This window comes from Stenotrophomonas sp. NPDC078853 (assembly GCF_044901215.1).
Lineage (GTDB): Bacteria > Pseudomonadota > Gammaproteobacteria > Xanthomonadales > Xanthomonadaceae > Stenotrophomonas > Stenotrophomonas lacuserhaii.
Window position 1 is genome coordinate 78,662 of sequence record NZ_JBJDOQ010000012.1, and the last position, 51,911, is coordinate 130,572.

Consider the following 51,911-nt stretch of genomic DNA (forward strand, 5'->3'; position numbering starts at 1 on the left):
TGCCCGCTCTCGGCCACGCAAAAAGCAAAGGGCCACCCGTTGGGTGGCCCTTTGCTTTTTGTCTGGCGGAGAGGGGGGGATTCGAACCCCCGAGGCGCTATAAACGCCTGCCTGATTTCGAGTCAGGTACATTCAACCGCTCTGCCACCTCTCCGGTTTCCCCGGCGTACCGGGGACGCGCATGATACGAGGATGCGCGGATATTCACAAGCCATCACCGGCAAGAAAGTGAAACTGGGCTGACTTCGCCGCTTGTCGGATGTCCGCCCCGCCGCGATGATGGCGTTCTCCCTGCTGCATCCCCTTTCCTGCGCGACCCCATGATCGAATTCGGACACCTGACCCATCCCGGCCTGCGCCGTGCGCTGAACGAAGACACCTACTACGGGGACGGTGAGCTGGCACTGTGGCTGGTCGCCGATGGCATGGGCGGTCACGCCTGTGGCGAGGTGGCCAGCGCGCTGGCACGCGAAACCATCGTGCGCGAGATCCGACGCGGCGTGCCACTGGCCCAGGCCATCCGCACCGCGGACGAAGAAATCATCCGTGCCTCGCGCCGCCGCAACGACACCCTGCCGATGGGCACCACCGTGGTGGCGGCCCGCGTGCAGGGCAACCGCTACGAAGTGGCCTGGGTGGGCGACAGCCGGGCCTACCTGTGGCGCGACGGCCAGCTGGCCCAGCTCAGCCAGGACCACAGCGTGGTTCAGGAGATGCTGAGCCAGGGCAACCTGACCCCGGAACAGGCGCGCGCGCATCCGCATCGCAACGTGGTCACCCAGGCACTGGGGGTCACCGACCCGGCGCATCTGAACGTGGCCACCACTGCCGGCGAGCTGCGCCCGGGCATGCAGTTGCTGCTGTGCAGCGATGGGCTCACCGAAGAGCTGGACGACAGCGGGATTTCCCGAACGCTGGCCTTCGATGACACCAGCGCGCAGGAATGCGTGGATTCGCTGGTCGCCGCCGCGCTGGATGGCGGCGGTTCGGACAACATCACCGTGGTGCTGGTGCGCTGCCACTGACGGGGCGGTGCCGACCAAGGCCGGCACTCCCAGGCCGGGGTCAGGCGACGGCGGCTTCTTCCTGCTTCGGGCCATCCCACAGGGCGTGGCCAGCCTTCTTGCGCAGCCGTTCCAGGCGGGCGGCGTGGGCTTCCAGTTCCGACGCGGTGGCCTGCACGCGCGGGCGCGGCAGCAGCTTGGCCGGGTCGAACCCCGCCAGCGCCAGCGCCGCCGCACTGCCCTCTTCGCCCAGGTCGAAACCGAGGTCGTCCTGGCCGGAGGTCAGCGCGATGTACACATCGCCGAGGATCTGCGCATCGAGCAGCGCGCCGTGCAGCTGGCGGTGCGAATTGTCCACGCCCAGCCGCTTGCACAGCGCATCCAGCGAATTGCGCTGGCCGGGGAAGCGCTCGCGCGCCAGCGCCAGCGTATCCACCACGGTGCAGCGGTCGGTGATCTTGCCGAACTGCGGCCCCAGCCTGGACAGTTCGTTGTCCAGGAACCCCAGGTCGAAGGCTGCGTTGTGGATGATCAGCTCGGCGCCGTCGATGAAGGCCAGGAAGGCCTCGGCCACCTGTGCGAACTCCGGCTTGTCGGCGAGGAAATCCAGGGTCAGCCCGGTGACTTCCTGCGCGCCGGGTTCGAAGTCGACGTCCGGCTTGAGGTATTGGTGGTAATGGTTGCCACTGGGCCGGCGCTTGAACAGCTCCACGCAGCCGATTTCAACGACGCGGTTGCCTTTCTGCCAGGCCAGGCCAGTGGTTTCGGTATCCAGGATGATCTGACGCATGGGCTCAGTTTACCGCCATGCCGGTGTCGCGCACCCGGGTGGCGGCTTCGCGCGCCAGCACGTCCACGCGTTCATTGTCCGGGTCGCCGGAATGGCCCTTCACCCAGCGCCAGTCGATCTGGTGGCGCAGGGTCGCTGCGTGCAGGCGCTCCCACAGCTCGCGGTTCTTCACCGGCGAGCCGCCGGCGGTCTTCCAGTTCTTGCGGATCCAGCCGGGCAGCCATTCGGTCAGGCCCTGGCGCACGTACTGCGAATCGGTGAAGAGCACGATCTGGCAGGGTTCGCTCAGCGCTTCCAGGCCGGAGATGGCGGCCATCAGCTCCATCCGGTTATTGGTGGTGTTGGGCTCGCCGCCGCTCAGTTCACGCTCGTGCGCCTTGTAGCGCAGCAGGGCCGCCCAGCCGCCAGGGCCAGGATTACCGAGGCAGGAGCCGTCGGTGTGTACTTCAATGGTTTTCATGCGTTTCCAGAATCGATCGGGTCATGCCGGGGGTGGCCATCGGCCCCTGCCAGCGTACCTTCAGGGGCGTCGGCCCCGGCAAGGCAAAGGTGCGTTTTTCGGCGCTGAACAGACACGCCGCGCGCAGCGGCGTCATTGTGCCGCCGCCACCGCCGGACGGCCACAGCGGGCCGATGTAACGGGTGGGCCCGCATTCCAGGCCGACCCGCTCCAGCAGCTGGCGAAGGCGCTGCGGGGTGCGCACCACCATGCCATGCCGCCGCCATAGGGTGCGGTAGGGGCTGAACGGATTGAGGCTGCTCAGGAACAGCTTGCCACCGGGCATCAGGACGCGATCACACTCGGCCAGCAGCAGCGCGGCATCGGCGGCGGTCACGTGCTGCAGCACGATGGCCTGGACGCTTTCATTGGGCAGCGGCAACGGCAACGCACAGCGGGCCTCACCGGCATACCCGGTGCCGTCCCGGTACAGCCGCAGGCCACGTCCGCTCAAGGCCGCGCCCTGCAGCCAGCGCGGGCTGGGACTGATCCACAACCACGGCTGCGCGGGCAGGCTGGACAGCTGCGGCAGCAGCAGCTGCTGCTCCAGCTGATACAACAGCTGCGCCGGTTCGCTGTCGAACCACGTTTCGGGTGTCGCTTGACGGAGGCTCTGCAGCGCGGGCATGGTCCGATTCTATGCGACTCACTGCCCTGCCCGCATTGGCGGACAATTACATCTGGTGCCTGGCCGGCGACGACGGCGTGGCCGTGGTCATCGATCCCGGCGATGCCGCGCCCGTGCTGGCCGCCGTCGAGGCAGGACTTCGCCCACAGGTCATCCTGCTCACCCATCACCACGATGACCACATCGGCGGCGTGAGCGCGCTGCAGGCCCGTTTTCCAGGCATCAGGGTGATCGCGCCACATGAGCCACGCATTCCGATGGCCACCGAGCGCGTATCCGATGGTGAACACGTTCAGGCAGTGGGGCGGAGGTTCCACGTAGTATCCGTGCCCGGGCACACCCTCAGCCATGTCGCGTTTCACACTGATGAACACCTTTTCAGTGGAGATGCATTGTTCAGCCTGGGCTGTGGGCGCCTGTTCGAAGGTACGCCATCCCAGCTGCTCGCCACCATGCGCAGCCTGGCGTCCCTGCCGGGCCAGCTGCTTGTCTGCTGTGCCCACGAATACACCGTGTCAAATGCCGTCTTCGCGCGGCATGTCGACCCCGCCAACGCTGCCCTGAGGCAGCGCCATGAGGAGGCACTGGCCATGCGCCGCGATGACCGCTCCACCCTGCCCGTGCTGTTGGCAGACGAATTACAAAGCAATCCGTTCCTGCGTACCCACACCGCGCCCATCCGTGCGGCGGTGTCGGCTCATCTGGGGCGGGAAATCACCGACGATGTCGACGTGATGGCCGGACTTCGGCAATGGAAAGACGGCTTTCGCGCATGAGGCGCCGAAGTCCATCGCTCGCCCTGGGGATCATGCTGGGGCTTGCCGGAACCGCCAACGCGCAGTCGCTGGGCGCAGGCCTGACCCAGAATCTCGCCGGTGCCGCGTCACTGCCACTGGACGCGGCAACCCTGCCGGCCCCCAGCGTGCGCAATGGACAGGACATCTTCGCCAGCTTCCGCGAAGGCCTGGCTGAACCCACCTGCGATGCCGAGGCCACCAGTCCGCGCTGGCAGAAGCAGTTCGCCCACGCGCCTGCCCGGCTGGCCAACCAGAACGACGATGCACTGGTGCTGTTCGGCTATGTGGTGGAAGAGCTGCGCAAGGCCAGCCTGCCTACCGAGTTCGCCCTGATTCCTTTCGTGGAAAGCGGCTACCGCCCCAGCGCGCGCAGCGCGGCAGGCCCAGCCGGCCTGTGGCAGTTCATCGCTACCACGGCGCGCAATCACCGCGTACCCATGAGCGAAGGCTATGACGGACGTCTGTCGGCGGTGGATTCCACCCAAGCGGCGGTGCGTTACCTGAAGACCCTGCATGGCATGTTCGGCGGCGACTGGCGCTTGGCCACCATGGCCTACAACGCCGGCGAGTACCGGGTGCTGCAGGGCCTGCGCAAGGCCGGGATGAATGCCACCAACGCGGTTCCGGCCGAGCTGCCCGGCCTGTCGCCGATCACCCACGCCTATGTTGAAAAGCTGCATGCCCTGGCCTGCGTGCTGGAAAACGCCGAAGAGCAGCCCTCGGTGATGGCCTCGCTGGACCGCACCGTGCCGGTGCTGAAGAGCCACACCCTTCCCGCTGGCACCAGCGTGCAGCAGTGGGCCGCCCAGCGTTCGCTGGACCCGGCGCGGATTGCCCGCCTGAATCCGGCCGCCAGTGGCCGTGCCCGCCCGCAGAACGCCCCCGTCCGCCTGTTGGCACCGGTCAATACGCCGGCCGTGGATGCCTCGGCGATGGTGGCCAGCGTGGATGAGGCTGCGACGCCGGCCGTCGCCGTTGCGTCGGCACAGCCGGCACCGGCGGCCGCACGCAGCGTGGCCAGCGCGGCAGATCGTCCGCGCAACCGTCGCCACACGGTGCGCAATGGCGAATCGCCGTGGACCATCGCCCGCCGTTACGGCATGCCGGTGAAGGCCCTGCTCAGCCTCAATGGACTCACCGGCAAGGCCGTGCTGAAGCCGGGTGCCGTGCTGCGCATCGAAGACTGACCGGACATCAGTTCGATCGGACAACAAAAAGCCCGGCAGTGCCGGGCTTTTTGTCTGCCGCCGCTGCCAACCCTTACAGGTTGGCTTCGGTGGTCTGTACGACGAAGCGCTTGCGGGTGGACTTGACGAAGGCGTCGGCCGCGGCCATGCCATCGATCTGGCTCAGCTGCTGCTTGAGCTGCTGGCGCTGTTCGGCGGTGACTTCCTTGACGTCGCCCGGAGTGACCTTGGTCACCGCGAACACCACCGCACGCCCCTGCACATCCACCTTGCCGTAGCTCGGCTTGCCTTCGGCCGGCAGCGACGCACTGAATACCGCACGGTTGATCTCGGCGGTCGGCACCGGCTGGGTGCGCGGCAGGCCCGGCATCGGGCTGACCTGCAGCTTCTCGCTTTCCGCCAGCGCCTGCAGCGTCTGGCCGCCCTTCAGCTTGGCCAGCAGCGCATCAGCGGCCTTCTCGGCAGCCTGGCGGGTGCGGTCGGCATGCACGGCAGCGATGACCTGCTCACGCGCCTTGTCCAGCGGGATGGCCTGCTCCGGCGTATGTTCGGCAACGCGGATCACCACGCTGTGGTTGCCCGCTTCGTCCAGCGCGATCGGATCGCTCGCGGTGCCATCCTGCACCAGGATGTCGGAGAACGCAGCGCGCAGCACGGCCGGGTTGGCCGCGATGCCGGTGGCATCCTGGCGGGTGAACGGACCGACGGTCTGCAGCGGCAGGTTCACCGCCTTGGCGGCAGCGGCCAGATCGCTCGGGCTCTTGTTGGTCGCATCGACCACGCGGCCGGCCAGTTCGGTGTAACCGCGCTCGGCATCTGCCTTGGTCTGCTCGGCCATCAGCTGGTCGCGCACTTCTTCGAAGGAACGCCCTTCACCGCCGCGCACTTCGCGCACCTGGATCACGTGATAGCCGAAATCGGTCTTGACCGGGCCGATGATGTCGCCGGCCTTGGCCGCGAACACCGCATCTTCGAACGGCTTGACCATCGCACCGCGATCCACCCAGCCCAGGTCGCCACCCTGCTCCTTGGAGCCGGTGTCATCGGAGTTGGCCTTGGCCAGTGCGGCAAAATCGGCGCCTGCGGCCTTGGCTTCGGCGGCCAGCTTGGCCGCCTTGGCTTCGGCGCCGTCACCGGTGCTGATCAGGATGTGCGAGGCCAGGCGCTGCTCCGGCGTGGCGAAGCGCGCCTTCTCTTCCTCGTAGCGCTTGCGCAGGCTGGCTTCGTCCGGGGCGGCTGGCGCCGGCAGCGTGGCACCGTTGATTTCCACGTATTCCAGCTTGACCGACTCGGCCTGGCGGAAGTCCTTGGCGTGGGTGTCGTACCACTGCTTGATCTGCGCATCGGTGACCGGCGCGGTGTCAGCCGGCTGCTCGGGCAGCATGGCGATCTCGACGTCGCGGGTTTCGCCCAGCAGCTTGAGCAGGCGCTCGGTTTCGGCTTCGGTGACGAAGCCGGAGTTCTGCAGCGCGCTGGGGATGACCGACTGCTGCAGGCTGGTGCGGACCAGCTCGGCGAACATGTCCGGCGTGCGCGGCGGGTTGCCGCTGGCCAGCGCGATGCGGTACTGGTCGCCGTTGAACTTGCCGTCCGGGCCAAGGAAGGCCGGGATGGCAGCGATGTATTCGCGCACGGCGTCATCGCCGATCACCACGCCGGACTGTTCCCCGGCCAAGCGCACGACCTGTTCGTCGATCAGCTGGTCGAGCACGGCGAGCTTGTTCTCGGTGCTTTCGAAGGCGCGCGGATCGAAGTCCTCGCCCTGCTGCTGGCGTACGCGGGCGCGCTCCTGCTCAAAGCGCTCGCGGAATTCCTGCGAGGTGATTTCGTGGTGCTTCCACAGCAGGCGGGCCGGCCACCAGGACGGAGCCGAGGACCACCAGGAAGGCGGTGCCGATACTTTGGCCACGTTCTGCGCACCGACGCCACCGAGGTAGCTGCTATCGATGACGAACAGGAACGGGATCATCAGCAGCCCCAGGATCACAGTGACGATCCAGCCCGAGGTCTTGTCGCGAAGTTTCTGCAGCATGGGAAAAATCATGGCCTGAGTGGCGAGCCGCGCAGTGTAACCCGCTTCATGCGCAGGCTCCAAAGCACCGGCTGCAAGGGGCGGCGCGGGCCCGGACCCTGGGCATAAAAAAAGCCCCTGGTTTTCACCAGGGGCTCTTCAATCGTGGCGGAGCGGACGGGACTCGAACCCGCGACCTCCGGCGTGACAGGCCAGCATTCTAACCAGCTGAACTACCGCTCCGCGTTGAAACTTTGCAGGCGCTCATTCTATCCGAAGATGGTCTGATTGCCCAGCCTCATGAACACTTTTTTTAGAAGTTTTTCACGAGGTGTTACCAAATCTGCAGTGGCGGAGCGGACGGGACTCGAACCCGCGACCTCCGGCGTGACAGGCCAGCATTCTAACCAGCTGAACTACCGCTCCGTGCTGCAAAACTTTTTGCCTTCCACGCCGCCGAAGCGGTGGAGAAAACAAAGCCCCCAGGATGAACCCGGAGGCCGCGTTGAAAATGGCGGAGCGGACGGGACTCGAACCCGCGACCTCCGGCGTGACAGGCCAGCATTCTAACCAGCTGAACTACCGCTCCACATTTCAAACTTTACCGCGGTGCTGTGGTGGGTGCTGAGGGTTTCGAACCCCCGACCCTCTACGTGTAAAGGAGACGCTCTACCGCTGAGCTAAGCACCCCAGCGAGCCGCTTAGTTTACAGCATCCTTCAGGGCCTTACCAGCCTTGAACGACGGATTCTTCGAAGCAGCGATCGCGATGGTGTCGCCGGTCTTCGGGTTGCGGCCGGTGCGGGCGGCGCGGTCACGGACCTGGAAGGTGCCAAAGCCGACCAGCGTCACAGCATCACCGCTCTTCAGTGCCTTGGTGACGGCAGCAACGACGGCATCGACAGCGCGAGCGGACTCTGCCTTGGTCAGGTCAGCGGTCTCGGCAACGGCGTCGATCAATTCGGTCTTGTTCATTCTCTACAGCTCCTTATTGCGGGGGACCCGCGGATTAGCCAGGGAAGCCATCGTTGCGTGCAGCACGCACGAGGGCAAATCGGTTCGGTTCGGCGAATTGGATGCAGCTGATTCGCGAGTGCTGCTTTTATACCAGTGGCCCCACACCCGCGCAAGCCGAAAACCCAGCAATGACGCGGGTTTCGGCCGTTTGCGGTGCGCGGTTCAGTGCTTGACGCGCGTGGCGGAAGGTGTCTTGGTCTTGCTGCGAACAGTGACACGCTGCGCAGTCTTACGCGTCTTCTTCGGCGTCAGGGGACGCTCCAGTGCCAGGTCGAGTACCTGCTCGATGTACTTCACCGGAATGATGTCGATATCACGGGTGACATTGGCGGGGATGTCGGCAAGATCCTTGCGGTTCTCCTCCGGGATGATCACCGTGCGGATGCCGCCACGCAGTGCCGCCAGCAGCTTCTCCTTCAAGCCACCAATGGCCGTCACGCGGCCGCGCAGCGTGATCTCGCCGGTCATCGCAACGTCGGCGCGCACCGGCACCTTGGTCAGGATGGACACCAGCGAGGTCACCATCGCCGCGCCGGCGCTGGGGCCGTCCTTGGGCGTGGCACCATCGGGCACGTGCACGTGCACGTCCTGCTTCTGCAGGAACGCGGCATCGATGCCGAACTGCACCGCGCGCGAGCGCACCACCGACAGCGCTGCCGAGGCGGACTCCTTCATCACGTTGCCCAGCTGGCCGGTCAGGATCAGCTGGCCCTTGCCCGGCACCAGCGTGGATTCGATCTGCAGCAGATCGCCGCCGACTTCGGTCCATGCCAGGCCCGTCACCAGGCCGATCTCGTTCTCTTCTTCGGCGCGGCCGAAGTCGAAGCGACGAACGCCCAGGTACTTGTCCACGTTGCTGCCGTCCACCGTCACCAGCGCGCCCTTCTTCGCCTTCCTGCCCCTGACCGCTTTCGGCTTGGGCAGGCCGGCCGGACCGGCCAGTGCGATCTCCTTGACCACCTTGCGGCAGATCTTCGCGATTTCGCGCTCGAGGCTGCGCACGCCGGATTCGCGCGTGTAGTAGCGCACGATGTCCTGGATGGCGGCGCCGTCGATTTCCAGCTCTTCCGGCTTCAGGCCGGCCGCCTTGATCTGCTTGGGCACCAGGTAGCGCATGGCGATGTTGAGCTTCTCATCCTCGGTGTAGCCGGGGATGCGGATCACTTCCATGCGGTCCAGCAGCGGACCGGGAATATTCAGCGAATTGGACGTGGCCACGAACATCACTTCGGACAGGTCCAGGTCCACTTCCAGGTAGTGGTCGTTGAAGGAGTTGTTCTGCTCCGGATCCAGCACTTCCAGCAGCGCCGAGGACGGATCGCCGCGGAAGTCCATCGACATCTTGTCGATCTCATCAAGCAGGAACAGCGCGTTCTTGCTGCCCACCTTGTTGAGGTTCTGCACGATGCGGCCCGGCATCGAACCGACGTAGGTGCGACGATGGCCGCGGATCTCGGCCTCGTCGCGCACGCCACCCAGGCTCATGCGCACGAACTTGCGGTTGGTCGCCTTGGCGATGGACTGGCCCAGCGAGGTCTTGCCCACGCCCGGCGGCCCGACCAGGCACAGGATCGGGCCCTTCATCTGCTTCACGCGCGACTGCACCGCCAGGTATTCCAGGATGCGGTCCTTGACCTTCTCCAGGCCGTAGTGGTCGGCGTCCAGGGTGTCCTGGGCGACCTTCAGGTCCTTGCGCACCTTGGTGCGCTTCTTCCACGGCACGCCCAGGATCCAGTCCAGGTAGTTGCGCACCACGGCCGCTTCGGCGGACATCGGCGACATCTGCTTGAGCTTGGTCAGTTCGGCCTTGGCCTTGGTTTCCACCGGCTTGGGCATGCCCGCTTCGGCGATCTTGCGGGCCAGCTCTTCCAGCTCGCCCGGGGCATCGTCCAGGTCACCCAGTTCTTTCTGGATGGCCTTCATCTGTTCGTTGAGGTAGTACTCGCGCTGGCTCTTTTCCATCTGCGACTTGACGCGGCCGCGGATGCGCTTTTCCATCTGCTGCACGTCGATTTCGCCATCGACCAGGCCCACCAGCATCTCCAGGCGCTCGCCCACCGGCAGCACTTCCAGCAGGCGCTGCTTGTCGGCCAGGCGCACGCTGATGTGCGCGGCGATGGTGTCGGCCAGGCGCGCGGGCTCTTCGATGCCGGCCAGGGTCTGCAGCAGCTCCGGCGGCAGCTTGCGGTTGGTCTTGACGTACTGCTCGAACAAAGACATCAGCGAACGGGCGATCGCTTCGATCTCACGCGCTTCGCGGCCGTCTTCGGCCTGGATCTCCACAGCGGTGCCCTGCAGCGCGCCATCGCGCTCGCCGACCTGGCTGACCTGTACGCGCGACAGGCCTTCCACCAGCACCTTGATGGTGCCGTCAGGCAGCTTCAGCAGCTGCAGCACCTGGGCGAGGGTACCGACCTGGTACAGGTCGGCTTCCTGCGGATCGTCGGTCTCGGCCGACTTCTGCGCCAGCAGCAGGATGCGCTTGTCCGCTTCCATCGCCTTTTCCAGCGCATGCATGGACTTGTCACGGCCGACGAACAGCGGGATGACCATGTGCGGGAACACCACCACGTCACGCAGCGGCAGTACCGGCAGGTCGAGAGTCTCAGTTGGGGAACGGGCCATGGGGGCTCCAGGAAGGGGGGATACGCCTCTCCGGCTCCAGCGGGGCCAGAGACAAAAAAGCCGATGGCCCCGTTATGGGGCCATCGGCGCAAGGATGCAAGACGCTCCTAAAAAATACTTTCAAATCAATCGATTGAAAGAATCATTCAGCGCCAGCGGCCTTCTGTTCAGGTGCTGGCGGGGTCTGGTAGATCAGGTACGGTTCGGACTTGTGCTCGATGACCGACTCGTCCACCACCACCTTGCTGACGTTCTCCTGTGAGGGGAGCTCGTACATGGTGTCCAGCAGCACCGATTCCACGATGGTGCGCAGGCCACGGGCGCCGGTCTTGCGCTTGAGCGCCTTGCGGGCAATGGCGGCCAGCGCGTCGGGACGGAACTCCAGCTCGACGTTTTCCATCTCGAACAGCTTCTTGAACTGCTTGGTGATGGCGTTCTTCGGCTCGGTCAGGATGGTGATCAGCGCCGCTTCGTCCAGCTCTTCCAGGGTCGCGACCACCGGCAGGCGGCCAACGAACTCGGGAATCAGGCCGAACTTGATGAGGTCTTCCGGTTCCACTTCCGCCAGCAGCTTGCCGATTTCCTGCTTGCGCTCGGACGACTTCACCTTCGCACCGAACCCGATGCCGCCCGATTCGGTGGAACGCTGCTGGATCACCTTGTCCAGGCCGGCAAACGCGCCGCCACAGATGAACAGGATGTTCTTGGTGTCCACCTGCAGGAATTCCTGCTGCGGATGCTTGCGCCCACCCTGCGGCGGGACGCTGGCCACGGTGCCTTCGATCAGCTTCAACAGGGCCTGCTGCACGCCTTCGCCGGACACATCGCGGGTGATCGACGGGTTCTCGCTCTTACGCGAGATCTTGTCGATTTCATCGATGTAGACGATGCCCTGCTGTGCCTTCTCGACGTCGTAGTCGCACTTCTGCAGCAGCTTCTGGATGATGTTTTCCACGTCCTCGCCCACGTAACCGGCTTCGGTCAGCGTGGTGGCGTCGGCCATGGTGAACGGCACGTTGAGCAGGCGGGCCAGGGTTTCGGCCAGCAGCGTCTTGCCCGAACCTGTCGGGCCGACCAGCAGGATGTTCGACTTGGCCAGTTCGACCTCGTCGTTCTTCTGCCGGCTCTCGATGCGCTTGTAATGGTTGTAGACGGCCACGGCGAGCGTGCGCTTGGCGCGCTTCTGGCCGATCACGTACTGGTCCAGGACTTCGAGGATTTCGCGCGGCTTGGGCAGCGAACTGCGGGCCGACTGCGCTTTTTCCTCGAGCTCTTCACGGATGATGTCGTTGCACAGCTCCACGCATTCATCGCAGATGAACACGCTTGGACCGGCAATGAGCTTGCGCACCTCGTGCTGGCTCTTGCCGCAGAAGGAGCAGTAAAGGATCTTGCCGCTGTCCGTGGAACGACCTTGTCGGTCTTCGCTCATGCTTCGCTTACCTGGTTACCCCACCCGTTCGACGGGGGTTCAATTCGAGAATAACACAGGGCCGAGAGGGCACCAGCCCTGCCCGACCCTGCTTGTCCAGTCGGAAAACCGACCGTTTTGCTGTCATCAACCCGCCTGGATCGACTCTTCCGGGCGACGCTCAAGGACCTGATCGACCAGCCCGTAGGCCTGTGCTTCCACGGCACTCTTGAAGTTGTCGCGCTCGGTGTCGCGGGCGATCGTTTCCAGCGACTGGCCGGTGTGCTTGGCCAGGATCTCGTTCAGACGCGCGCGCAAGGTGAGGATCTCGCGGGCGTGGATGTCGATATCGGTCGCCTGGCCCTGGAAGCCGCCCAGCGGCTGGTGGATCATCACGCGCGAGTTCGGCAGCGCATACCGCTTGCCGGCTGCGCCCGACGCCAACAGCAGGGCGCCCATCGAGGCGGCCTGGCCGACGCAGATGGTGGCCACGTCCGGCTTGATGTACTGCATGGTGTCGTAGATCGCCATGCCGGCGGTGACCACGCCACCGGGCGAGTTGATGTAGATGCTGATGTCCTTTTCCGGGTTTTCCGCTTCCAGGAACAGCAGCTGCGCCACCACCACGTTGGCCATGTGATCGTCGATCGGGCCCACGAGGAAGATCAGGCGCTCCTTCAACAGGCGCGAATAGATGTCATAGGCGCGCTCGCCGCGGGCGGTCTGCTCGACCACCATCGGAACCAGATTGAGGGCTTTGGTTCGGTTGTCCATATCGTGAGGCACCTGTATTGGGAGGAACTCCCCACGCCTTGCGGCGCGGGGTCTGGCGTTGGCAGGACTCAGCCGCGGATCGCGTCCTGGAAGGACAGCGTTTCCTCGGTATGCTGGGCGCGCTCGGCGATCCAGTCGATCACCTGCTCTTCCATCACGCGGTTCTGCAGACCCGACATGAGCTGGGGGTCGTTGCGGTACATCTCAATGACCTGGTCCGGCTCTTCGTAGGTCGAAGCGATCAGGCGCATGGTTTCATTCAGGCGCTTCGGCTCCAGCTTCAGGTCGTTGATGCGGGCCACTTCGCCGACCAGCAGGCCGACCAGCACGCGCTTGGCAGCGGCATCCTTGAAGCCCTCATGGGCGTCGGCCGGCACCTGGCCCGGATCGCGGCCACTGCGACGAAGCTGTTCGATCTGCTGGGCCAGCATCGCACGGGCTTCGTTCTCCACCAGGCGCGGCGGCAGCTCGACCGAGCTGTAAGCGGCAATCAGCTGCTCGCCGACTTCGCGACGCAGGCGGTTCATCAGGGCGCCCTTGAGCTCGCGCTCCAGGTTGGCGCGGATGTCCTTGCGGAACTGCTCCACGTCACCCGCCTTGACGCCGAAGCTCTTGATGAAGGCGTCGTCCACTTCCGGCAGCGACTCTTCGGACACTTCGGTGACCTTGACGGTGACCTGCACGGTCTTGCCAGCCAGCGCTTCAACGCGCCAATCGGCCGGGAACTCGACGTCCAGGGTCTTCTCTTCACCCTTGGCCAGGCCGACCAGGCCCTTTTCAATGGTTTCGAACATCATGTTCTGGCCGATGACGATCGTACCCTTCTCGGTACCTTCGGCCGGCAGGCGCTCATCGCCAGCCTGGGAGAAGGTTTCCAGCGCGACCAGGTCGCCTTCCTTCGCGCCACGGCTGACCGGGGCCCAGGTGCGGCGCTGCTGGCGCAGGTTTTCGATCATCTGGTCGATGTCGGCATCGCCGATTTCAGCCACGTGGCGGACCACGTTCAGCTTGGAGACGTCGATCTCGCCGAACTCCGGCACCAGCTCGACGGTAGCCACGAACGACAGTTCGCCCTGCTCACCCTTGTCGATGCGCGGGCTGCCGACCACGCGCAGGGCGTGTTCGCGGATGGCCGCGTCGAAGGTTTCGCGCAGCAGGCCGTCGACGGCTTCGCCACGGACCTGCGCACCGAAGCGCTGCTCGATCACCTTGGCCGGCACCTTGCCCGGGCGGAAGCCCTTGATGCGCGTGGTGCGGGCGATTTCGCCCAGACGCCCACTGATATGGGTGTTGAGGCGATCTTCCGGCAGCGAGAAGCTCAGGCGGCGTTCCAGGTTGCCGGTGGATTCGATCGAAGCTTGCATGTTGACTCCTGCCACCGGCGGCCCTGCTGGCCCCCGGTTCGATGTGATGGACGAAACGGTTGTTCGGACGCGGCGGCGTTGACACGCATGCCCGCCGCAGCCCTTTAGTTTGGACGATAACGGGCGGCACTGCCAGCGGGGGTCGGTCAGGCGGGCGCGCGCGTGAAAAACGCGGCTGGCAGGGCGGCCGGACCATGGTGCGAAAGGGGGGACTCGAACCCCCACGCCGGTTAAGGCACTGGAACCTAAATCCAGGGCGTCTACCAATTCCGCCACTTTCGCTGGTCTAGCCCGGTATTGTCGCAGGCGCGGGGCGGTCTTGGGTAGGGCGGGCACGATGCACCCGGCCAGCATGGCCTAGAATGCCCCCAAAGTCCGGCGCGCCACATCCTCCACAACGCCAGCCTGAACCCGCCCGCCGAGGAGGCGAGCACCGCATGCAGCAGTCCGCCGCCGCCCCGCTGGGCGCAGACATCATCCAGGACATCGCCGAAATCGGCGCCATCGCGGCGGTGCCGCGGATCCTGGAAACCGTGGCCCACATCACCGGCTCGCGCTTTGCCGCCGTGGCCCGGGTTACTGACAGCCATTGGGTCGCCTGCGCTACTTACGACACGCTCGGCTTCGGTTTGGGCGTGGGTGGACAGCTGGTCCTGGAAAGCACCATCTGCAACGAGATCCGCCAGGCGCCACAGCCGGTGATTTTCGGGCATGCGAGCGAGCATCCGCACTACGCCAGCCACCACACCCCGCGCCTGTACGGGTTGGAAAGCTACGTGTCGGTGCCGATCTTCCGCCCCGACGGCAGCTTCTTCGGCACCCTGTGCGCGATCGATTCGGCACCGGCCAGGTTCGACGAAGCGCAGGTGGTGCGTTCGCTGGAATTGTTCGCCGAACTCATCGGCAACTACCTGCACACCGAACAGCGGCTGCAGCAGGCGGTCGCCGACCTGTCGGCCGCCAACGACACCGCCGTGCTGCGCGACCAGTTCATCGCGGTGCTGGGCCACGACCTGCGCAGCCCCCTGCAGGCGGCCAGTATGGCCACGGAAATGCTTGAGCTGGAACCGCACACCGAACGTGGCGGCATGCTGCTGACGCGGGTGCGCGACAGCATCACCCGCATCGATGGCCTGGTGGAGGACGTACTGGATTTCGCCCGCGGCCGGCTTGGCGGCGGCATCCCGGTGGCGCTCACCTACGATGCCAACGTGGCCGCCCAGCTGATGCGGGTGGTGCACGAAGTGGCCGGCGCGACCGGGCGCAATGACATCATCGCGACCATCGCGGTGGATGCGCCGTTGCTGTGTGATGCCAACCGCCTGTCGCAGTTGCTGGCCAATCTGCTGACCAACGCGGCGGTGCACGGCGCGGCGGACCAACCGATCACGCTGGATATCCAAACCGACGCCAATGGATTGGTGCTGCAGGTCCACAACGGCGGCGTGATCGCGCCGGACAAGCTGGGCAAGCTGTTCACCCCGTTCTCCCGCGAGGCCGGTGACCAGCCGCGTCCCGGGCTGGGACTGGGGCTGTATATCGCCGCGGAAATTGCCAAAGCACACAACGGCACGCTGTCGGTGGAATCCGATGCGGCGCGGGGGACGCGCTTCGTGTTCGCCATGCCCGCCATTCCGCTCGCGCTGGCAGGCTGAGCTCCATAACGCAGGCAAGAAAAAAGCCACCAAGCGCTTGCTTGGTGGCTTCTGTCTGGTGGGGTACACGGCCGCGCATGCGCGCTGCCGCCCCCACGCTTCGCTGCGCGAAACGCGGGCCCCTCCTATCAGCCCGCCAGATCCCCGCGCCTTCGGCGCGCCCCCTTGACTCAAGGGGCTCTACTCCAGGAAACCTTCGGTCGCTTGCAACCAACGCAGGAATCGCAGGCAAGAAAAAAGCCACCAGGGTGACCTGGTGGCTTCTGTCTGGTGGGCCGTCAAGGATTCGAACCTTGGACCTATTGATTAAGAGTCAACTGCTCTACCAACTGAGCTAACGGCCCGAAAATCGGGAGGCGAATTATGACGTGGCCGCTACACCTCTTGCAAGCTTTTTTTTCGCGCGTGATGCCATGGGCACCACGCGGGCAAGAAAAAAGCCACCAAGCATGTGCTTGGTGGCTTCTGTCTGGTGGGCCGTCAAGGATTCGAACCTTGGACCTATTGATTAAGAGTCAACTGCTCTACCAACTGAGCTAACGGCCCGAAAAACTAGACGAATACTTTAAGCTGCATTGCGTCTTTCTGCAACGGCTGATCTGCTTTCGGCTGACCTGCCTTGAATCAGTGGGGTGGCTGAGGGGATTCGAACCCCCGACCACCGGAATCACAATCCGGTACTCTAACCGACTGAGCTACAGCCACCACTGAAACATCGGATCCAGCGGCGGCAACTGCGTGCCTCTGGAACCTTGATTTCTGCCCTGCACCGTGCCGAAAAGCGACGAATGCCGAAGCAAGTCCGCTATTTTTACGGAGTCGCTCCAGAATTGCAAGCGGTTCTTCACACATGCGGCGCCGCCTGATCAACGGGCTGCAGCTCCGCCCTGCTCCCGCGCGCAGTGGCGATAGATCCGGGATGAGAAAAAAGGGAACTCGGCGCGCCGATCGCGGCGGTGCTGGAACGTTTGCGGCGTTCACCGTGGGTTGATTCCAATGGCGCGCCCGACAGGAATCGAACCTGTAACCGCCGGCTTAGAAGTCTGGATGACTCTGATTAACAATCAACAACTTAGATTGAATTGATTTCCTGACTCAGCGCATCTAACCCATTGATCCTATTGATCACGGGTTGGAGTTTTCTGGAGATCCGAGGGGGGGGGGGGGCGAGGCCGACAGCTTGCCAGCCGCATCAGGTCCTAGGTCAACACCCCGCCCCCGCAGCACCACGTTGTCCTGGATCCACTGCAGCTTCTTCGACACCTTCCGCCGCAGCGCCTGCTCATGGCGCAGCGCCCATAGCTCACATCCTCGTCGGCCCGAATCAAACGAGCTGCACGGCCTGAGAAGCAGCGGTGCATGCACGCCGTCCTCGGGGCTCAACCTGGCCAACCACGATCCGTCGACCCTTTGCTGCATGGATGCCACCTGCTCCCCGTGCAGGAACAACCCCGTCGGGAGTGTGTCCAGGTGGCAGCGTGGCTTCCAGCAAAAGCCATCGGGCATGGGGGTCAGGGTCTGGGTGTCGACGTCCATATGAGCACCATAGTCGCAGCTCGTCTCAGGGGCAGAGACCCCTAGAGGCGCCCATTGGGTCATCGGGCGTGCTGGATAAAGCGCCTCAAAGCCCTCCCGCGCAGATCCAGTTGGCGCATATGCAATCCTGAACGAAAGCCCGCTCCAGGTGGAACTCTCACTGCAGCTGCGTTGTCAAAGCCAGGTCGAACGTGACCGTCGGACTTAGTGAAACCCTTGTGACAGTAGGCATCACTAAGGTTTTATCGGTGCAAGTCGATAGTCATGAAGGGGGGGATTCCGTGAAGAATCGTGAACCTGAGCCGTTGTCAACCGTTGATGCTTCCAGCAGTTGTGGTAAGGGGGTTTCACCGTTACTATTCCGTCATTCCCCTTCGTAGCACCTGCTACATGGACAGACCCGCCAAGTGCGGGCTTCTTCGCTTCCCACTAAGGATGAGACATGGTGAACGACATGAACGCTAATGAGCGCCTGCGCAGCCTGCAGGCTAGCCTCGGTGACCGAGGCGTCGTGGACGTAAAATTCTTTTTCAGCAAGGACGGCGCAACTCCCACCAAGGTGGTGAGCGACGTTGTCAATGTGCTGGATGCAATGTTGAATGGCCGCACTTTGCCGTTCAACGGCGTTGGCGACTCTGTTCGCGGCGCTTAACCCTCAACGATGGACCACAAAAGGGCACCGGAAGGTGTCCTTTTGTTTATTCAAGGAACGTGACAGATGGTGTTTGAGGAAAGCGACATCCAGACGTGTTTGCGCAAGGCAGTAGAGATTCGCGATTTGTACGACCTCTATGTGCTAAACGGCAAGGCGCGGATGAAGTCCGTGGATGACTTGACTTGGGTGTGCGTCGAGTACTTGGAAAAGCGAATCACCATCGAGTATGCGGACATCCCCGTTGAAGGTAGTTCCATCAAGGCAGCCTTCTTGGCGCTTGACGATGGCTCTTACCGCATCGGCCTCCTCACTGGAATGTCAGAAGAAGAAGAGCGCTTTGTGCTCTGCAAGGAACTGTTCCACGTCATCTTTGATGAAGATTCCAGGCGCAGCCTAGACTTGGAGAGCCATCTGGAGGACTACACGACAAACATTGTTGTCGATGACGGTCGTCCGAACTGTGCTGCGGCTTGGGAAACGTTGGCCGAGATCGCTGCCACGGAGTTCCTGCTGCCCTTCGAAGTACGTGAGGCGCATTTGAATAGCGGCAATGCAGTTGACTTTGCGAAGCTCGCAACGCGCTATGGGCTGCCACGCCTTCACGTCGAAATTGCTTGCGGCACCGGAAATCTTAGCTACATTCGTAAGCATATGAAGGCTGCTGGACTGATCGACTAAGCCTTTAGCGGCTCCTCCTCGCAGAGTCCTTTTTTGCAATTCAGGTAACTTTCGTTAGGCAACGAGGCCGATCCAGCTTAAACGGAGTCTCCACGGCCGCAGCATTAGATTAGGTCTAATGTGCGGCCGATTCGTCCAGACCCCAGTATTCAAGCCTGATCAGCTCGGCCTGCCCGATCTGACCCCGGACTTGCTCGAGCTGCCGCCCAGCTACAACCTGGCGCCGACCCAGCGGGCATCGGTCATCATTGATCGCGGCACCGGCCGGCAGGTCACCCGGCTGGCCTGGGGACTCCTGCCCTTCTGGGCCAAGGCCAAGAGCCTGCAGGGCTCAACCATCAACGCCCGCATCGAGACAGTGGCCACGAAGCCGGCGTTCCGCACTGCCTTTAAGAAGCGCCGTTGCATCGTCCCGATGGCGGGCTACTACGAATGGTCGGTAAACCCCAAGGACGGCAAGAAAGATCCGTGGTTCATCCATGCGGCCGGGCCGCTGCTGGCAGCTGGTCTGTGGGAGGACACCAGTCCGCTCCTGGCCGATGGCAACCTCGGCACCTTCACCATCATCACCGGCGACAGCAGCGGCGTGTCGGCCGATATCCACGACCGCATGCCGGTATGGCTGCAGCCCGGGCAGGTAGACGACTGGATAGCCGCCGAGCCCGACGACGCCATGGCCATGCTACTAAATAGCGAGCCGCCAGCCATGCTGGCCTATCGGGTCAGCCGGGCGGTGAACTCACCGAGGAACAACGCGGCCGATCTAATTGCGCAGGCCTAGCCGGCGCCTACGTCAACCCCATCCAAGCTAGCAGTGCACCGCCGATCACGGCCGAGACAACACCACCAACGACGACTGCCCAAAATCCGCTGCCACCGCCTCGCTTGGATTGCTGCTCCCGCAGAATCCGAGTGCCTGAGCCAGATACAGTGCTATCGCCGCGAACCTCGAAGGGCGTTTTAAAGCCCTCTATCTCGCAGTCGATAAGCGTAATCTTGGAGTTTTCCACGTAGAACGCCGGCTTTTCTTCTTCTGAATTTGCCATGCGACGGCCAGTTGGTAGGTGGCCCAATTTACAGCATCTGGCTCGGTCCTTATGTAGCCAGCGCAGAAAGCTGAACAAACTGTCTCCCACTTCAGCTTAGCCGCCTTACACGGCCACCTGACTCAGTAGCGCGGCGCTGACGATGCCCATTTCTTCATTGGTCAGTACCCGGTCAAAGATCGCCGCATCCATGAACTTCGGTGCCAGCGCTGCATTTCCGCGCAGTGCGAACGCTGCCAGGGTGCCCGGGATCGCGTACGTAATCGAGCCCTCAACGATGTTGCTGCCGTTGGCGATCTTGGAGGAATTGCCCCCGGCCTGCAGCGCGTCGTCATCAAACGTGCCAACAGCAGCAATCCACGTGTTCAACGCAGTGGGCGCGCCGGACGAGAGCGTCGCACCTGCATTCCCGTAGGTGCAGATACGGTTATTCCCGTAGACAACGCCAATGCCGCAATTATTGCCGGCCGGGTTCGTGGTAGCCAGCATGTAGGATGCAGCAGCCGGGAAGGCAGCCAACTGGAACAGAACGGCAATGCTGCGCTTCTTGTTCGTGCCTTGGATACTGGCGATGGAAGCGGCGTTGCCTGCGCCAGCCGCACCGAAGTCCAGCGCGGGGCGGCCGCCTACCAGCGCCACTGAAACGGCACCACTGGTGACGGGAAGATCGTTACCCCTGCCCGTAACGTCCTTGACGGTGGTGATTGCACCCGGGCCGCCTTGGCCCGATGCGTGCCAGCGCGCGACAACGCCGGAGACACCCAGCCTCGGCAGCAAAAGACCGCCGGGCTGCGGATTTGCAATTACGCCGTTTGCGCGAATGATGGTGGTCATGCAAGGCCTCGGATCTGAAGTTCGTTGAAGATGATTCGAGCCGCAGCGTCACGGCCGCTCTGGTTGAAGTGCAGACTGTCGCTATAGATCAGAGCTGGCGGAATCCGCCCCTGTGCTACGGCAGCGATATCCGCCGCGGTCGGCGTAAGCCCCACAAGAGCCAAGCCCTCGTACATGAGGCGTCCTTGGAGATCGACATAGTCACGAGGTGCCGCAGCCTGGAGAGCGGCGTTAACCTCAGCAATCGCTGCGTAACCGGCCGAGCCCTCGGGCTCATCGTTTCTGGTGGTTACGCCACACACCAAGAATCTATCTCCCACCCTGCAATAGCGCTCAATGATTGAGAGCAGCGGGGCGACAGCAGTTGACTTCGGTGTGTTGTTCCGCCCGCCGAACAACACGTGGACATGATGGCCCTCGTAGGTCGGATCCGGCACGAAGGGCACGGGCGAACGGAGCGGGATTGCCGAACCAGCGCTTGTCCTGTTGATGGACAGGGTCCCAGAAGCGGTGTCATAGACCAGCCTGCAGCTGATGCCTCGCACCGTCCCGAGATAGACGCGACTCGGCTGCTGCGCGCTGCTGTATGACCCAGCAACATTCCAGCCGACCGACACCGGGCCGGTGTCTGCCGGCAGGGTCCCGCCGGGGAATACCAAGAGGGGAACTATCCCGCCAGCCCGTACCGCCATCTCCGATGCATGGCTGCCAGACCAAGCGAAGTTATCGAATGACTTCCCAAGCAGTCCAGTGAGGATGGTCGGAATGTTCGAGCCGCCACCGTAAGCGGACGACATCATCGAGTCGCCTTCCCCCACGTAAGCAATCTCAATGGACGGATCAACGTTGAGGTATCGCTGCATCAGTGCGAGCGCGAACGGCGTTGGACCACCGTCCACTGTGTTGACCTCGAGCCACGTTCGGCGGGGCGGCGAGGAGTCATCAGTTATGCGTACCAGCACTTCCGGGTCTACGTCGGCGGAATCGTCAGGCATCGACGGCACACGCTTCCGCAGCAGCCGAAGTGCGAAGTCGCTCGGCCCGCCGTCCAGGGATCGGGCCTGCAACCAGGTCCCGATCTGGTTTTGGTCACAGATCGCCACGAGCAGATCCTCAACGGCTTGCTCCGCGATTACCGCATTGAACGCAGCCCGGTCGAGCTTCAGGGGCAGGAGATCGGCGCGCAGGAATCTCCATGCAGCTCCCGTCCATCGATACTGCCCCGCGTTGGGAACCGAACCGCCGGTGACTGGATCGGTATGGCTTCCACCTTCACCAATAACCTGCCCGGTCATCCCTACGGGCTGGGAGGTATCCGCCTGCATCTGTGCCCACGATTCAAAGGTCTTAAGCCCATTGTCGGCAATGAAGCGCTCGAACGTGCCTTGATTGGAAGAAAGGAACGCGCTCATCAAGCTTTGGAATCCAGCCCAACTCGTGCGAGCAGTGCCCAATCGATCAACCCAGCTGGCCGCTCCGCCGTTGATGGCGCGATCAAGGTTCTCGGCGTTGTCGTAGAGGTCCTTCGCCGCAGTGGAAGGCAACGGATTTCGGGTGTTGAAGCTCATCCTAGTGATCCCTCATTAATTTCACGGCGCCGATGCGTCGTCGTATTGGTAAAAGGCAGGGTCGTACTGCAGAGCAGAAACCTCCACGGAGTTGTCGCTGCCAGGCGCAATCTCGGAGATAAGGGCGTCGTACCCAACCCTCGTGCTGTCGCAGAAGATGACCTCTGGCGCGTCGATAAACGGGTCATCCATGACCCACGTCCCGAACCCGTAGCCGCCCGGCAAGGCGTTCGCAGGGATCCGGAGCGTGTAGTCGTCGACCCGCGTCGGCGCCAGCACACCTGAGGCACTGCCATCTTGGAATCGGATCACGCACCGCGGGGCCGGTAGCGACCAATCCAGCCGCTCCCCGACCCGTATGGTGATCGTGCCCCCACTGATGCTGGCCGCCTCCATCACCGTGCTGGTGGTGCTGCTTCCTGGGATGTCATCGAACAGCTTGATTCGGTCCCCGTACTGGTAGCGCAGCGCCATCAACTCCGTGGTGCAGTTGTGGGTGAGCCGCTGGCCTTGGTGCTTCATCAGGCGCCGCATCCCGATACGGTACGCGCGGTCGCGGGTGCACACGCCGTCCAAGGTGAAGGATTCGACCTTTCTCGGTGTGTCGGCACCGGGAAGGCGGCATGCGACCGTCTCCGCCGACCAGGTGACCTCATCGACGTAGCTGACATCGACGCCGTCGAAGTCGTCAGGCCCGGGGGAGACGAAGGCCGTCGTAAGCTCCTGCGTCATCCGTTGCGGACTGATGGCACCTACCCAGCTCTTGATTCCCTCGCGACCCGCTGAGGCCCGACTGTCGGAGAGCAGGAAATACGCCATGCCGGCCTGCGCCACGAGCTTCAGCGTGTCCAGTGCGCTCTGCCCAGACTTCTCCGCGCTGTAGTCGAAGAACTCGCCACGTGGCGTCCAGTGGGTGTCCTCAAGGTGCTGCAGCGCCTCGCGGTCGATCTCGTCATCGCTGATGCCCAGAGACTTCAGCACATGCAGCATTGCGGCTCGGATCGTTCGAGGCGTGCCCTCGTCATATTCCCTGGTAGCGAGCACGTTGAACCGGCGGTCCGACTGTGCACCCAGCTTCGTGCCGGTGGTCACCGTCAGCCCGATGGTTGTCATGCCGTCGTAGACGGTGGGCCGCTGGGAGAGCCTTGATCGTAGACCTTGCCAGTAGCAGGCGTCACGCGCCTGGTTACCACCGCGCTCCGTCACTCGGCGCACCCGGACCTCGATCTGCGCGCCGGCTCCGAGAGTCACCCGCTCGCTAAATCCGAGCGCGTCATCGCTGGTGGCGGTGTATGTGTGCGAGCGCACGTTCCACGCTCCGCCCGATCCGTAAACCCGCCAGCCAACCCGAAGCGTCACAGTGAAGGTGCGACGCTTGCCCTTGTCCGTGTACCAGATCAAGCCCGCCGGGAAATTGAAGTCGTACTCAAAGGCGTCGGTGGTCTCCCCGTCGGGGCACACCAAGAACGGGCCGAGCCAGCTTTCCCCCTCCTGCAGGCCTGTCGCCGAATACTCTGCCGTCGTGCGCGCCACCCATCCTGGCCAGGTGGCATCGATGGCACCTGCCTCGGTGATTCGCTGCACAGTCAGCGTCAGGCCCGAGCGGGACGCGATTCGATACTCGCTGTTGCCCCGACCGATTGCCATGCTGACGGGTCCTGGCGGCAGCCCGCCGAACGCCGTGCCGGCTGCGCTGTTGTAGGCCAGCGTGACCCGCGGCGCCACGGCCGGCGTCCCTCCGTTCGTCGCGGTGCCAGACGTCGACGTCGGAGCAGATCCAAAAAGTGAAGCGGGCAGCGACCCGTGGGTAATCGAGCCGCCGGCGAAGGGGCTCCCCGCCTCCCCGACGGTCAGCACGCCGCCAACCTGCGTGGCCACCAGGCCGCTGCCCGAGAGCTGGTCGCTGATCGCCTGCAGCAGAACGCCTATGGTCAGATAATTGGCGTTGAGGTTCACCGGATAGGTGTCGCCGCGCCAAGTCACGCTGAACGCTGCTGGCGTGGTACTGAAATCGAAGGTCGCCACGCCAGCCGAACCCACAATGGTTGCCGCGCTTCCGCCAACGCCCGGCACCGCAGGGCTTCCGGCTGCATAGCTCGCCACGAACAGAGCATAGTCAGCTGCGTTGTAGGTCATCAGCACCGGCATGCCAACGTAAGGAGCGAGCTCGGCGACGGCCGGGCCGGATAGTGCGGAATAGAGCCCACTGTTTGCCGCGGTGAAGGTGCTGGCCGCCTTGATCGTCAGCACAGCGCCAACTACCCACCCCGGGGGCGGGGCGGTCGCCGGCCGCTCTTTTCCGTTCTCGTCGGTGACCGTAGCGTTGTTGAGCGAAACCACATTTCCGGAGACAGTGACGGAATCGGCGTTGATGCTGGTTTCAATGTCGGCCGTATCGCTGAGATCAAGGCCGGCCGAGCCGGATGCTGTCGCGCCTACTTCGGTCGAGTTGAACCAGTTCTCCGACCGCGCATCACCGCCAACGTTTGCTCCGGGCGGGTACACCGTCAGACTCACGTCGCTGCCGAAGGAAGCCACCGGTGTCGTGCCGATGCGCATCCCGCCGTAAGGGATGGTGTGCCGGCCGCGGCCGACGCAGACAAACATGCTGGTCTGGTAGCTGGTGCCGCCGACGAAGCGCGAAACCGGCTGCACGAGATAGTCCGGGTACACCCTGTAGCGGCCCAGGATCTCCCGGATCGGGTCCCCCAGCCGTGCGGTGTTGGCCCGGGCCTGATTGAGGTCGAAGGCAGTCCCTTGCTTGCTGCTGGAGTCCATGCCACGCATGGCAAGGAAGGAATATGCAGCGAACGCAACAGAAACAACCACAGCAATGATCGAGAGCGTGCCCGGATCGCGGGGAGTCGGGTAGATCCTCACGTCGCTGCCGGCAGCGATGGGCGTAACGGCCCACGCTCCGGCCTCTATTCGAGCACCATCAACATCCACCTCAATCGGCTGCACGCCCTCGCAGGGGTAGCCCTGAACGTTCTCCGCGAGCCATTGGCCAACAGTAGTAGCTCCGGTGGAGTGGCTCTCCAAGGGCTCACCTGGGAGGCGCGAAGGATAGATGCGAATCACCCGTAATACTCCACGCTGGTGTAGCGCCGCTCGAATCGCCCCAGCGGCAGCACGGTTACGTTATGGGCTTCGCTGCATTCCAGTGCGCATTGGCGACCATCAATGGTCACCAGCACGGCCACATGCGTGACCATGCTGCCCTCATAGCAGAACGCGACAGCTCCATCGGCCAGATCGCTGCCGGGACGCTCTGCCGCCGCCGCGACCGCCAGGTCGGGCAGCTCGACGCGGGTCGCGCCTGCGTACTCCGGCCACGGTTCAAGCCCGAGGTCGCGGCGCACCTCCTGAACCACCCCGTAGCAATCCAGCTCAGGAAACGCGCGGCCACCCGCCACCCAGACCACGTCCAGGTACTTGTCGATTTCAAAGTCGGTCATGAGAAGTAGCGCAGCCCTGGTTGCTTGCTCAGCGTGTAGCGCTCGCGCGGCCACGCCGTGTCGAGGATGTTCATGTAACCGGCGGTGATCTGCACCTCGGTGGCAGACCACTGGCCGGATTTGACCTTCAGCGTGTACGGCCTCTCAGCCGGCGCGGCCAGGTCCGTCGAGATGTACTTGCGATAGGTCACCCTGATCTCTTGCTTGTTCTTCAGGGCCTCGCGTATCGCAGCGCTCACGACGCCGTCGATGTTGGTCAAGGCAAAGTTCAAGTCCTGAGTGCCATCGGCGTTACGTGCCGGCACGGCCACGTCCATGCCGCACGCAGTGAAGGTGAGTGCCGCGCCAGCCTCGGTGACCACGGCGATATCCTCCCAGCCCCTCGTCAGAAGGTGCCGCACTGGGCCGATGTCGATCTGCAAGGTGTCGTGAATTACCGCGGCGCCACCAGACGCGTACAGCGTTGAGAGGACACTCATTACTTCGGCCACTCCCGGTTGGCGGTGAGATCGATGATTCCGGAGTTCAGCACCGCGTCGGGATACACCGTCGAGCCGTCCGCCAGCAGCGGTCGTTCAAACAGCTCGAGCGTGGCGCTGATCAACCACAGATTGCTTTCTGAAAGGGTTGGACCCTCGTAGATGTCCACGAACCTGCTCTTGTGGTAATCCATGCCCAGTGGCGTGCGAAGCCTGCAGAGGAACCAGGCCGCGCCATCCACCAGGTCCTCTTGAAACCATTTCTCAAACAGCGCAGCGTCTGCGTCGGGGAGCAACCAGCGCACCGCCACCTCGCTGGGCGTGCTGGTGTAGTTCCTGCGGGACAGCGCGCGGCCGCTCACGAAGGTGGAGCGCTTCAGCGGCGAGGCATGCTTGATCCCGTAGCCCTCTCGCAGCGCCTCCGGTAGCCAGTGGGGATAAGGCAGCACCGCCATCAGCCGACCCTCCTCTTGACGTTAAATCCGGCCTGTTGCCCCTTGGATACGTTGCCCCTTCCGCGCGCCAGGTCAGCGGCAACCCGCTCATAGGTCTGCTGCCCCCCACGCCGTACGGCACTTTCAATCAGTGCCAGGGTGCGGTCATCTGGGTTGCCGTTCACTTGGATGGTTGGGGCGTAGGTCACCGGCTCGCGGGCAGGGGCATCGCGGGCCACCCTGTCGAGCGTTGCATCGAGCTTGGCGCTGGTGGAGGCGGTGGTCACCCGCTCCCCCTTCTGCAACAGCCAGGTGCCCGTCTCCGGGACCTTGTCGATGCCGTCATGTGCCATACCAACGGCAGCGATGTTGGAGACGATGCCGGCGGTGGCTGCGGCCACCGAAGCAATCGCACCCAAATTTGCCGGCCACGGGTTTGCCGCTGCCATTGCCATGCCTTGCTGAATTGCGATCACCGACTGCGCGATGGCTGCAGCCTTCTGCACAACGAAGGCTGCCTTGTACAACACAGCCTGCTCGCCAAAGCTGGTCCGCATCACGTCGGTGATGCTCCCTAAAGCGGCCTGAGCGGCCGTGCTTGCGACCTGCCAGCGAGCCTCATCGAGCGCGTCCAGGCGAGCTTTGTGGTCAGCCTTTATCTTTTCCTCTTTCGCGTTCCACTCGGTCTCAAGATCGGAGCGCGCTTGCCGGTATACCTCTAGGGCGGCGAGCTGACTCTCATACCGCTTGTTCTGCTGCTCGACCGCCTTATCGATCTTGCCGAACTCGCCGGCCGCGCCACCATAAAGCGCGTCTGGGCCTTGGTAGTCCTGCCCAGACGGACCACCCACTTGGCTAATTGCCTTGGCCGCAATGGCGACAAACTCAGGGTCATTCGCTGCGCCAACCGCGGCAGCAGCTTGCAGGACTTTCAGTCTTTCACGCGCCAGATCCAGGCCATCCGAGTCCTTTCGATTCAGTTCGTCCTTCAGCTTCCCAAATGCCTCCGTCGCCTTGGCCGCAAGCTCATTTGCATCCCTGACACCGTTGAGCCGGTCGATCTCCACCGCCCACTGGCGCAGGGACTGTTGCTGCTGCGCGCTAAGACCCCGCAACGCACCTTCGGCAAGCTCGAAGTTGATCTGCTGCAGTTCCGTAGCCCGACCAGACTTGTCCGCGCTCTGGTCAAAGAGGGCGATCTGCCTCCTGTACTGAAGGCCTGATGCCTCATAGGCGCGCTGAAGCTGAAGCTGGGCAGCTTCACGCTTCTTGCTGGCATCGGCATCGGCGGCCGCAGCTGCGGCGGCGGCTCGGACAGCAGGATCCCCTGTCACGCCATCCGCGACGAAATCCGCCGCCGTCTTAGGCGAGCGCGCTGCGTTCTCTGCCATCTCACGCGAGAGCTTCAAGAGCTCCTGCGATTTGCGCAGCTCAACTCGCGCCTTAGAGATCGTGGCATTGAACAGCGTCGCACCGGCACCGGTGACGGGGTCATAGCCCACCTTGGGCTGCCCCCTGGCGTCCAACGACCGATCAAACTCGGCAATCATGCGCGCCTGGCGGGCGATCTGCTCCTCGATGCGGACAGGGTCGCCTATCTCAGCACCATTGACGCGAGCAGCAATTTCCTGGCCGATGAACCCCGCTACGTTCGCGGTCGTAGCAGCGAGCTGCGCCAACGCCCCGACGGCCTGAACCGCACCGGACACGAGATTATTGAACCCTTCGCGAACTTGAGGGTCGTTCAGCGTGCCAATCAGCGTGTTGACCGCCTCAGTGGCGCCAGCCAGGCTGCCATCGCTGCCCGTCGTCAGGTCGTTGAGTGTGTTCATGAGGGCGGAAAGCGCACCGCCGAACGTGTCACGTGCTGCCTGTGCCGCCCCGCCGTAGGACTCCTCAAGAATCTCGAGGATCATCACCTGGGCTTCGCCCTCTTTCCCAGCCTTGACCAGCTGGTCAATCGTCCCGCGCACCTCCTTGGTGAACGCGGCACCGAAGCCGGATTGAGCCAGTGCAGCAGCCGCCTTGCTGGGCGACTCCAGCGCGCGGCCAATCGTTTCCGCGGACTGGCTGACGCTGATACCAAGCCGAGCGGACTGGTCAATGACGGACTGCATTGCCCGCGGGATGTTCTGACCCAGGATGCCAGAGTAGGAAAGAAGGCGGGTCTGCGCCTCTACGATCTCGCCACCACTGAAGGTCGACTTCTGAGAGAGCGTATCGGCCATCTCAAGCAGCCGGTCGCGGGTGTAGCCCGCAGCACCGCCGGTGGATTTGATGATCGCATCGAGCTGCGCAACCTCCCGCTCAGCTGCGACGGTGTTGCGGGCGATCATTACCACGCCTGCCGCAATGGCGGTGCCCAGCGCCAGCCCTGCAAGCTTTGCCTCGCTTTCGACCTTCTTGCGCCAAGTCTCGGCCCGGCGCTCCGACTTGTCCAAGCCGGAGACGAATCCACCAACCTCGGCGATGACGTCGATGGTCAGCGTACCGAGCGAACGTCGTGACATTGGTTGTTATCCCCAGCTTGCGATGGCCTCGTCGAGGCTGATCGGCTTCTCGTCTTGGAAGCGAATGAAATCCGTGGTTTTGAATGGAGCGGTCGACTTGCCCCGCTTGCTGTTGGCAAACAGACTGGCCAATAGGCCGGTGTTCCAATCAGCGCGCGACATCGGATTCAGGCCTCCATGGCGCCTCCGATACGCGGTCCACAGCTGAACCTCGCGAGCGCTGAGGCATTCCATTGCCTCGGCGATGGTTGCGCCGCCGATGCCGTTCAGCACCAGCTCGCACCAGAACTCGTCGTCAGGTGTCAGCTCGTAGCTTTTCCCAGCTGGTTCACCTCGGCGATGACGCTCAGCAGCGCGACCGTCAGCGCACCGTCCAGTGCACCGCGTTGCTCGTTGGCAGTGCCGGTGATGTCCGCAACGGTGAACACCGGATTGCCGTCCGCGTCGCAGATCGACGCCGCAATGCGGCCGGCGACGCTGTCGATCCGGCCGCTCGCAGAGAGGACGTCAGAGATTGCGGACTGGAAGCCGAGCGGGCGCACAAAGACCGTAGCGGAAAGGTCCTCATCGCCCTGCCGCCACTGCACCTCGCGCTCTACCGGACGGCCAGTGAAAGCGCCGGCCTGGGCGAGCCCGGCGATGGACAAGCGAACCTGGCGCGCCGCTGACCGCACGTTCGGGTTGGGGGCCTTCCGGCGTCGCGGGCTGGCCGCACTCACGGCGCCACCCGCTTCTTCCACTCACCCGCGCCGCTACGCTGGATGCTCAGGGCGGTGGCCACCACCGTATTGCCCTGGAAGTCGAAGGGGAAGTCGGCGATGTAACCGCGGAAGGTGAACCACGTCCGGGTTTCGGGGAGCGTCAGCACGGATGCGCCGTTCGCCGCCGTCGGGGGGACCTCGAATCCATCGGACCAGCCGATTGCGAACTGCAGGTCGTCGTTGTCGTCTGCGTCCGCCAGTTCCTTCAGCAGCAGGTGGGTCACATTCTGCGGGTCGGCATTGATGGTGCCAGATCCCTGGCTGGGCGACTGCAGGCCCTTACGGTACTTCTTCGCCTTGCGCTCGGAGAGCGGCGTGACGTCGATCTGGTCGGCCGGGCTGCTCCCGGGATTGAAGTTGATGACGTCCTCGATCTCATGGACCTGGCCGGCATGGAGGAAGTAGATCTGCGTGCCCTGCGTCAGTGCGCTCATGGGGTTCTCCCTGGTAGAAACGAAAAACCCCGCAGGGCGGGGTCGAAAGGTGTATCCGGGGTTGAGTGGCAATCAGCGCATCAGGTGCCAATCAACGTCGAAGGAGTAGCGATACAACGAAGTTTCATCATCAATGGACGTCCCGCCCAGTCGAGTTATCACCCCGCCGCGCTCCAGCGCCTTGCGCAGCGCCATCACGGCCGTCTCAAGGGTCACCCGGTCATCCGCATAGATGTCGTGCTGGGTAGGCACGTAGTCGTGCGTAGGCCTGCCAGCGAGGTTGTTCCCTGGCACGCCGTCCAGCTCCTGCCAGACCGAGTACGGCAAACTTGGCTGTTTCGGAACCTTTCCGAAGGGGTAGACGCGGATAGGATCACTACCCAGTGCCGCAAGCACAGCAGGGCTGGCCTTGCACAGATTGAATACGGGCGGGAGCATCACTTCGTGTTCCGCTTGATGGCCCGGTTAAGGCCTTGGTTGAAGAAGCGCGCAAAGGTGTCGACGGCCTCTTGGCCGGCCTGTTCACCGACCGGCCGCAGAATGGGTTGCGCCGGCATCTTGGAGGTGCCGAATTCCTTCATGCGCCAGTACCAGGTATCACCACCGGGGTTCCCGGAAGAACCAGGCGCGGCCATATCGGCGCCCGCACGGCCAGCGCGCCGGTTTGCCTTGGTGTCAGCGTACTTGCGAGCACCGCCCAGGACGCCAACGCGGAAGCCGAGCGTGCCGTTCGCCCTGTAGCTGCGGGCATCCCAGCGCACGTCGATGTTCTTCCATATCGCCTCTGCGGTCTCGTGGTCATCGATCCGGCGAGCGTTCGACCGGGCCTGCTCGCGCAGCACGATGGCCGCTCGGCGGAGTGCTGCTCGGCCGGTGCGATGAATGACGTCGGCCTTCAGTTGGGCCATCTTCCTCTTGACGTCATCCAGACCACTTACGTCGAACCTGATCCGGTCTGCCATCGTTTCACCCCCTCGCTGCAGGGAAGCGTCAGGTAATCCCGGCCGCTATCTGCATCTGGCAATACGCCCTGCACGTGCAGGAACTGATCGCGATGCACAAACCGGTGGCGGTCCGTGATTCCCTTCCGGTGCCGGATGGTCACCCTCACCGAGACCTCGCTACCTGACGCCTGCGCGGCAATGAGATCCTTGGCCGAGAGCGGCTCGATCTTTGCCCACACCTTGGTGACGTCGATGTAGCGCGCGACCATTTCACCTGTCTCGTCATCCTGCACGGTGGCAAGAACCTGAAGGACGGGGCGGTGCCGTAGCTCGCCGGCCCTCATCCTCTCGGCTTCCCGCTGAGATAGACCTGCGGTGGCGGCGCTGCTTCGACGCCCTCCGCTTCACACAAGGCCTCCAGCAACTGACTCACAACTTCGAGTTGGGCGGAACTGGTAGAGGCCAGCTTCTCAATCACGCCTGCCAGCCTATCCATTGCCGCCGCCTGCGCCAGCAGCGCCGCAGCAACAGCATCAGGATTTGACATCAGATACCTCGCGGGGATGCCAACTCATGGCGTGAGTCGGCGGTAGGGAAACACCAGGCGGTCGACGGTGGGATTGACCACGTGGATCGTCCCAGTAATACCCGCCTCGCGATTGGCGTAGAGGTCCGCAACCAGCAGGAGGATGGCTGCGCGCAGCGCCTGCGGGGCGGGGCCCGGGTCCGTTCTGAAGCGGACCGGCATCACGCCCGGCTGACTGATCGCGACCGCCGGCTCAATCGGCAGGCGCTCGGCAGCACTCGGCGTATCCCATTCGTATGTCGCAATGGCCAGGGCGTAGCCTGTCTGCCGCTCCACAACTTCGCGAGCGGAAGCAATGAAGCCAGAAAGCAGCAGGTCTTCTTCGTCGCCGTCCACCCGCAGATGCAGCTTCGCATCGTCCAGGGAGATTGGCTCCTGTTCGGCCGCTAACACCAGCCGCAACACGTCAGGCGCGTCCGGCGAGCGCCGCGGGGTGAGGATCCACCAAGCCTGCGGCCTTCAGGTCACTGACATGCGCCACGGGAACCTGTGTCACCTCGTTGATCTTGCCGAGGTGGCTGTCACAGAGCAGCAGGACGCTGACCTGATCGCCCTCCCCCTGAGCGGAAGCAGCCGGAGCGCTCTCGCTGGGGGTGTCGACCCCAGCGCTGGCTGCGGCATCCGTGGCCGACGCGGCGGCATCCTGGCTTTCACCGCCAGCGCTTACCTCTCCACCAGCCACTGCACCGGCACCCGATTCGTTGTCGGCACCATCTGCCTTCGCTGCCGCTTCCGAGCCGGCCGGCGCCTGGGCTGTCGCAGGGGTAGGCGAAGCTGCTGCAGCAGTTGCCTTGAGGACATCATTCTTCTTGGACATGTCACATCTCCAGGCGCCCCGGGTTCGCCGGGGCGCCATGCTGTGGGCCTGGCGGTTAGGCCGCCGCGCCGTGCTGGAAGGTCTTGACCGCGCCACCGACGTCGATCAGATTGCCGCCGGTGCGCATCCATGCAAGGAAGCCGACCTGGCCCTTCTTGACGTACGCCGAGTCGTTGAAGCGGAACAGCGTCACCGCCATCACGTCGCGGATCTTGTAGTAGCTGAAGTCGCCGAACGCCAGTGACTTGGCAGCGGCCGCGGGGCTGGCCATGTGCTGGTTGATTTGAATATCGCGGTTGAGCAGACGATCCGGGGCACCGCCCGGGTTGCCCTGCTCATAGCCGGGAACGAAGATCGGACGGCCCGTGTCGTCCTTGACCTTGCGGATGATCTTCAGCGCGTTGTCGTGCATCATCCAGCGCGCCAGGTTGCGGTACGCCGGATCCACACTGTGCTCCAGCTCGACCAGGTCTTCGTAGGTGATCAGCGGCGCGGCAGCCACTGCGCCGATCTTGCCGACACCGGCTGCGGTCACGACGCCCATCGGCTGGCCGACACCACTGCCGACCGTGTAGTGGCGATTGGTAACCCGGCCCAGGCGGGACTGAAGGCGGCGCTCGATGAACCCGGAGATGTCAGCAGTGCTGTCCTGCAGAAGCTCCCACGGCACGGTGATGACCTTGGAGCTGTACTTGTACACCGGCAGCCCCTTGGTGCCGAAGCTCGCATCCTCGTCGGTCGCCGACTGGTTTTCGGAGACGATCTCGCCTTCTTCCGAGGTGCCGTCACTGGTGGGGTACTGCATCGGCTCGCCGCCGGCGGTGCTGAAGACGTCAGCCACCGGGCGCATGCCGCCGTACTCCTTCAGCGCTTCGAGGATGCTCGATGCGATGGTGGTCGGCACGGTATAGCCACCCTGTTCCGGATTCAGGTTCGGATTGCCGGACATCGCGCCGTTGACCTGCTTCCAGTCCTCGGCCGACAGCGCGTTGTCGCCGCCACGTGCCCAGCGGTCGAACAGCCGCATTTCGTTGGAGAGGGTCTTCCCACCCTTCGCAGCCGCGCCGGGCGGCTGCTCGCGCACCCCCGCATCGTGCATGGCCTCGTCGGCCGTCAGGTCCATGACCTTCTGGTGGCGCGCGATGGAGGCATCAATGCGCTCGATCTCCGCCACGTTGGTGTCGTACTTGGTCTGGTTGTCGGGGGTCCACGTGTTGCCGTCACCGGTACTGGTGTCCAGCAGGTTGCGGGTTTCCTTTGCCAGCGCGGTACGGCGCTCCCGCTCGGCCTGGATATTGAAGGGCATGAGGCATTTCCTTTGGTCGAAAAAAAACCGCCCTGTGGCGGCTTGGGGTTAGCTGCGTGCGGGAGTCGCTTACGCAGGGGCGCGCTCAAGCAGCGCCAAACGGCGCGACAAGGCACTCTGGTGAGCGGCGATGGCAACACCATCGTCCGCAGCGTGTGGCGGCTTCGCCAGCGCGGCCGGGGCGTTCTCGTAAGCGGACAGGTCCCAGCTATTGCTGGCCTTCTTCGTCGCCACTACCTCGATAACCCGATCAGCGAATCCGTGTTCCTTTGCTTCATCCGCAGTGAACCAGGTCTCGGCATCCATCCACTGGACGATTTCCTCCTGCTCCTTCCCGGTCCGGCGCGTGTAATCCGCCGCCAGACCGGTGTCGATCTTTGCCAGGAGCTCGCACGTCTTTGTCATATCGCTCTTGTTGCCAATAGCGATGGTCCACGCGTTGTGGATCATGAAGCCGGCGCCCTGGCTGATCTCCACCTCGTCGCAGGCCATGCAGATGCCGGTGGCCGCCGAGGCTGCAAGGCCATCCACATGCGCAATGACCGTTGCCTTGTGCTGCGCGATGGCCGTCATCATCGAGCGGGCCGCGAAGACGTCGCCGCCGGGAGAGTCGATCCGAAGGTGAATGATGTCGGCATCGATCCCGGCCATGGCTTGGGCGAACATCGTTTCATCAATGTCACCCCACCATCCTCCAATGACGCCATGGAGGTAGATCGTCGCTTCCCTGCCATCTTCCTCGGCACGGATGGGTTTGGACTTTCCGGCGTTATTCTTCGCCAGCTGGAGCAGCTTCGGGATCGGCATCGTCGGGTTCCTTCGGGGGTTCATTTTTACCGCCGGCCCCCGGTGAAGCGGGATCCTTCGGGCGATAGAGTTCGTCACCGCCAGCGACTGGCGGCAGGTTCTTCAGGCGGCGTACTTCGTTCACCTTCATCCAGCCTTGGGCACCTGGCCCGCCGAGGGCCTTGCCGAAGTATTCGCCCTGTGTTTTCGAGTCGCCGGCCATGAAACCATCGACGTTGTGTTCCACGAAGAAGCGCGAGGTACGGAACAGCTTTCGGTTCAATTCGTCGCGAATCCGCTTCAGGTGGCCGCCAAGGGTGTACTTCACGAACCCGATGCCCATCGCCTCGATGCCCGTGCCGAAGCTGCTCGCCTTGGTCGTCTCGCCGACCATGTGCGGCGGGACCCCGAATGCGCGGGCAATATCGATCACCTGCCACTGTCGGGATTCAAGCAGCTGCTGATCGACTGCGGACATAGTCAGCTCACTGATCTCCAGCCCTTCCGTCAGGATCAGCGGGATGCGGCGATTGCCCTGTGCGCCACCGTACTTCTTGACCCACGCATCGCGGAACGCGTCCTGGGCAGCGACGCCCATCTCTTTCGCGGCCTTGATCGCTACCTCGGGCTTTCCACCCTCCGAGAAGAACTTGCCCGCATGGTCGTCGCCCTGAATCGCAATGCCGATCCCGTTGCGAGCACCCCATTGAATGACCGACAGGCCATGTACGCCATTGAAGCCGAAGCCGGGGAAGTGCAGCACGTCATCCTGATCAACGGTGAAGTAACCCTCGTCGTCGTGGAACGTGTACTGCAGCCGCCGCGCCTCGCGCGGGCTGTTGCGCTTCTGCTCGAGGACCATGACCCGCTCAGTGGGCCAGGGGATCAATGCCGTCATCTGGCCAGCGCGATTGCGTTGAATGTAAGCGTAGCCGTCACCGCGGAGCAGCATCTGGCCGATCAGGAACTCCCACGCAGTAGCGCTGGTCCAGGCCGGTGCGAACTGCTCGTTCAACAGCCACCAGTAATCGTGATCCGCCTTGACCCGCACCTCCCCCTGACGCTCGTAGACCGGCAAAGGCAGCTGGGCTATCGCGCTGGCGATCAGGCTGACACAGCTGAAGACAGCCGAGACCCGCATCGAGGTTGCGGGACTTACCCTGGCACCAGCTGCAGTTGCGTGCTCGCCGAACACCTCGAGCATTCGCATGCTCGATGAAGGAACGGTTTCGCTCTCGGCCAGAGCCGTCACCGACCCCGACCCCGCCAGCGCGCGAACGCCGCGATCTACGCCCACGGTGATCGCTAGCCGGTTGCGTGCAATGTTTGCGCTCATCAGTCCATCACCACGAAGCCCTGTTGGATTTGACCCGGATCCTGCACCTGCATGGCGCGGCCCATAGCCGTGATCAGCGCTACTGCGCCATCGATCTTGCTCTCCTGCTTTTCCTTTCGCGGATAGACGTGTTCCTTGGCGTCTACGCGAGCAACCACGTTCCCGATCATCCAGGTCATGGCAGCGTTACCGTCGTGCCAGAGGCGACGTGAGAGAATCAGCGCCTCCACCTCCTTCATGGGTTCCGACAGGTTGCGCACCGACTGCGCCATCTCGACCACGGGCAACCCTTCCTGCTCGAGCCGAGTCATAAGGTATGCAGCCTGTGCCGGGTCGAAAGCGATGTCACGAACGTCGATTCCCTGCGCTGTCAGCTCCTTCAGATCCTCTTCGATGAAGGCGTAGTCGGTCATGTTGCCGGGCGTGGAGATCATCAGCCCGTCCAACACGAAGTGCTGGTACTTCTCGTTTTCCTCTACCGCTGACTCGGGCACGTAGAAGCGCGGAATGGCGTAGTAGCCGCCGTCCTTCTCGAAGAGCATGACGGCCGCAGCTACGTCCAGCTTCGACGCAAGATCGACACCGATCCAGCATGGACATCCAACGAAGTCGGCTATCTCGAACCTTCGCTTCTGCCGCTGCCACGCCAGCATGTTCATCCAAGCAAGCTTGGCGCCGACCCAGTCATTCAGATGCTTGGTACGGAACGCGCTTTGCTTGCTGGCTGAGCGCTTGGCTTGGGCCAGCTGGGAGAGCAGGAAGTCCTCAAATACAGAGACGCCGTAGTTGGGGTTGGCTTTACGAAGGCTCGCCGGGTCGTCCCAACGGTCCCCCTCGTCAATCCCGAAAATTGCCCCGAAGACTGCCTCGTCTACCACCTCCCCCTGTAGGATCCGGATGACGTCAGACCGGGTCTCGTAGCACGGCCCCGAGAGGTTCGTGCCGGCCGTGGTGATGATGCAGAGCAGGGGCTGCTCTCGCGCACCCATGCCTGTTTCCATGGCATCGACCATGTGGTCGTCGTCGTGTTCGTGGTATTCGTCTACCAAAGCGGCGTGAGGACTGGAGCCATCGCCTGGCTTGCCGATCATCGGCTCGAACTTGGACATGTCTTCCATGACGAACATGGGTCCAGGGTTCTTCGGATTTCCTGCTTGCTCAATCCCAAAGCGCGACCGCAGAGCGGCAAGCTTCTGGACCATCTGCCAAGCGGGGCGGAAGACCTCGTACGCCTGCTTTTCGCTGGTAGCGCCGGAATAGATTTCAGCGCCTGCCTCCCCGTCCGCACAGAACAGGTAAAGCCCTCGCGCGGCAAGCCGTAGGGACTTTCCGTTCTTGCGGGGTATTTCCTCGTACGCCTTGCGAAATCGCCGAAGCTTGGTCTTCTTGTGGACCCACCCGAACAGGTTGCACTCAATGAAGTGCTGCCAGGACTGGAACACCAGTGCCTGCCGTTGGGCCGCCCATTTACCCTTCGTGTGTGGCATCTTCTCCATGAAGCGCACAGCACGGTCCGCTTTGTCGGCGTCGTACTTGTAGGGCCAAGCCGGACCGGTACGCTTCAGGTCATCCAGAAACCTCTGGCAGGCCAGCTTGATGTATTGCCCGGCCGGGATCTTGCCGGCCACTACGCCTCGGGCGTAGGCCTTCGCTGATTCGGTCGGCGTCATACATCAGAACTCGTCGAATGGGTTGCCCTCCGGCGTCTTGTCTGTGCCGAGCTTCTGGCGGTCGGCGGGTGTCAGGCCCAGTCGGGCGAGGCATCCGATCAGATGTGAATACTTGGCAGCCTTGAACTCAGCCCGATTCTCGCGAAACTCCCACACCAGCGAAGCCGCTACCTCCATCACGAAGCGATCCGCACCGGTGAGAACACCAGGGAGAGCGTGCCGCTCGAGCTCCTTCCAGACCTCGGCCACTTCGGCCGGAAGATGATCCGGAACTTTGCCCAGTGGCTTGCCCGACTTCGGGGGCTCCTTCTTGTATCTCTGGGGGTTCTTCTTTGCCGCCCCTTTCAACTCGGCCAGTTCGGCCGGCTGCTTGTGCCGTGCCATGGCGGCCTACCTCGAAATTCAAATTCTGTGGAAACGACAGGAAAGGGGGGCGCGCGTATCGGCTGGGAGGGGGCCTAGACTTTTGCCCTCCCCACCCCCCTCGCGCGCACTTTCTGTGGATAACTCGCCTTCTCGTGGAACCGGGCGCCGCCCTCATGCGTTCCACGCCTCGCGCCCGAACCCTCCATTCTCGCGGGCCGTCTTCGCGCTGTGGCAGCTGCGGCACATGGACTGAAGGTTATGGTCGGCGTGATTGGCGTCGTTGCCGTCGATATGGTCCACCTCGGTCGCAGCGGTGATCCGCCCAGAAGCCGAACACGTTCGGCATAGCGGCTCATAAGCCAAGTGCACGGCGCGCATCTTGCGCCAGGCCGTCGAGTTCGTCGCGAGGGCGCGGCGATCCTGTCGGCGCTTCACCTGCCGCGGGTCTTCCTTGTATGGCTTCCAGCCCGCTGCGCGGTGCTGCTTGGGACGCGATGGCATCAGGCCACCGGGCCGACGAATCGGCGCCGCACCCTGATAATCAACCCGCGACGTATCCACGCCAGGACGCGCGCCTCGTGCGGCTCCTTTCCGGCAGGCCAGCATCCGATGACCACGGCTGCCATGTAGTAGCGAAGCCACCACCGGCGACGCACGGTATAGGTGAAGCTCATGTTTGCCATCAGAACCGCTCCTCTGCCCAGCCGCCGCCATCCTTTTTCTTGCGGCGCATTACGGCAACGAATGGATGCGGGAACAGCGACGCGGCGACCTTGATCTTTGCCCGGGCGTCGTCAAGCCAGTAGCCCTTGACCTCGTGCATCTCGAGCATCCCGCCCGGCAGCATCACCGCGAAGTCAGGGCTGTAAAACGTGTTGTCTGCCAAGCGAAACTTGTAGCCCTCGAAGCAGTACCAGGTGATTGCACCCGCGTGCAGAAGGGTCTTCAGGTGCTGCTCGTACTCCGCCTCAGTCTTGTTCATCTGGCCGGCTTTGAGGCGGCCCAGAGCGTATAGCCCCGCTTTGCTCGGTCGGTTGCCCATTTGCATCAAGGCCCCTGATTGATCTCACGCTCGACCGCCTGATAGCGATCTACGGCTTCGTCTCGCTCGGACTGGGCGAGCTCGCAGGCTCGTACAATTCGGCTCGCACTGAGCCTGCGTAGTCGGTTTTCTGCTGCAGCTTCTGCGACAGCGGCGGCACCGTCGGCCAAGCGGCCGGTCTCGCAACCGGCCCACTGGTGGCGCAGGCGGCCAAGCTCACTGTCACGCCCAGCAACAGCGGCAGTGACGCGCTCCTGATACTCCGCATCGATCCTGTCCTCGCGATGATTGGCCGCATCGGCGGCTTGCTGAACTGCTTCGACCTGGGCACGGTCAGTCGTCCGCGCTACCTGCTCGCCCTGCAGTGCGGCACCAACCACTTCTGCGCTACCGCGCACCTCGGCTATCTCGGCCCTGTCGCCTCGCCACGCCCAGCCAAGGCCAAACATGAGCGCAGACCAGCATACGAAGCGCAGGATGCGTCCCGTGGGGCCGGTCACGATTTCCCCTCGCACAGCGCGCGTTCGGAGGCACGGCGCCGGACCAGCCCCGGCAGCTGGCGGCCTCCGGCGTACGTCCAGCGGCTCAGCTCTTGGCAGAAGGGCTTCCCTTCATTCAACAGCCGAACGAGGGTCGAGCCACAGGCAGCGCTAGTGCCCACGTTATAGCCCCAGCTGAGGACGGCGGCCGCTTCTTGCCGGGAGACCGGCCGCGAGATGCACTTGTCGAGCTGCAATGCATGCGCGTAGAGACTGGCGCCCATGATGGACACGCACTCTTCGCGGCTGAACTGCGCCTTGAACCCAACCACTTCCTTATCGGTCTCGCCGACACAGGCCGTGGGGATTCCCACGGGATCGTTATAGCGCTGCTGCACTACCCCTTCATAGGTCATCACCACCGGCGTTGCCAGCAGTACCACTGCAAGGGCTGCGATCTTTCCCTTCATACCGGAGTCCTCTGGCGCAGCTCGCGGATCCAGCGCCAGCCGAGGTAGCTGATCTGGCCCACCAGGTAAATGATGGTCAGTACCACCACGACCGCGTCGAGGTTGGCACCGGCCGCCACTGCACCGGCGACGGTAACCGGGGGCGCAGCTTTCGCCGCAGCACTGCCCGCGGCGCTGATGATTTCGTCCTTCATGGAAGCCCCGTGGGTTGTCCGGTTGTGCATTTGCGCTCCGGCTCGTGATAGGCGCCCGTCCCGCTGCCGGCTAGGCATGAGATTCGATCCGGTCTGTGGACGGGCAAAGAAAAAGCCCCGGCCTTTGGGCCGGGGCTGCGTCTGGATGATGGGTAAATTAGAGGCGAAAGCGAGGACCTGCCAAATCCTCGTTACGCAGCCCTGCCGAGCGCCATCCGGAGCGCGTGCGCAGCGTCGGATTCCGCTTCGCGCAGACGCTCAAGCATCCACTCATAAACCGGGCGCCAGAACCGCCGGTAGGCTGATTGATCGCTTCCAATCGCCAATGCGCGCTGCCTACCGCTCATTGGCTCAATGCCGCTGCCGTCGCACCCGTCGCATTCCACGGCCCCGCCCCGGTGCGGGGTTGACCCCCTCCCCTCGCATTGGTTGCAGCAGCCTGCGTTGGCCAGCTCGGTAATGACCGCCCCGGCAAGGGTGCCCAGCTGCTCCATGGTGTTGTTCGGCCAGGACAGCGCGCGCGTCGCCTCCAGCTTCGCTTCCGCGCGCAGGAACTCCTTTCGCTGCATGTCCGTGACAGTGCCGCCACCCCACCCCATGCACGTCTTCGCGATTCCCAACTCGGTTCGGGCCTCTGCGAGAGCCTTTTGCTGGCGCGTGAACTCAGGCGCCATCAGCGCGATGACTGCCTGGCGCAACTGCTGCATCCGTCGCGCACCGCTTTCGGGCCACCACAGGGCCTCAAGCAGCTCGCGGCCCAGTCCCGCCGGCACCATGCCAAGCGCAGCTGCAATATCCTGATTGGTAAGGTCGGGCGTCCCGCCGCGGCCGGTGTCGAATTTGACGGTGGACGGCCCAAGCCGCGCCATCAGCTCACGTACGTTCCCCATGCCGATTCCCCTCTCGCTCTCGTCGTCTGATTTCTTGGCGCATCCTCTCGGCGCGCCGCTGTGTGGTAGCCGCTGCTCGCCGCCCGCTGGGGGATGCCCAGTGGCGGCGCCAGAGGTCGGTCGCAATCTCTTGCTGCAGGCGGTGAAGGCGGTGCAGCGCTCGGTCATCGATTCGAGTCAGGTCCATGCCGAGATCATGGGACCGCCCTGTCGCAGCGCGCGCGATTAAGCGCCAAGCCCCCTTGCCAGCGCGCGCCGATCTACCGCATGCCCCAGTGCAGCGCGCGCCTTGGCGTACTTCACACGAAGTCGCGCAGCGGTCGCCGGATCCAACTTCCCTAGCCTGCCTTCTTCGCTGTTGTCAGCGATGTCCGCCAGCTTCACTTTCAAGGCCAGCGGGTTCTGCCGGATCCGCTGGTAATAAGCAGCGTCGTCCACGCCGGGGACCCGCGTCAGGTCGAGCACCGCGTCGACGATTGCCCTGGGGAACAAGATCACCTTGGTGGCCAACCCCGGGCAGTCCTCGACCACGTCGTGCAGCCAGGCCACAGCCTCTGCCTCGTCGTCGCCCTCGACTGCCAGCGCAACACGCGCCACGTGCTCGATGTAGGGCCGTCCGCCCTTGTCCAGCTGGTCCGCGTGCGCTTCCCGTGCAAGGAACCACGCCTCGTTGACGAATGGGCACATGCTCACGCCGCCTGCTCCATCTGCTCCCAGTGGGTCGTCAGGCGTTCCACGCGTCCTCCCCGAGCCAAGAACTGATCGACCGTCTCAGTCACGCCCGGCTGTGGCGCAACCTTGACCGGCTTGGGTCGGGCTACCGTGTTGGCATCCACCCGGCGCTCGCGAGGCGCAGCCATCTGGGCGCGCAGTGCCTGGTGGCGCAGCCGGTCCCGCTCACGGCGCCGCCGATCACTCTCCTCACGTGACAGGCGCGGCCGTACCATCGCCTTGCCAGTACTCTGGAAGGTGGCTGTTTCGCGGTAGCCCAGCCTTTCGACATACCCACCATCGGCCAGGTAGCTCAGCGCCTTGTTGATCGCGTTCATGTTGTCTGCCGTATCCACGCCGGCATCTTGCAGTGCCTCGTAGAGAGCCGCGTATGTGTAGGCATGGTCCGGGCGATCCGCCAGTACAGCGCGCACCTGCTCGGCTATCGATATTTTCTGCTCGCTCACGCGGCGCTCCTGAGTTCGTTGATGTAGGTCTGTTGGGCAATCAGCTCGTCGTCGCTGCCGAACGCCGCGTGGAATTGCTTCGACCAGTGCAGCGGCGGGCCCCATACAGCGACCATCTGGGCTTGTGACATGTCCTCCCGCAGATACCTCTGGTGATGCCACTGACACAGGCCGTAGCCGAAGGAGTGCCCGCGGCGGATGTTCCCGCTCTTGGCGTGGTTGTATTCACACCCGTAGACGACGTGCCTTTGAGCCATCAGGCCGGCGGCGTAGCGCACCAAACAGGCCATGCACGGGCCGACCTTGGCCAACTCAATCCGGGCAGCCTCTTCCTTCGTCGGCGGCGGGGCTTTCGACCACATCAGCGCGCACTCCGCTCGGTCGTCACAGCGCGCGTCGGCACGCCATCCGGCAAAGGGCCGGCGTAACCGGTGATCGGGATCTGGCGGCAGCCATCACGCCAGACGGTCTGTCCACGCGAGGCGTACAGCACCAGAGGCTTCACCCCATAGCCATAGCCGAGATACCAACCCGCTTCGGACACCGGTTCCCGAACCGGGCGCAGCTCCAGCTCAATACGGCGCGGCGTCCTGCTCATGCCGCCGCCTTGGCGCTGGGTGCGCCCAGCAGCTCAGCCAGTTCGGCCAGCCGCGCGCGCGTACGGGCGCTAGCTTCCGGCGAAGGCTCCACGCGGCCAGCCAGGAGTGCGACCGGATTAAACGCAGGCGTGGCCGGCGACAATGCCAGGTGCTCGGCAACCTGCTCATGCGCCAGCTGCCCGGCGGCGACTGCGCGCTGCAGCACCGCGTCCCGGCCCGAGGCATCGAAGCCGATAGATGCGTGATGCACAGCCAGCTGGCCGGCAGCGCGCGCCTCCTTGGTCAGCCGGATGTAGACCTCGATAAAGGCCTGACGCGCAGCGATCTTGTCGCCTGCCTCGATCAGCGGCAGCGCAGCGGACCAGCTGTCGCGCGTCTGCTCGGTCCAGACCACCGTTGCCGACTCGTCCGCCGCACGGATTGCGTTGGCCCAGGCTTCGTTCGGCGCCGGATGCCCGTCGTCGATGCGCTCGAGGATCGCCGCCAGCGACAGGCGCCCCTTGAGTTCGCGGCGGCAGGAGGCCAGCGCCTTTTCCAGCGCCGGCAGCGGATAGCCGGCTAGGTCGGTCACCATGAAGGCCGCGGCAGTCGGGCGGATCTGGTCGCCGATTACCTCCGCCGTGGCCACCAGCAGCTCCACCAGCCTGTCCTGCTCATGATCAACCAGCATTGCGTGCCCTCCCCTTGGCCAGAATCGCCTTAGCCTCTGCCGCAGCACCCAGGTTCGACTGGGTCTGGTCCGCATGCTGCGCACTGGTGGCGGTCATCTGCCGGCCAGTCGCCCACTGGGTGCGGTAGGCCTCACAGCGCGCGAGCAGCAGGCCGAGATCGTGCATGCCCTGAACGACGTAGCGCTCGTTCACCGTCAGGAACCATGTGGCTACCTGCGGCGCCTCGGCGCGACCCAGTCGCTGGACGATCTGCTTCACGTTGGCGTTGACCTTGACGTTGCGTACCGGGGAAGCGCCGTAGCGGTCCCGGTAGGCCAGGGCGTAGGCAACCCATGTCGCCCTGCATGCCGCCTGCAGCTCGGTCTCCGATTCGACCACTGGCGGCGCGTCCGACAGGACCGCCGGAAATGACGGTTCATCTGATGGTTCAATGATGGTTATATGACGGTTAGGCGGCACGGGGCGCACCTCCAGACCTGCGCCCCGTGCCAGCCCCCCTGCAGCGGGCGCATCCCCGGGTGCATCGGGCGCACCCCCTGCACCGGGCGCATCCCCTGCGCCCGGTGCAGTACTCGACTTCGCAGCCTTTCGCTTGGCCTTCGTGCCCGCCGCGGACGCGTCGAACTTGGCCGGGGTCACCGAATACACGTTGCTGCTGTTGAATCGACGCTCACGGCTCAGCAGGCCCACAGCCTCCAGATGGTCCATCGCGGTGCGTACCGCGCGCTCTGACATGCAGCAGCGCTTGGCGATGGTCCCGATGGCCGGCCAGCAGACGCCGTCGTCGTTGGCTTGGTCAGCCAGCGAGATCAGTACTGCTTTCTGTGTGACGCTTAGCTGCTGGAGCGGCCAGCACTGGGACATGATGATTGTTGACATGGATCAGAGCGCCAAGTTGAAGGTTTCGCCGGGGGCAACGGGCCACCAGGTACAGGCGCTACGGCCGCTTACCTCGCATGGCTTCTTCGGTCCGCGCCAGACGGCACCCGCTTCCAGCAGCTCGGGCAGTCGGCGGGCGAGCATGTAGCGGTCGAGGGAGCTGCGCTTGGACAGCTCATTGCTCGTCAGGCCGGGATGAATCTTCACAGCCGCCGCGGTGCTGGCGTGCTGGGCAGCCTGTAGACCGCTGGCGACGAAGTGGCGCGCAGCCTCGTGACTGGTGCCTGGGTCAGTGGCGCGTGCGGGGTGCATGCTCATCGGCGGCGCCCCTTGCCCACAGCGCGCGCGATGTTGCGCTCGAGCCGGTGAGCCATCGTGCGCAGCGCCCGAACCTCGCTGACCATCAGCGATGCCTCTTCGCTGTCGATACGCTGGTCAGCCATTGCATGCACCGCCGTACCGGATAGGCGACCGACGCGGGAAGTGATCTCCAGCAGCTTCGTCTGGAGGGCGCCGATCTCGTCAGCCCAGCCACCTTCCGGCGCCGGCGGCACCACGTCCACGGCCATGCCGTGCTGGGCGGCCAGCGCCTGCAGCCACTCCAGGGCGTACTCGGCGCCGCCCGCATGTTTCTTGATCCATTCCGTCAGCAGCTCGGCAATCTCGATGGTCACTGACTCGCCCTCGCTCCCGTTGAGCTTGGCGCGCAGGGTCTCCGGATGGATTGATTTGCCGCGGCGGTCAGTCAGCCATTGGGCAGCCTCGTTCACGCCGCCCGGCGTCTTGCGTACAGCGTTGTAAAGGCAGTCGAGCCAGTTAAGCGAAGTGGTTCGGCAAGTCATGGGTCACCTTGGGCGGGACGATATTTCAGGGTTTCGGGGCTGGCCCAGCTGGCGCACCATCGGCGCCATGGAAATGAACAACTCAGGGACGATCACAGTCGTGTTGGAGGCGGTACGCTCACCGCTGCGGCAATCACGACCGCTTGGAGAAGCAAATGAATCACCACGGACCTATCGAACAGGACTTCAACACCACGTCGAACTCGACCCGAACCGAGATCAGGCTGCGAATTCGGGGCGATATCGAGGTAACGGTCGCACTGACCTACTCCGACGGTGCCTATTCGCAGAACGAGGCAAAGAAGGAAGCAATCAGCCGAGCCATCAACCTGCTCAACGGCTTGGATATCCCCTGAGTCGCCCAACCGTGGCCGGGGGGCTAAGCGCTCCTCGCCACGGTTGCTCGCAGTCGACAGGAGGGCGCTCAAGCAGCTTCCACCGGCACGATGCGATCTGCGTCGGGGTCAGCCGGCCTGCGAGGGGCGTCGTCGAGCTCGGCGCCATGACCGAGCAGCTTGAGCACTGCACCGACCAAGCTGTCCGGAACGCTGCCCTCTTCGGCCCAGGCTTCCAGCACTTCGGGCTCTATGCCCAGCACCTTCGCCAACGGCGCGTCGGTCTTGAAACCCAGCTTCGCCCGCAGCGCGCGCTTGTTCATTCGGCTGTCGATGAGCGCGGCCATGTCGGTCGCGCTCGAGTCGGCGCCGACCATGGGGAACAAATCTGGCCGGGTTGCTTTCGCTTGCCACTGACGGGCTTCCGGGAGCGGGTCGTCGTCTGCCCACTGGCAGACCGCCGAGGGCGTGACATTGAAGAACTTGGCCAAACCAGCATCGTTGGTGCCAAGGCAATCCCGCAGTGATCGTTTAGTGAGTTCCATTGCGCAAGTTTAGCGCGCTATACACTGACGTCAAGCCCACTAAACGCATAAATAGTTAAGCTCGCTAAATGTCTATGACCTTCTCTCAACGCATGGCTGCCGCTTTGGCGGAATCGCAGCTGACTGTTCGACGGCTGGCCGAGCTCGCTAAGACGAGCCCAGGTCAGGTGAGTCAGTGGCAGACGGAGGGCAAGGTACAGCCAGAGAACGTCAAGGCCGACGTGTTGGAACGGATATGCGCCGTGCTGCAGGTGCGGCCGCGATGGATGTTGTACGGCGAGGACCCGATGCGAGGCGCGGGCGATTACGTCTCACTGGTCGCAGAGAATGCGACACCTGCTGGATATGTTCGCCTTGGATTACTTGGATCGGGCGGAATGGGGGCGGCAGTGGAAAATCAGGACTTCCCGGAGGTGGTGCGAGAGATGCAGTTCTCCGAGCAGCATCTGAGATCGATATTCGGCTTCCTACCGAAGCCAGGGCGCATTGCGCTGATCACTGGACGAGGCCACAGCATGGAGCCTCTGATTAGCAACGGCGACGTCGTGATGGTGGACACGAGTGTTACCTACTACGAGGACGCAGGTCCGTACGTCATCAACTTAGGCGATGGGCAGCAGATCAAGACCCTGCAGAACCGCGGCGATGGCATCTACGTGATCTCGCTTAACGAGAAGGTGGGCGGGCCCGCATTTCGTGCGCCGCCAGACATGCTCATAGGCGGAAAAGTCTACGTGGTGCAGAAGTTCGTCATGGCGCACTAAGGGGAAAGCCTGTGGCGCTAATTCATTGTCCGGAATGCCAGAAGGAAATCAGCAGCCATGCGAAGGCGTGTCCTTCCTGTGGCTGCCCGATCACTGTGCCCCACCCTTTCGCCGCGGCGCCAAAGGGAAACGCTAAGCACTACGGTTGCGGGACGCTGATTGTCGGCGTTTTCATGCTGTGGGCTCTCGCATCATGCTGGAAGGTCGCGAACGCAGCACCGCTTCCATCCGTGTCAGATGTCTCGACAGAAGCGGATGGACCAGCGACCTTCCAGAAGGTGTTTGATGCCACGGGCATGAGCAAGGAAGCGATCTATGGCGCAGGGCGGCAGTGGATTGCGGAGAACTTCCGGTCCTCTAAGGCGGTCATCGAATACGAGGATGTTGCCGAGGGCGTCATCATTGGCCAGGCCAACATGCCGTACCCCTGTGCGAGCGCCATGGAGTGTTTGGGCAAGCCCGACTGGACCGTACGCTTCACTATGCGAATGGAAGCGCGCGAGGGCAGGTTCCGCCTCACCTTCACGAACGTGCGACTGCACTGGCCGGCAAAGGTTAACGCTGGCGTGGCCCAGCCCGAGTTCGAAGGCGCCGTGCGGCGCGAGCGGGATCTGGAGAAGATTCGCCCCAAGCTTGAAGCCTTCGGCGCAGGCATCCAGTCAAAGCTGGCCAATCGCGCCGCGTCAAACGAGTGGTAGTCCGCCCCTAAGAAAGCTCGTGGGCTGAACGTGTTTATCACCGTTTAGCTCTTTCGTTCGAGCACGTCGTTTAGCGTGCTTTACAACCTCAATGTTTAGTGCTCTAATCTTTCTGCGGCCATTGAGCTCCGATCCCGGAGCAGGCGACAGGAGATTGGATAGTGACCTCGCGCAAGCAGCGGCCTCTCTGGCCCCTCATCCTCAGCATCTACGCCATCGGCGCGCTCGCCGTGGGTGTCGGCATTGGCTTCGGCAAGCAGCTGTTCGGGAAGGCGTGCTGACTATGGCCGCCCTCAATATCTACGGCCGCCATTCGGTCACCGTCGAAGCCATGCCGCGGTCCAAAGCGGTCGTCGTTCGCTTCGGCGGCGGCAGCCTGCAGCTGACCAAGGAAGAATCGGCTCGACTCTCCTTGGACCTCCAGCGCGCGAACGACCAGCTAGGCATGGCCGACGCTACCGCAGCCCAGTACACCAACGCGCTGAACCAGAAGGCCGTCGCATGAGCGCCCTCCTCCTGCAGCTCCCCACCCGTGCTCAGCGCGCGGCAGGCGCCGCCAGTGCAGTCGCGCAGGCCGCTGTTCGTATGGGGCTCTTCGCTGACCAAGTCGCCGCCGCAGCGGACATCGCGGCTCACGGCGTGCTGATCGGCCGCAAGAGCGCAGCGCGCGCCATCACTGACACGAAGAAGGCACTGCAGCTGTCCAAGCGCGCGACCGGAGGTAACGCCGCATGAGCTTCTTCAAGACCAACGATCCGGCTGTCTTGGAAGCCTGGCATGCAGAGAAGGCTGCCAAGGCGGAACTGCAGGCGGAGATCGATACCTTCGCGCAGCGCTTCGGCGGCGAGGGCCTGATGTACGCGGACCCGCCCGTGCTCGCCGGCATCAAGTTCCGTCCCGCCATGCCCCGCGACCTGTGGCGAGCTCCCGACAACAACGGCCTGCAGGTTCCGCGTAGCAGCCCGCTCAAGGGTGCCACGGCTGAAACCAAGGCCGCCATCAAGGCTCTGCAGGGCGAGTGGGCCGAGCACCTGCCCTCGCGAAAGATCGACACGAACGGCGTGTACCGCGCTCTGGGCTTCGACAACAGCCTGGACTTCTTCATCGAGGGCCTGACGATGTTCATGCACGACGGCTTCCTTTACGCCAGCACGCGCAAAGCCATGCCCTCCATGACGGAGATCCTCGGCAGCGAATACAGCGCCGCAGAGGCCGGGCGTCGCACGACTGGTGCCGCCGCATGAGCTCCCGCCGCAAAGCGATGAATGCCGCCCATGTGCGGTGGCTGGCCAAGATGTGTGAAACCCACATGCGAGAGGCAGATCGCTGTCGGAAGGATGCGATGCCGGGTGCAGCAGCTAACTACGACACCTATGCGGACGCGATTTCGCGTCAGGCGTTTGAGATGGCCAACGGCGCGAGCGCGGGAAGTGCGCCATGACCGAGCACGACTTCATCGCCGCCATGCAGACCGGCCTGCCGCCGCTGCCCTCCCCGGCTCCCCTAGGGCCTGCTCTGCTGCTCAAGGGCAACGCCGGTATCGCCATCCACCACCCGGACGCCGTCGGCGTCGAACAGGACCAGCCGTGAACCACATCACCGTGCCCACCTACTGCGCTGTGACCGCCGCCTTCCTCTTGGCGCTGCTGCTGCGCGCCGTCTGGACCAGCGCGCACACCTTCACCGCGGTCTTCCTTGTCGCCTTCCTGTTCTTCGCCTGGCGCACCTACGCCGAGACCCGCAAGAACTGGCCGGCCTTCAAGGCGGAGATGCGCCGCCGGCGGGAATCGCGCCGCCGCGACGCCCAGCAGAAGCGCTTCCGCTACACCGATACCCACTGAATCCGCCCGCTCGGCCATGCCGAGCCCCGCGCCGGCCGGGTTCCACAAAGCCGGGCTTTTCATTCCGCCACTGATCGAGAGCCAGCCATGAGCGCTTCCGTCGTTGTCGATTTCGCAGCACTGCCCGAGTTCCCGAACACGCCCGACGGCGAGCGACCGAAGGTCGAGCTGGTGCGCGACCAGGTGCAGGCCTTCATTGAAGGCTACGTCGCCGCCAAGCGCCGCCAGCCCGAACGCATCGTTCTCGCCGCCTCCGATCACCGGCACTGCCTGCGCCGCGTTTTGGCTCGCATGCAGCGACCGCACCGCGACAAAGCAAAAGCCGAATGGCAGGAGCGCTGCAAGGCCGGATCCAAGGAGCTGTGGCGCGATTGCCGCCCCGAGCCCATCAAAGACGCCGAGCTGCACTGGAACGGCATCCCTATCGAACAGGTGGGTTATTCCCGCCACCGCCCCGTCGACCGCGCGGCCTAACCCTTCCAGAAAGGATTCCCATGTTCTTCCGTAACCTCGTCATGTTCCGCTTCCCCATCGGCCTCGACTTCTCACAGGTCGCCGAGCAGCTGCCGGCCGCCACCCTGAAGCCAGTCGGCCCGCTGGAGATGTCCTCCCGTGGCTTCATCTCGCCGTTCGGCCGCGAAGAGACCGAGCAGCTGCACCACGCCATCGGCAACTGGTTGTGGCTGACCGTCGGCGCCCAGGACAAGATCCTGCCGGCCTCCGCCGTCGCCGATGCCCTCGAGCAGAAGCTGGCCGAGATCGAGCACAACGAAGGTCGCCGGCCCGGTGGGCGCGAGCGCAAGCGCATGAAGGACGACCTGATCCACGAGCTGCTGCCGAAGGCTCTCGTGAAGTCGTCTCGCTGCGATGTGTTCCTCGACCTGGCACGCGGCGTCGCCTTCGTGGACACCAGCAGCCGCAAGCAGGGCGAGAACCTGATGTCCGACATCCGGGGCCTGCTCGGGAGCTTTCCGGCCATGCCACTGAATGCCGAGGTCGCGCCGAGGTCGGTGCTGACCGGGTGGATTGCAGGTGAGACGCTGCCCGCAGGCCTCTTCCTGGGCGAGCAGTGCCAGCTGGAAGACCCCGTCACCGGAGGCGCGATCGCCAAGCTTGACCGGCAGGAGCTCGTCAGCGACGAGATCCGCAACCACCTCGATGCCGGCAAGCAGGTGACCCGACTCGGCCTCGTGGTCGAGGACAACGTCTCGCTGGTGCTGGGCGATGACCTGGTCGTGCGCAAGCTGCGCTTCCTCGATGGCGCACTGGACAAGTTGGAGGACGGCGACGACGGCCGCCGCGCCGAGCTGGACGCCCGCTTCGCACTGCAGGCCGGCGAGCTGGGCGCGCTGTTCGACCGCCTGTCCGATGCGTTCCGCATCAGCGCCGCGAGTTGAGGGCCGACGATGAACGCACAGATCGACACTACCGACCCGTGGCGCGGCCTCTATGCCGTTGAGCGGCTTCCCCAGCGCTGCGAGTACGGGGAGCTGATCCATCCCGATCTTCCGACCTGGCCTGATGACCGCGAGGAAGCGCTGGACAAACTGGTGAGCGCGCAGGGCTTTGACTTTGTGGTCGTCGCCGGTGATTTCACCGATGAAGCGCTGGAAAACGGAGATGAACTGTACTGGGAGGAGATGCGCGCCTGGAATCCGGAAGCTCCGGAAGGCGACTGGCGACTGGCGTGGATGGGTGACACCGAAGACGGACCGTACGCGTGGTTCGTGCGACCCATGGCATTGCGTCCCGAAGTCGTGGACTTCCAAGCCGGCGTAGCGGAATGGGCAAGGAAGTGCTTCGACGCCTCGCTCTATCGCAACATGACCGAGCGTGGCGACCGACTGCTCGAGGAGGTTCTGGAGCTGCTGCAGTCGAAGGGCTATGACAGCGTGCGCGTGCGCACGCTGGTGAACTACGTCTACGGCCGGCCGGTAGGTGAGCCCGCTCAGGAAGTCGGCGGCGTCATGGTCACGCTGGCAGCCTTCTGCTCGGTGGCCGGCCTGAACATGAAGGATGCCGGCGCCGTCGAGCTTGCACGAATCGCGCAGCCGGAGGTCATGGACAAGATTCGGCGAAAGCAGGCGCTGAAGAACGCCCTGCACTTTGACACGCCCCTGCCCGGAAGTGCTGCCCGCCAGCCGATGTGGCAGGAGCCGGTGGGCGAGATTGACGAGAGTGAGGACGGCAGGTTCGTCGAGCTGTACCAGGACCATGAGATGCCGCTTGGCGCAAAGGTCTATTTGTATCCGCCCGCGCAGGCCGTGGACCTGGGGCAGCTGAGCGCCCACAACATCGCTGCGCTACAGGACATGCGGGAGCATATGGCTGCGGGAACGCTGAGCCTCAACGACTGGTCAGGGTTCGGTACAGCCGCGCTTGACGCGGTGCTGGCCCTGATCGACAGCGGCAAGGCGGCTGGCAATGGCTAACCCAGTCCGCAACGTCACCAGCGCGCGCCCTCACGGGCCCCGCTTCTTCCTCGCCACCCTGCAGTGCGGCCATCAGGTCATGTGCCC

At 63.9% G+C, this 51,911-nt stretch carries 66 protein-coding genes and 9 tRNA genes; 19 read left to right on the forward strand and 56 right to left on the reverse strand.

Going from position 1 to position 51,911, the window contains the following annotated elements; all coding sequences use genetic code 11:
• Positions 1-63: 63 nt before the first annotated feature.
• Positions 64-154, reverse strand: a tRNA-Ser gene (locus tag ACI2JH_RS13125).
• Positions 155-320: 166 nt separating this feature from the next.
• On the opposite strand from ACI2JH_RS13125, the gene ACI2JH_RS13130 reads away from it, so the two are divergent.
• A complete protein-coding gene (locus ACI2JH_RS13130) occupies positions 321-1,025 on the forward strand; it encodes a PP2C family serine/threonine-protein phosphatase (protein WP_101098735.1) in 705 nt (234 codons plus the stop codon).
• A 40-nt stretch (positions 1,026-1,065) separates the two neighbouring features.
• Here the strand turns inward: ACI2JH_RS13130 and dnaQ are convergent, their stop codons facing one another.
• Genes dnaQ through ACI2JH_RS13145 form a run of 3 tightly spaced genes read right to left on the reverse strand, consistent with a single transcriptional unit; the run spans position 1,066 to position 2,921 of the window.
• Positions 1,066-1,794: a DNA polymerase III subunit epsilon gene (dnaQ, locus tag ACI2JH_RS13135; protein WP_101098734.1), complete on the reverse strand. Its 729-nt coding sequence runs from the start codon at positions 1,792-1,794 to the stop codon at positions 1,066-1,068.
• A gap of 4 nt (positions 1,795-1,798) precedes the next feature.
• The gene (gene rnhA / locus ACI2JH_RS13140) at positions 1,799-2,254 is read right to left on the reverse strand and encodes a ribonuclease HI (protein WP_057506972.1); all 456 of its coding nucleotides are present in this window, start codon (positions 2,252-2,254) and stop codon (positions 1,799-1,801) included.
• The gene (locus tag ACI2JH_RS13145; RefSeq protein ID WP_404736408.1) at positions 2,241-2,921 is read right to left on the reverse strand and encodes a hypothetical protein; all 681 of its coding nucleotides are present in this window, start codon (positions 2,919-2,921) and stop codon (positions 2,241-2,243) included. The genes rnhA and ACI2JH_RS13145 overlap by 14 nt, the downstream gene beginning before the upstream one ends.
• 11 nt (positions 2,922-2,932) lie before the next feature.
• Between ACI2JH_RS13145 and gloB the strand changes: the two genes are divergently transcribed.
• Entirely contained in the window at positions 2,933-3,697 is a 765-nt protein-coding gene (gloB, locus tag ACI2JH_RS13150) for a hydroxyacylglutathione hydrolase (RefSeq protein ID WP_404736409.1), read from the forward strand.
• Complete coding sequence (locus tag ACI2JH_RS13155) at positions 3,694-4,905, forward strand: lytic transglycosylase domain-containing protein (protein WP_101098731.1); 1,212 nt, start codon at positions 3,694-3,696, stop codon at positions 4,903-4,905. The genes gloB and ACI2JH_RS13155 overlap by 4 nt, the downstream gene beginning before the upstream one ends.
• A 73-nt stretch (positions 4,906-4,978) precedes the next feature.
• Here the strand turns inward: ACI2JH_RS13155 and ACI2JH_RS13160 are convergent, their stop codons facing one another.
• From ACI2JH_RS13160 to ACI2JH_RS13210, 11 genes are all read right to left on the reverse strand, one after another.
• On the reverse strand, positions 4,979-6,937 hold the full coding sequence (locus tag ACI2JH_RS13160) for a peptidyl-prolyl cis-trans isomerase (RefSeq protein WP_349999015.1): 1,959 nt from the start codon (positions 6,935-6,937) through the stop codon (positions 4,979-4,981).
• Between the two features lie 145 nt (positions 6,938-7,082).
• Positions 7,083-7,159: transfer RNA gene (locus ACI2JH_RS13165), tRNA-Asp, on the reverse strand.
• Between the two features lie 106 nt (positions 7,160-7,265).
• A tRNA-Asp gene (locus ACI2JH_RS13170) sits at positions 7,266-7,342 on the reverse strand.
• 86 nt (positions 7,343-7,428) lie between these two features.
• Positions 7,429-7,505 (reverse strand) — tRNA-Asp (locus ACI2JH_RS13175).
• 26 nt (positions 7,506-7,531) lie between these two features.
• A tRNA-Val gene (locus tag ACI2JH_RS13180) sits at positions 7,532-7,606 on the reverse strand.
• A gap of 11 nt (positions 7,607-7,617) precedes the next feature.
• Positions 7,618-7,890, reverse strand: coding sequence for an HU family DNA-binding protein (locus tag ACI2JH_RS13185; protein WP_042613351.1), 273 nt, complete (start codon positions 7,888-7,890; stop codon positions 7,618-7,620).
• A gap of 204 nt (positions 7,891-8,094) precedes the next feature.
• Complete coding sequence (gene lon / locus ACI2JH_RS13190) at positions 8,095-10,557, reverse strand: endopeptidase La (RefSeq protein WP_404736410.1); 2,463 nt, start codon at positions 10,555-10,557, stop codon at positions 8,095-8,097.
• Positions 10,558-10,699: 142 nt separating this feature from the next.
• The gene (clpX, locus tag ACI2JH_RS13195; RefSeq protein ID WP_042613349.1) at positions 10,700-11,989 is read right to left on the reverse strand and encodes an ATP-dependent Clp protease ATP-binding subunit ClpX; all 1,290 of its coding nucleotides are present in this window, start codon (positions 11,987-11,989) and stop codon (positions 10,700-10,702) included.
• Between the two features lie 126 nt (positions 11,990-12,115).
• Entirely contained in the window at positions 12,116-12,742 is a 627-nt protein-coding gene (clpP, locus tag ACI2JH_RS13200) for an ATP-dependent Clp endopeptidase proteolytic subunit ClpP (RefSeq protein WP_042613348.1), read from the reverse strand.
• Positions 12,743-12,810: 68 nt separating this feature from the next.
• Complete coding sequence (gene tig / locus ACI2JH_RS13205) at positions 12,811-14,106, reverse strand: trigger factor (protein WP_101098728.1); 1,296 nt, start codon at positions 14,104-14,106, stop codon at positions 12,811-12,813.
• A 195-nt stretch (positions 14,107-14,301) separates the two neighbouring features.
• Positions 14,302-14,388 (reverse strand) — tRNA-Leu (locus ACI2JH_RS13210).
• Between the two features lie 155 nt (positions 14,389-14,543).
• On the opposite strand from ACI2JH_RS13210, the gene ACI2JH_RS13215 reads away from it, so the two are divergent.
• Positions 14,544-15,761, forward strand: a complete 1,218-nt coding sequence (locus ACI2JH_RS13215; RefSeq protein WP_320505213.1) for a GAF domain-containing sensor histidine kinase — start codon at positions 14,544-14,546, stop codon at positions 15,759-15,761.
• A gap of 268 nt (positions 15,762-16,029) precedes the next feature.
• Here ACI2JH_RS13215 and ACI2JH_RS13220 read toward each other — a convergent pair.
• From ACI2JH_RS13220 to ACI2JH_RS13230, 3 genes are all read right to left on the reverse strand, one after another.
• Positions 16,030-16,105: transfer RNA gene (locus ACI2JH_RS13220), tRNA-Lys, on the reverse strand.
• A 126-nt stretch (positions 16,106-16,231) separates the two neighbouring features.
• A tRNA-Lys gene (locus ACI2JH_RS13225) sits at positions 16,232-16,307 on the reverse strand.
• Positions 16,308-16,389: 82 nt separating this feature from the next.
• Positions 16,390-16,466, reverse strand: a tRNA-His gene (locus tag ACI2JH_RS13230).
• Positions 16,467-17,739: 1,273 nt separating this feature from the next.
• Between ACI2JH_RS13230 and ACI2JH_RS13235 the strand changes: the two genes are divergently transcribed.
• From ACI2JH_RS13235 to ACI2JH_RS13245, 3 genes are all read left to right on the forward strand, one after another.
• The gene (locus tag ACI2JH_RS13235) at positions 17,740-17,949 is read left to right on the forward strand and encodes a hypothetical protein (RefSeq protein WP_404736411.1); all 210 of its coding nucleotides are present in this window, start codon (positions 17,740-17,742) and stop codon (positions 17,947-17,949) included.
• Positions 17,950-18,015: 66 nt separating this feature from the next.
• Entirely contained in the window at positions 18,016-18,630 is a 615-nt protein-coding gene (locus tag ACI2JH_RS13240; RefSeq protein WP_404736412.1) for an ImmA/IrrE family metallo-endopeptidase, read from the forward strand.
• A gap of 118 nt (positions 18,631-18,748) precedes the next feature.
• Positions 18,749-19,411: an SOS response-associated peptidase gene (locus ACI2JH_RS13245; protein ID WP_404736413.1), complete on the forward strand. Its 663-nt coding sequence runs from the start codon at positions 18,749-18,751 to the stop codon at positions 19,409-19,411.
• 7 nt (positions 19,412-19,418) lie between these two features.
• Here the strand turns inward: ACI2JH_RS13245 and ACI2JH_RS13250 are convergent, their stop codons facing one another.
• The 37 genes from ACI2JH_RS13250 to ACI2JH_RS13430 all read right to left on the reverse strand — a co-directional run bounded on the left by ACI2JH_RS13250 (position 19,419) and on the right by ACI2JH_RS13430 (position 45,209).
• A complete protein-coding gene (locus ACI2JH_RS13250; RefSeq protein WP_404736414.1) occupies positions 19,419-19,676 on the reverse strand; it encodes a hypothetical protein in 258 nt (85 codons plus the stop codon).
• Between the two features lie 105 nt (positions 19,677-19,781).
• A complete protein-coding gene (locus tag ACI2JH_RS13255) occupies positions 19,782-20,510 on the reverse strand; it encodes a hypothetical protein (RefSeq protein ID WP_404736415.1) in 729 nt (242 codons plus the stop codon).
• Positions 20,507-22,078: a hypothetical protein gene (locus ACI2JH_RS13260; protein ID WP_404736416.1), complete on the reverse strand. Its 1,572-nt coding sequence runs from the start codon at positions 22,076-22,078 to the stop codon at positions 20,507-20,509. Before ACI2JH_RS13260 ends, ACI2JH_RS13255 begins: the two co-directional genes overlap by 4 nt.
• A gap of 21 nt (positions 22,079-22,099) precedes the next feature.
• On the reverse strand, positions 22,100-25,120 hold the full coding sequence (locus ACI2JH_RS13265) for a host specificity factor TipJ family phage tail protein (protein WP_404736417.1): 3,021 nt from the start codon (positions 25,118-25,120) through the stop codon (positions 22,100-22,102).
• Between the two features lie 35 nt (positions 25,121-25,155).
• The gene (locus tag ACI2JH_RS13270; protein WP_404736418.1) at positions 25,156-25,536 is read right to left on the reverse strand and encodes a hypothetical protein; all 381 of its coding nucleotides are present in this window, start codon (positions 25,534-25,536) and stop codon (positions 25,156-25,158) included.
• Positions 25,533-26,015: a DUF1833 family protein gene (locus ACI2JH_RS13275; protein ID WP_404736419.1), complete on the reverse strand. Its 483-nt coding sequence runs from the start codon at positions 26,013-26,015 to the stop codon at positions 25,533-25,535. The genes ACI2JH_RS13270 and ACI2JH_RS13275 overlap by 4 nt, the downstream gene beginning before the upstream one ends.
• Positions 26,015-26,470: a hypothetical protein gene (locus tag ACI2JH_RS13280; protein WP_404736420.1), complete on the reverse strand. Its 456-nt coding sequence runs from the start codon at positions 26,468-26,470 to the stop codon at positions 26,015-26,017. The genes ACI2JH_RS13275 and ACI2JH_RS13280 overlap by 1 nt, the downstream gene beginning before the upstream one ends.
• Positions 26,470-28,959: a phage tail length tape measure family protein gene (locus tag ACI2JH_RS13285; RefSeq protein ID WP_404736421.1), complete on the reverse strand. Its 2,490-nt coding sequence runs from the start codon at positions 28,957-28,959 to the stop codon at positions 26,470-26,472. Before ACI2JH_RS13285 ends, ACI2JH_RS13280 begins: the two co-directional genes overlap by 1 nt.
• Positions 28,960-28,965: 6 nt before the next feature.
• Entirely contained in the window at positions 28,966-29,232 is a 267-nt protein-coding gene (locus ACI2JH_RS13290) for a hypothetical protein (protein WP_404736422.1), read from the reverse strand.
• A 29-nt stretch (positions 29,233-29,261) separates the two neighbouring features.
• On the reverse strand, positions 29,262-29,606 hold the full coding sequence (locus ACI2JH_RS13295; protein WP_404736423.1) for a phage tail assembly chaperone family protein, TAC: 345 nt from the start codon (positions 29,604-29,606) through the stop codon (positions 29,262-29,264).
• A gap of 68 nt (positions 29,607-29,674) precedes the next feature.
• Positions 29,675-30,154, reverse strand: a complete 480-nt coding sequence (locus ACI2JH_RS13300; RefSeq protein WP_404736424.1) for a phage tail tube protein — start codon at positions 30,152-30,154, stop codon at positions 29,675-29,677.
• Positions 30,155-30,226: 72 nt separating this feature from the next.
• Positions 30,227-30,592, reverse strand: coding sequence for a DUF3168 domain-containing protein (locus tag ACI2JH_RS13305; RefSeq protein WP_404736425.1), 366 nt, complete (start codon positions 30,590-30,592; stop codon positions 30,227-30,229).
• Complete coding sequence (locus ACI2JH_RS13310; protein WP_404736426.1) at positions 30,592-31,116, reverse strand: HK97-gp10 family putative phage morphogenesis protein; 525 nt, start codon at positions 31,114-31,116, stop codon at positions 30,592-30,594. The genes ACI2JH_RS13305 and ACI2JH_RS13310 overlap by 1 nt, the downstream gene beginning before the upstream one ends.
• Positions 31,089-31,442, reverse strand: coding sequence for a phage head closure protein (locus tag ACI2JH_RS13315; RefSeq protein WP_404736427.1), 354 nt, complete (start codon positions 31,440-31,442; stop codon positions 31,089-31,091). The genes ACI2JH_RS13310 and ACI2JH_RS13315 overlap by 28 nt, the downstream gene beginning before the upstream one ends.
• The gene (locus tag ACI2JH_RS13320) at positions 31,439-31,645 is read right to left on the reverse strand and encodes a hypothetical protein (RefSeq protein ID WP_404736428.1); all 207 of its coding nucleotides are present in this window, start codon (positions 31,643-31,645) and stop codon (positions 31,439-31,441) included. Before ACI2JH_RS13320 ends, ACI2JH_RS13315 begins: the two co-directional genes overlap by 4 nt.
• Before the next feature lie 24 nt (positions 31,646-31,669).
• Entirely contained in the window at positions 31,670-32,089 is a 420-nt protein-coding gene (locus ACI2JH_RS13325; protein WP_404736429.1) for a head-tail connector protein, read from the reverse strand.
• Position 32,090: 1 nt separating this feature from the next.
• The gene (locus ACI2JH_RS13330; protein ID WP_404736430.1) at positions 32,091-32,501 is read right to left on the reverse strand and encodes a hypothetical protein; all 411 of its coding nucleotides are present in this window, start codon (positions 32,499-32,501) and stop codon (positions 32,091-32,093) included.
• 55 nt (positions 32,502-32,556) lie between these two features.
• Entirely contained in the window at positions 32,557-33,807 is a 1,251-nt protein-coding gene (locus ACI2JH_RS13335; protein WP_404736431.1) for a phage major capsid protein, read from the reverse strand.
• A gap of 69 nt (positions 33,808-33,876) precedes the next feature.
• Positions 33,877-34,614, reverse strand: coding sequence for a head maturation protease, ClpP-related (locus tag ACI2JH_RS13340; protein ID WP_404736432.1), 738 nt, complete (start codon positions 34,612-34,614; stop codon positions 33,877-33,879).
• On the reverse strand, positions 34,577-35,929 hold the full coding sequence (locus tag ACI2JH_RS13345) for a phage portal protein (protein ID WP_404736433.1): 1,353 nt from the start codon (positions 35,927-35,929) through the stop codon (positions 34,577-34,579). Before ACI2JH_RS13345 ends, ACI2JH_RS13340 begins: the two co-directional genes overlap by 38 nt.
• Positions 35,929-37,599, reverse strand: coding sequence for a terminase large subunit (locus ACI2JH_RS13350; RefSeq protein ID WP_404736434.1), 1,671 nt, complete (start codon positions 37,597-37,599; stop codon positions 35,929-35,931). Before ACI2JH_RS13350 ends, ACI2JH_RS13345 begins: the two co-directional genes overlap by 1 nt.
• Before the next feature lie 3 nt (positions 37,600-37,602).
• Positions 37,603-37,983, reverse strand: a complete 381-nt coding sequence (locus ACI2JH_RS13355) for a hypothetical protein (RefSeq protein WP_404736435.1) — start codon at positions 37,981-37,983, stop codon at positions 37,603-37,605.
• A gap of 153 nt (positions 37,984-38,136) precedes the next feature.
• Positions 38,137-38,466: an HNH endonuclease signature motif containing protein gene (locus tag ACI2JH_RS13360; protein ID WP_404736436.1), complete on the reverse strand. Its 330-nt coding sequence runs from the start codon at positions 38,464-38,466 to the stop codon at positions 38,137-38,139.
• Complete coding sequence (locus ACI2JH_RS13365) at positions 38,466-38,648, reverse strand: hypothetical protein (protein WP_404736437.1); 183 nt, start codon at positions 38,646-38,648, stop codon at positions 38,466-38,468. Before ACI2JH_RS13365 ends, ACI2JH_RS13360 begins: the two co-directional genes overlap by 1 nt.
• Positions 38,648-38,947, reverse strand: a complete 300-nt coding sequence (locus tag ACI2JH_RS13370; protein ID WP_404736438.1) for a DUF1064 domain-containing protein — start codon at positions 38,945-38,947, stop codon at positions 38,648-38,650. The genes ACI2JH_RS13365 and ACI2JH_RS13370 overlap by 1 nt, the downstream gene beginning before the upstream one ends.
• Positions 38,948-39,012: 65 nt before the next feature.
• A complete protein-coding gene (locus tag ACI2JH_RS13375; RefSeq protein ID WP_404736439.1) occupies positions 39,013-39,507 on the reverse strand; it encodes a hypothetical protein in 495 nt (164 codons plus the stop codon).
• On the reverse strand, positions 39,504-39,956 hold the full coding sequence (locus ACI2JH_RS13380; protein ID WP_404736440.1) for a lysozyme: 453 nt from the start codon (positions 39,954-39,956) through the stop codon (positions 39,504-39,506). Before ACI2JH_RS13380 ends, ACI2JH_RS13375 begins: the two co-directional genes overlap by 4 nt.
• On the reverse strand, positions 39,953-40,150 hold the full coding sequence (locus ACI2JH_RS13385; RefSeq protein ID WP_404736441.1) for a hypothetical protein: 198 nt from the start codon (positions 40,148-40,150) through the stop codon (positions 39,953-39,955). The genes ACI2JH_RS13380 and ACI2JH_RS13385 overlap by 4 nt, the downstream gene beginning before the upstream one ends.
• A gap of 191 nt (positions 40,151-40,341) precedes the next feature.
• Positions 40,342-41,040, reverse strand: coding sequence for a hypothetical protein (locus ACI2JH_RS13390; RefSeq protein ID WP_404736442.1), 699 nt, complete (start codon positions 41,038-41,040; stop codon positions 40,342-40,344).
• 225 nt (positions 41,041-41,265) lie between these two features.
• Complete coding sequence (locus ACI2JH_RS13395; RefSeq protein ID WP_404736475.1) at positions 41,266-41,727, reverse strand: HD domain-containing protein; 462 nt, start codon at positions 41,725-41,727, stop codon at positions 41,266-41,268.
• A gap of 2 nt (positions 41,728-41,729) precedes the next feature.
• Positions 41,730-42,218, reverse strand: a complete 489-nt coding sequence (locus tag ACI2JH_RS13400; protein ID WP_404736443.1) for a hypothetical protein — start codon at positions 42,216-42,218, stop codon at positions 41,730-41,732.
• Positions 42,215-42,580, reverse strand: a complete 366-nt coding sequence (locus ACI2JH_RS13405) for a Ref family recombination enhancement nuclease (protein WP_404736444.1) — start codon at positions 42,578-42,580, stop codon at positions 42,215-42,217. The genes ACI2JH_RS13400 and ACI2JH_RS13405 overlap by 4 nt, the downstream gene beginning before the upstream one ends.
• Positions 42,580-42,816 (reverse strand): hypothetical protein, encoded by a 237-nt coding sequence (locus tag ACI2JH_RS13410; RefSeq protein WP_404736445.1) that lies wholly within the window; start codon positions 42,814-42,816, stop codon positions 42,580-42,582. The genes ACI2JH_RS13405 and ACI2JH_RS13410 overlap by 1 nt, the downstream gene beginning before the upstream one ends.
• Positions 42,813-43,457 carry a hypothetical protein gene (locus ACI2JH_RS13415; RefSeq protein ID WP_404736446.1) on the reverse strand — a complete coding sequence of 215 codons (645 nt, stop codon included), beginning with the start codon at positions 43,455-43,457 and terminating at the stop codon, positions 42,813-42,815. Before ACI2JH_RS13415 ends, ACI2JH_RS13410 begins: the two co-directional genes overlap by 4 nt.
• Before the next feature lie 19 nt (positions 43,458-43,476).
• On the reverse strand, positions 43,477-44,367 hold the full coding sequence (locus tag ACI2JH_RS13420; RefSeq protein WP_404736447.1) for a helix-turn-helix domain-containing protein: 891 nt from the start codon (positions 44,365-44,367) through the stop codon (positions 43,477-43,479).
• Positions 44,368-44,370: 3 nt separating this feature from the next.
• Positions 44,371-44,685: a winged helix-turn-helix domain-containing protein gene (locus ACI2JH_RS13425; protein WP_404736448.1), complete on the reverse strand. Its 315-nt coding sequence runs from the start codon at positions 44,683-44,685 to the stop codon at positions 44,371-44,373.
• Positions 44,682-45,209 (reverse strand): phage regulatory CII family protein, encoded by a 528-nt coding sequence (locus ACI2JH_RS13430; RefSeq protein ID WP_404736449.1) that lies wholly within the window; start codon positions 45,207-45,209, stop codon positions 44,682-44,684. The genes ACI2JH_RS13425 and ACI2JH_RS13430 overlap by 4 nt, the downstream gene beginning before the upstream one ends.
• A gap of 155 nt (positions 45,210-45,364) precedes the next feature.
• Between ACI2JH_RS13430 and ACI2JH_RS13435 the strand changes: the two genes are divergently transcribed.
• A complete protein-coding gene (locus tag ACI2JH_RS13435) occupies positions 45,365-45,565 on the forward strand; it encodes a hypothetical protein (RefSeq protein WP_404736450.1) in 201 nt (66 codons plus the stop codon).
• Between the two features lie 68 nt (positions 45,566-45,633).
• Here the strand turns inward: ACI2JH_RS13435 and ACI2JH_RS13440 are convergent, their stop codons facing one another.
• On the reverse strand, positions 45,634-46,089 hold the full coding sequence (locus tag ACI2JH_RS13440) for a hypothetical protein (RefSeq protein ID WP_404736451.1): 456 nt from the start codon (positions 46,087-46,089) through the stop codon (positions 45,634-45,636).
• A gap of 68 nt (positions 46,090-46,157) precedes the next feature.
• Here ACI2JH_RS13440 and ACI2JH_RS13445 point away from each other — a divergent pair, with 68 nt between their 5' ends.
• The 11 genes from ACI2JH_RS13445 (at position 46,158) to ACI2JH_RS13495 (ending at position 51,824) form a co-directional block, all read left to right on the forward strand.
• On the forward strand, positions 46,158-46,853 hold the full coding sequence (locus ACI2JH_RS13445; protein WP_404736452.1) for an XRE family transcriptional regulator: 696 nt from the start codon (positions 46,158-46,160) through the stop codon (positions 46,851-46,853).
• Positions 46,854-47,026: 173 nt separating this feature from the next.
• The gene (locus ACI2JH_RS13450) at positions 47,027-47,551 is read left to right on the forward strand and encodes a DUF4468 domain-containing protein (RefSeq protein ID WP_404736453.1); all 525 of its coding nucleotides are present in this window, start codon (positions 47,027-47,029) and stop codon (positions 47,549-47,551) included.
• Between the two features lie 283 nt (positions 47,552-47,834).
• The gene (locus ACI2JH_RS13455) at positions 47,835-48,056 is read left to right on the forward strand and encodes a hypothetical protein (RefSeq protein ID WP_404736454.1); all 222 of its coding nucleotides are present in this window, start codon (positions 47,835-47,837) and stop codon (positions 48,054-48,056) included.
• Positions 48,053-48,286 carry a hypothetical protein gene (locus tag ACI2JH_RS13460; RefSeq protein WP_404736455.1) on the forward strand — a complete coding sequence of 78 codons (234 nt, stop codon included), beginning with the start codon at positions 48,053-48,055 and terminating at the stop codon, positions 48,284-48,286. Before ACI2JH_RS13455 ends, ACI2JH_RS13460 begins: the two co-directional genes overlap by 4 nt.
• Positions 48,283-48,795: a hypothetical protein gene (locus ACI2JH_RS13465; RefSeq protein WP_404736456.1), complete on the forward strand. Its 513-nt coding sequence runs from the start codon at positions 48,283-48,285 to the stop codon at positions 48,793-48,795. Before ACI2JH_RS13460 ends, ACI2JH_RS13465 begins: the two co-directional genes overlap by 4 nt.
• Positions 48,792-48,992 carry a hypothetical protein gene (locus ACI2JH_RS13470; RefSeq protein ID WP_404736457.1) on the forward strand — a complete coding sequence of 67 codons (201 nt, stop codon included), beginning with the start codon at positions 48,792-48,794 and terminating at the stop codon, positions 48,990-48,992. The genes ACI2JH_RS13465 and ACI2JH_RS13470 overlap by 4 nt, the downstream gene beginning before the upstream one ends.
• On the forward strand, positions 48,989-49,141 hold the full coding sequence (locus tag ACI2JH_RS13475; RefSeq protein WP_404736458.1) for a hypothetical protein: 153 nt from the start codon (positions 48,989-48,991) through the stop codon (positions 49,139-49,141). The genes ACI2JH_RS13470 and ACI2JH_RS13475 overlap by 4 nt, the downstream gene beginning before the upstream one ends.
• Positions 49,138-49,392, forward strand: coding sequence for a hypothetical protein (locus tag ACI2JH_RS13480; protein WP_404736459.1), 255 nt, complete (start codon positions 49,138-49,140; stop codon positions 49,390-49,392). Before ACI2JH_RS13475 ends, ACI2JH_RS13480 begins: the two co-directional genes overlap by 4 nt.
• 87 nt (positions 49,393-49,479) lie before the next feature.
• The gene (locus tag ACI2JH_RS13485) at positions 49,480-49,866 is read left to right on the forward strand and encodes a hypothetical protein (protein WP_404736460.1); all 387 of its coding nucleotides are present in this window, start codon (positions 49,480-49,482) and stop codon (positions 49,864-49,866) included.
• A gap of 20 nt (positions 49,867-49,886) precedes the next feature.
• On the forward strand, positions 49,887-50,789 hold the full coding sequence (locus tag ACI2JH_RS13490) for a recombination-associated protein RdgC (protein ID WP_404736461.1): 903 nt from the start codon (positions 49,887-49,889) through the stop codon (positions 50,787-50,789).
• Between the two features lie 9 nt (positions 50,790-50,798).
• Positions 50,799-51,824, forward strand: coding sequence for a hypothetical protein (locus ACI2JH_RS13495; RefSeq protein ID WP_404736462.1), 1,026 nt, complete (start codon positions 50,799-50,801; stop codon positions 51,822-51,824).
• Positions 51,825-51,911 lie beyond the last annotated feature (87 nt).

Coding starts and splice junctions, on each gene's coding strand:
- ACI2JH_RS13335 (WP_404736431.1), bottom strand. CDS start 33,807: ATGCCCTTCAATATCCAGGCCGAGCGGGAGCGCCGTACCGCGCTGGCA.
- ACI2JH_RS13425 (WP_404736448.1), bottom strand. CDS start 44,685: ATGAGCATGCACCCCGCACGCGCCACTGACCCAGGCACCAGTCACGAG.
- ACI2JH_RS13300 (WP_404736424.1), bottom strand. CDS start 30,154: ATGAGCGCACTGACGCAGGGCACGCAGATCTACTTCCTCCATGCCGGC.
- ACI2JH_RS13450 (WP_404736453.1), top strand. CDS start 47,027: ATGCTGTGGGCTCTCGCATCATGCTGGAAGGTCGCGAACGCAGCACCG.
- ACI2JH_RS13370 (WP_404736438.1), bottom strand. CDS start 38,947: ATGAACAAGACTGAGGCGGAGTACGAGCAGCACCTGAAGACCCTTCTG.
- lon (WP_404736410.1), bottom strand. CDS start 10,557: ATGGCCCGTTCCCCAACTGAGACTCTCGACCTGCCGGTACTGCCGCTG.
- ACI2JH_RS13360 (WP_404736436.1), bottom strand. CDS start 38,466: ATGCCATCGCGTCCCAAGCAGCACCGCGCAGCGGGCTGGAAGCCATAC.
- ACI2JH_RS13345 (WP_404736433.1), bottom strand. CDS start 35,929: ATGAGCGCAAACATTGCACGCAACCGGCTAGCGATCACCGTGGGCGTA.
- ACI2JH_RS13255 (WP_404736415.1), bottom strand. CDS start 20,510: ATGACCACCATCATTCGCGCAAACGGCGTAATTGCAAATCCGCAGCCC.
- ACI2JH_RS13340 (WP_404736432.1), bottom strand. CDS start 34,614: ATGCCGATCCCGAAGCTGCTCCAGCTGGCGAAGAATAACGCCGGAAAG.
- ACI2JH_RS13435 (WP_404736450.1), top strand. CDS start 45,365: ATGAATCACCACGGACCTATCGAACAGGACTTCAACACCACGTCGAAC.
- ACI2JH_RS13485 (WP_404736460.1), top strand. CDS start 49,480: ATGAGCGCTTCCGTCGTTGTCGATTTCGCAGCACTGCCCGAGTTCCCG.
- gloB (WP_404736409.1), top strand. CDS start 2,933: ATGCGACTCACTGCCCTGCCCGCATTGGCGGACAATTACATCTGGTGC.
- ACI2JH_RS13330 (WP_404736430.1), bottom strand. CDS start 32,501: ATGTCCAAGAAGAATGATGTCCTCAAGGCAACTGCTGCAGCAGCTTCG.
- ACI2JH_RS13245 (WP_404736413.1), top strand. CDS start 18,749: ATGTGCGGCCGATTCGTCCAGACCCCAGTATTCAAGCCTGATCAGCTC.
- ACI2JH_RS13390 (WP_404736442.1), bottom strand. CDS start 41,040: ATGGGGAACGTACGTGAGCTGATGGCGCGGCTTGGGCCGTCCACCGTC.
- ACI2JH_RS13410 (WP_404736445.1), bottom strand. CDS start 42,816: ATGAGCAGGACGCCGCGCCGTATTGAGCTGGAGCTGCGCCCGGTTCGG.
- ACI2JH_RS13350 (WP_404736434.1), bottom strand. CDS start 37,599: ATGACGCCGACCGAATCAGCGAAGGCCTACGCCCGAGGCGTAGTGGCC.
- ACI2JH_RS13280 (WP_404736420.1), bottom strand. CDS start 26,470: ATGGCGGTGCTGCCTTATCCCCACTGGCTACCGGAGGCGCTGCGAGAG.
- tig (WP_101098728.1), bottom strand. CDS start 14,106: ATGCAAGCTTCGATCGAATCCACCGGCAACCTGGAACGCCGCCTGAGC.
- ACI2JH_RS13145 (WP_404736408.1), bottom strand. CDS start 2,921: ATGCCCGCGCTGCAGAGCCTCCGTCAAGCGACACCCGAAACGTGGTTC.
- ACI2JH_RS13430 (WP_404736449.1), bottom strand. CDS start 45,209: ATGACTTGCCGAACCACTTCGCTTAACTGGCTCGACTGCCTTTACAAC.
- ACI2JH_RS13185 (WP_042613351.1), bottom strand. CDS start 7,890: ATGAACAAGACCGAATTGATCGACGCCGTTGCCGAGACCGCTGACCTG.
- ACI2JH_RS13215 (WP_320505213.1), top strand. CDS start 14,544: ATGCAGCAGTCCGCCGCCGCCCCGCTGGGCGCAGACATCATCCAGGAC.
- ACI2JH_RS13455 (WP_404736454.1), top strand. CDS start 47,835: ATGGCCGCCCTCAATATCTACGGCCGCCATTCGGTCACCGTCGAAGCC.
- ACI2JH_RS13460 (WP_404736455.1), top strand. CDS start 48,053: ATGAGCGCCCTCCTCCTGCAGCTCCCCACCCGTGCTCAGCGCGCGGCA.
- ACI2JH_RS13320 (WP_404736428.1), bottom strand. CDS start 31,645: ATGTCAAATCCTGATGCTGTTGCTGCGGCGCTGCTGGCGCAGGCGGCG.
- ACI2JH_RS13285 (WP_404736421.1), bottom strand. CDS start 28,959: ATGTCACGACGTTCGCTCGGTACGCTGACCATCGACGTCATCGCCGAG.
- ACI2JH_RS13155 (WP_101098731.1), top strand. CDS start 3,694: ATGAGGCGCCGAAGTCCATCGCTCGCCCTGGGGATCATGCTGGGGCTT.
- ACI2JH_RS13495 (WP_404736462.1), top strand. CDS start 50,799: ATGAACGCACAGATCGACACTACCGACCCGTGGCGCGGCCTCTATGCC.
- ACI2JH_RS13240 (WP_404736412.1), top strand. CDS start 18,016: ATGGTGTTTGAGGAAAGCGACATCCAGACGTGTTTGCGCAAGGCAGTA.
- ACI2JH_RS13260 (WP_404736416.1), bottom strand. CDS start 22,078: ATGAGCTTCAACACCCGAAATCCGTTGCCTTCCACTGCGGCGAAGGAC.
- ACI2JH_RS13305 (WP_404736425.1), bottom strand. CDS start 30,592: ATGCTCCCGCCCGTATTCAATCTGTGCAAGGCCAGCCCTGCTGTGCTT.
- ACI2JH_RS13130 (WP_101098735.1), top strand. CDS start 321: ATGATCGAATTCGGACACCTGACCCATCCCGGCCTGCGCCGTGCGCTG.
- dnaQ (WP_101098734.1), bottom strand. CDS start 1,794: ATGCGTCAGATCATCCTGGATACCGAAACCACTGGCCTGGCCTGGCAG.
- clpX (WP_042613349.1), bottom strand. CDS start 11,989: ATGAGCGAAGACCGACAAGGTCGTTCCACGGACAGCGGCAAGATCCTT.
- ACI2JH_RS13395 (WP_404736475.1), bottom strand. CDS start 41,727: ATGTGCCCATTCGTCAACGAGGCGTGGTTCCTTGCACGGGAAGCGCAC.
- ACI2JH_RS13270 (WP_404736418.1), bottom strand. CDS start 25,536: ATGACCGACTTTGAAATCGACAAGTACCTGGACGTGGTCTGGGTGGCG.
- ACI2JH_RS13275 (WP_404736419.1), bottom strand. CDS start 26,015: ATGAGTGTCCTCTCAACGCTGTACGCGTCTGGTGGCGCCGCGGTAATT.
- ACI2JH_RS13445 (WP_404736452.1), top strand. CDS start 46,158: ATGTCTATGACCTTCTCTCAACGCATGGCTGCCGCTTTGGCGGAATCG.
- clpP (WP_042613348.1), bottom strand. CDS start 12,742: ATGGACAACCGAACCAAAGCCCTCAATCTGGTTCCGATGGTGGTCGAG.
- ACI2JH_RS13465 (WP_404736456.1), top strand. CDS start 48,283: ATGAGCTTCTTCAAGACCAACGATCCGGCTGTCTTGGAAGCCTGGCAT.
- ACI2JH_RS13310 (WP_404736426.1), bottom strand. CDS start 31,116: ATGGCAGACCGGATCAGGTTCGACGTAAGTGGTCTGGATGACGTCAAG.
- ACI2JH_RS13315 (WP_404736427.1), bottom strand. CDS start 31,442: ATGAGGGCCGGCGAGCTACGGCACCGCCCCGTCCTTCAGGTTCTTGCC.
- ACI2JH_RS13380 (WP_404736440.1), bottom strand. CDS start 39,956: ATGAAGGGAAAGATCGCAGCCCTTGCAGTGGTACTGCTGGCAACGCCG.
- ACI2JH_RS13385 (WP_404736441.1), bottom strand. CDS start 40,150: ATGAAGGACGAAATCATCAGCGCCGCGGGCAGTGCTGCGGCGAAAGCT.
- ACI2JH_RS13405 (WP_404736444.1), bottom strand. CDS start 42,580: ATGTGGTCGAAAGCCCCGCCGCCGACGAAGGAAGAGGCTGCCCGGATT.
- ACI2JH_RS13235 (WP_404736411.1), top strand. CDS start 17,740: ATGGTGAACGACATGAACGCTAATGAGCGCCTGCGCAGCCTGCAGGCT.
- ACI2JH_RS13250 (WP_404736414.1), bottom strand. CDS start 19,676: ATGGCAAATTCAGAAGAAGAAAAGCCGGCGTTCTACGTGGAAAACTCC.
- ACI2JH_RS13470 (WP_404736457.1), top strand. CDS start 48,792: ATGAGCTCCCGCCGCAAAGCGATGAATGCCGCCCATGTGCGGTGGCTG.
- ACI2JH_RS13420 (WP_404736447.1), bottom strand. CDS start 44,367: ATGTCAACAATCATCATGTCCCAGTGCTGGCCGCTCCAGCAGCTAAGC.
- ACI2JH_RS13440 (WP_404736451.1), bottom strand. CDS start 46,089: ATGGAACTCACTAAACGATCACTGCGGGATTGCCTTGGCACCAACGAT.
- rnhA (WP_057506972.1), bottom strand. CDS start 2,254: ATGAAAACCATTGAAGTACACACCGACGGCTCCTGCCTCGGTAATCCT.
- ACI2JH_RS13475 (WP_404736458.1), top strand. CDS start 48,989: ATGACCGAGCACGACTTCATCGCCGCCATGCAGACCGGCCTGCCGCCG.
- ACI2JH_RS13160 (WP_349999015.1), bottom strand. CDS start 6,937: ATGCTGCAGAAACTTCGCGACAAGACCTCGGGCTGGATCGTCACTGTG.
- ACI2JH_RS13355 (WP_404736435.1), bottom strand. CDS start 37,983: ATGGCACGGCACAAGCAGCCGGCCGAACTGGCCGAGTTGAAAGGGGCG.
- ACI2JH_RS13490 (WP_404736461.1), top strand. CDS start 49,887: ATGTTCTTCCGTAACCTCGTCATGTTCCGCTTCCCCATCGGCCTCGAC.
- ACI2JH_RS13365 (WP_404736437.1), bottom strand. CDS start 38,648: ATGGCAAACATGAGCTTCACCTATACCGTGCGTCGCCGGTGGTGGCTT.